The 57,671-nt window shown below is 47.8% G+C and carries 54 protein-coding genes; 19 read left to right on the top strand and 35 right to left on the bottom strand.

All coding sequences use genetic code 11. The features are described 5' to 3' along the window. Nucleotides 1–156: 156 nt before the first annotated feature. From P9687_RS07165 to P9687_RS07115, 11 genes are all read left to right on the top strand, one after another. Nucleotides 157–777, top strand: coding sequence for a LysE family transporter (locus P9687_RS07165; RefSeq protein ID WP_014096801.1), 621 nt, complete (start codon nucleotides 157–159; stop codon nucleotides 775–777). A 366-nt stretch (nucleotides 778–1,143) separates the two neighbouring features. Next, on the top strand, nucleotides 1,144–1,827 hold the full coding sequence (pgmB, locus tag P9687_RS07160) for a beta-phosphoglucomutase (RefSeq protein WP_014096800.1): 684 nt from the start codon (nucleotides 1,144–1,146) through the stop codon (nucleotides 1,825–1,827). A gap of 6 nt (nucleotides 1,828–1,833) precedes the next feature. Next, nucleotides 1,834–2,790: a LacI family DNA-binding transcriptional regulator gene (locus P9687_RS07155; protein ID WP_017551138.1), complete on the top strand. Its 957-nt coding sequence runs from the start codon at nucleotides 1,834–1,836 to the stop codon at nucleotides 2,788–2,790. Between the two features lie 160 nt (nucleotides 2,791–2,950). Continuing rightward, complete coding sequence (locus tag P9687_RS07150) at nucleotides 2,951–4,645, top strand: glycoside hydrolase family 13 protein (RefSeq protein WP_017551139.1); 1,695 nt, start codon at nucleotides 2,951–2,953, stop codon at nucleotides 4,643–4,645. 19 nt (nucleotides 4,646–4,664) lie between these two features. Beyond that, nucleotides 4,665–6,470, top strand: coding sequence for an alpha-glycosidase (locus tag P9687_RS07145; RefSeq protein ID WP_168985764.1), 1,806 nt, complete (start codon nucleotides 4,665–4,667; stop codon nucleotides 6,468–6,470). A gap of 194 nt (nucleotides 6,471–6,664) precedes the next feature. Further along, complete coding sequence (locus tag P9687_RS07140; RefSeq protein WP_035190481.1) at nucleotides 6,665–7,936, top strand: extracellular solute-binding protein; 1,272 nt, start codon at nucleotides 6,665–6,667, stop codon at nucleotides 7,934–7,936. Nucleotides 7,937–8,023: 87 nt separating this feature from the next. Beyond that, nucleotides 8,024–9,331, top strand: coding sequence for an ABC transporter permease subunit (locus tag P9687_RS07135; RefSeq protein WP_328228648.1), 1,308 nt, complete (start codon nucleotides 8,024–8,026; stop codon nucleotides 9,329–9,331). A 1-nt stretch (nucleotide 9,332) separates the two neighbouring features. Then, nucleotides 9,333–10,184: a sugar ABC transporter permease gene (locus P9687_RS07130; RefSeq protein ID WP_026684322.1), complete on the top strand. Its 852-nt coding sequence runs from the start codon at nucleotides 9,333–9,335 to the stop codon at nucleotides 10,182–10,184. A 96-nt stretch (nucleotides 10,185–10,280) separates the two neighbouring features. After that, entirely contained in the window at nucleotides 10,281–11,123 is an 843-nt protein-coding gene (locus P9687_RS07125) for a DUF1189 family protein (RefSeq protein WP_035190477.1), read from the top strand. Between the two features lie 29 nt (nucleotides 11,124–11,152). Next, nucleotides 11,153–13,435 (top strand): glycoside hydrolase family 65 protein, encoded by a 2,283-nt coding sequence (locus tag P9687_RS07120; RefSeq protein WP_168985765.1) that lies wholly within the window; start codon nucleotides 11,153–11,155, stop codon nucleotides 13,433–13,435. Further along, nucleotides 13,432–15,099 (top strand): glycoside hydrolase family 13 protein, encoded by a 1,668-nt coding sequence (locus tag P9687_RS07115; protein WP_168985766.1) that lies wholly within the window; start codon nucleotides 13,432–13,434, stop codon nucleotides 15,097–15,099. Before P9687_RS07120 ends, P9687_RS07115 begins: the two co-directional genes overlap by 4 nt. A gap of 908 nt (nucleotides 15,100–16,007) precedes the next feature. Here P9687_RS07115 and P9687_RS07110 read toward each other — a convergent pair. The 3 genes from P9687_RS07110 to P9687_RS07100 all read right to left on the bottom strand — a co-directional run bounded on the left by P9687_RS07110 (nucleotide 16,008) and on the right by P9687_RS07100 (nucleotide 19,771). After that, entirely contained in the window at nucleotides 16,008–17,384 is a 1,377-nt protein-coding gene (locus P9687_RS07110) for a UDP-N-acetylmuramoyl-tripeptide--D-alanyl-D-alanine ligase (RefSeq protein ID WP_061565054.1), read from the bottom strand. A 126-nt stretch (nucleotides 17,385–17,510) separates the two neighbouring features. Beyond that, nucleotides 17,511–18,578 carry a D-alanine--D-alanine ligase gene (locus P9687_RS07105; RefSeq protein WP_061565053.1) on the bottom strand — a complete coding sequence of 356 codons (1,068 nt, stop codon included), beginning with the start codon at nucleotides 18,576–18,578 and terminating at the stop codon, nucleotides 17,511–17,513. Between the two features lie 419 nt (nucleotides 18,579–18,997). After that, nucleotides 18,998–19,771: a hypothetical protein gene (locus P9687_RS07100; RefSeq protein WP_014096788.1), complete on the bottom strand. Its 774-nt coding sequence runs from the start codon at nucleotides 19,769–19,771 to the stop codon at nucleotides 18,998–19,000. A 433-nt stretch (nucleotides 19,772–20,204) separates the two neighbouring features. Here P9687_RS07100 and P9687_RS07095 point away from each other — a divergent pair, with 433 nt between their 5' ends. The 3 genes from P9687_RS07095 (at nucleotide 20,205) to P9687_RS07085 (ending at nucleotide 23,573) form a co-directional block, all read left to right on the top strand. Then, nucleotides 20,205–21,518, top strand: coding sequence for a hemolysin family protein (locus P9687_RS07095; RefSeq protein ID WP_014096787.1), 1,314 nt, complete (start codon nucleotides 20,205–20,207; stop codon nucleotides 21,516–21,518). A gap of 161 nt (nucleotides 21,519–21,679) precedes the next feature. Further along, the gene (locus P9687_RS07090) at nucleotides 21,680–22,108 is read left to right on the top strand and encodes a MerR family transcriptional regulator (protein ID WP_017551150.1); all 429 of its coding nucleotides are present in this window, start codon (nucleotides 21,680–21,682) and stop codon (nucleotides 22,106–22,108) included. An 82-nt stretch (nucleotides 22,109–22,190) separates the two neighbouring features. Next, the gene (locus tag P9687_RS07085) at nucleotides 22,191–23,573 is read left to right on the top strand and encodes a hemolysin family protein (RefSeq protein ID WP_061565052.1); all 1,383 of its coding nucleotides are present in this window, start codon (nucleotides 22,191–22,193) and stop codon (nucleotides 23,571–23,573) included. Between the two features lie 97 nt (nucleotides 23,574–23,670). Here the strand turns inward: P9687_RS07085 and P9687_RS07080 are convergent, their stop codons facing one another. After that, on the bottom strand, nucleotides 23,671–23,814 hold the full coding sequence (locus tag P9687_RS07080; RefSeq protein ID WP_013860706.1) for an Lmo0850 family protein: 144 nt from the start codon (nucleotides 23,812–23,814) through the stop codon (nucleotides 23,671–23,673). Between the two features lie 352 nt (nucleotides 23,815–24,166). Here P9687_RS07080 and P9687_RS07075 point away from each other — a divergent pair, with 352 nt between their 5' ends. The 3 genes from P9687_RS07075 (at nucleotide 24,167) to P9687_RS07065 (ending at nucleotide 29,072) form a co-directional block, all read left to right on the top strand. Then, nucleotides 24,167–25,765 (top strand): SWIM zinc finger family protein, encoded by a 1,599-nt coding sequence (locus P9687_RS07075; RefSeq protein ID WP_168985767.1) that lies wholly within the window; start codon nucleotides 24,167–24,169, stop codon nucleotides 25,763–25,765. Next, complete coding sequence (locus tag P9687_RS07070; RefSeq protein ID WP_017550307.1) at nucleotides 25,749–28,550, top strand: DEAD/DEAH box helicase; 2,802 nt, start codon at nucleotides 25,749–25,751, stop codon at nucleotides 28,548–28,550. The genes P9687_RS07075 and P9687_RS07070 overlap by 17 nt, the downstream gene beginning before the upstream one ends. Nucleotides 28,551–28,637: 87 nt before the next feature. Continuing rightward, complete coding sequence (locus tag P9687_RS07065; protein ID WP_014096781.1) at nucleotides 28,638–29,072, top strand: DUF4944 domain-containing protein; 435 nt, start codon at nucleotides 28,638–28,640, stop codon at nucleotides 29,070–29,072. Between the two features lie 31 nt (nucleotides 29,073–29,103). On the opposite strand, the gene P9687_RS07060 is transcribed toward P9687_RS07065, so the two are convergent. Next, on the bottom strand, nucleotides 29,104–29,526 hold the full coding sequence (locus tag P9687_RS07060) for a YwpF-like family protein (RefSeq protein WP_014096780.1): 423 nt from the start codon (nucleotides 29,524–29,526) through the stop codon (nucleotides 29,104–29,106). 306 nt (nucleotides 29,527–29,832) lie between these two features. Between P9687_RS07060 and P9687_RS07055 the strand changes: the two genes are divergently transcribed. Both P9687_RS07055 and P9687_RS07050 read left to right on the top strand, forming a co-directional pair. Continuing rightward, nucleotides 29,833–30,192 carry a single-stranded DNA-binding protein gene (locus P9687_RS07055; protein ID WP_014096779.1) on the top strand — a complete coding sequence of 120 codons (360 nt, stop codon included), beginning with the start codon at nucleotides 29,833–29,835 and terminating at the stop codon, nucleotides 30,190–30,192. Nucleotides 30,193–30,198: 6 nt separating this feature from the next. Next, complete coding sequence (locus P9687_RS07050; RefSeq protein ID WP_013860712.1) at nucleotides 30,199–30,363, top strand: hypothetical protein; 165 nt, start codon at nucleotides 30,199–30,201, stop codon at nucleotides 30,361–30,363. Between the two features lie 184 nt (nucleotides 30,364–30,547). Here P9687_RS07050 and fabZ read toward each other — a convergent pair whose 3' ends face one another. The 30 genes from fabZ to prfA form a co-directional block, all read right to left on the bottom strand. Further along, nucleotides 30,548–30,973, bottom strand: coding sequence for a 3-hydroxyacyl-ACP dehydratase FabZ (gene fabZ / locus P9687_RS07045; protein WP_014096778.1), 426 nt, complete (start codon nucleotides 30,971–30,973; stop codon nucleotides 30,548–30,550). Between the two features lie 127 nt (nucleotides 30,974–31,100). Beyond that, nucleotides 31,101–31,931: a flagellar hook-basal body protein gene (locus tag P9687_RS07040; protein ID WP_014096777.1), complete on the bottom strand. Its 831-nt coding sequence runs from the start codon at nucleotides 31,929–31,931 to the stop codon at nucleotides 31,101–31,103. 27 nt (nucleotides 31,932–31,958) lie between these two features. After that, on the bottom strand, nucleotides 31,959–32,747 hold the full coding sequence (locus P9687_RS07035) for a flagellar hook-basal body protein (protein ID WP_014096776.1): 789 nt from the start codon (nucleotides 32,745–32,747) through the stop codon (nucleotides 31,959–31,961). A 38-nt stretch (nucleotides 32,748–32,785) separates the two neighbouring features. Next, nucleotides 32,786–33,787: a rod shape-determining protein gene (locus P9687_RS07030; protein WP_014096775.1), complete on the bottom strand. Its 1,002-nt coding sequence runs from the start codon at nucleotides 33,785–33,787 to the stop codon at nucleotides 32,786–32,788. A gap of 388 nt (nucleotides 33,788–34,175) precedes the next feature. After that, nucleotides 34,176–34,442, bottom strand: coding sequence for a sporulation transcriptional regulator SpoIIID (spoIIID, locus tag P9687_RS07025; protein WP_014096774.1), 267 nt, complete (start codon nucleotides 34,440–34,442; stop codon nucleotides 34,176–34,178). Nucleotides 34,443–34,771: 329 nt separating this feature from the next. Beyond that, a complete protein-coding gene (locus P9687_RS07020) occupies nucleotides 34,772–35,542 on the bottom strand; it encodes a M23 family metallopeptidase (protein WP_017550310.1) in 771 nt (256 codons plus the stop codon). An 82-nt stretch (nucleotides 35,543–35,624) separates the two neighbouring features. Further along, on the bottom strand, nucleotides 35,625–36,635 hold the full coding sequence (gene spoIID / locus P9687_RS07015) for a stage II sporulation protein D (RefSeq protein ID WP_017550311.1): 1,011 nt from the start codon (nucleotides 36,633–36,635) through the stop codon (nucleotides 35,625–35,627). Nucleotides 36,636–37,030: 395 nt separating this feature from the next. Next, on the bottom strand, nucleotides 37,031–38,344 hold the full coding sequence (murA, locus tag P9687_RS07010; RefSeq protein ID WP_014096771.1) for a UDP-N-acetylglucosamine 1-carboxyvinyltransferase: 1,314 nt from the start codon (nucleotides 38,342–38,344) through the stop codon (nucleotides 37,031–37,033). Between the two features lie 32 nt (nucleotides 38,345–38,376). Further along, nucleotides 38,377–39,117 (bottom strand): YwmB family TATA-box binding protein, encoded by a 741-nt coding sequence (locus tag P9687_RS07005; RefSeq protein ID WP_061577332.1) that lies wholly within the window; start codon nucleotides 39,115–39,117, stop codon nucleotides 38,377–38,379. A gap of 232 nt (nucleotides 39,118–39,349) precedes the next feature. Continuing rightward, nucleotides 39,350–39,586 (bottom strand): DUF1146 family protein, encoded by a 237-nt coding sequence (locus tag P9687_RS07000; RefSeq protein WP_014096769.1) that lies wholly within the window; start codon nucleotides 39,584–39,586, stop codon nucleotides 39,350–39,352. Nucleotides 39,587–39,719: 133 nt separating this feature from the next. Then, nucleotides 39,720–40,130, bottom strand: a complete 411-nt coding sequence (locus P9687_RS06995; RefSeq protein ID WP_014096768.1) for a F0F1 ATP synthase subunit epsilon — start codon at nucleotides 40,128–40,130, stop codon at nucleotides 39,720–39,722. A gap of 22 nt (nucleotides 40,131–40,152) precedes the next feature. Then, nucleotides 40,153–41,574, bottom strand: coding sequence for a F0F1 ATP synthase subunit beta (atpD, locus tag P9687_RS06990; RefSeq protein ID WP_014096767.1), 1,422 nt, complete (start codon nucleotides 41,572–41,574; stop codon nucleotides 40,153–40,155). Between the two features lie 75 nt (nucleotides 41,575–41,649). After that, nucleotides 41,650–42,507, bottom strand: a complete 858-nt coding sequence (gene atpG / locus P9687_RS06985; RefSeq protein ID WP_014096766.1) for an ATP synthase F1 subunit gamma — start codon at nucleotides 42,505–42,507, stop codon at nucleotides 41,650–41,652. Nucleotides 42,508–42,653: 146 nt separating this feature from the next. Continuing rightward, on the bottom strand, nucleotides 42,654–44,168 hold the full coding sequence (gene atpA / locus P9687_RS06980) for a F0F1 ATP synthase subunit alpha (protein ID WP_014096765.1): 1,515 nt from the start codon (nucleotides 44,166–44,168) through the stop codon (nucleotides 42,654–42,656). Nucleotides 44,169–44,191: 23 nt separating this feature from the next. After that, entirely contained in the window at nucleotides 44,192–44,728 is a 537-nt protein-coding gene (locus P9687_RS06975; protein WP_014096764.1) for a F0F1 ATP synthase subunit delta, read from the bottom strand. Then, complete coding sequence (gene atpF / locus P9687_RS06970) at nucleotides 44,725–45,246, bottom strand: F0F1 ATP synthase subunit B (protein ID WP_014096763.1); 522 nt, start codon at nucleotides 45,244–45,246, stop codon at nucleotides 44,725–44,727. Before atpF ends, P9687_RS06975 begins: the two co-directional genes overlap by 4 nt. Before the next feature lie 183 nt (nucleotides 45,247–45,429). Beyond that, on the bottom strand, nucleotides 45,430–45,642 hold the full coding sequence (gene atpE / locus P9687_RS06965) for a F0F1 ATP synthase subunit C (protein WP_026104500.1): 213 nt from the start codon (nucleotides 45,640–45,642) through the stop codon (nucleotides 45,430–45,432). 65 nt (nucleotides 45,643–45,707) lie between these two features. After that, on the bottom strand, nucleotides 45,708–46,424 hold the full coding sequence (atpB, locus tag P9687_RS06960; protein WP_014096761.1) for a F0F1 ATP synthase subunit A: 717 nt from the start codon (nucleotides 46,422–46,424) through the stop codon (nucleotides 45,708–45,710). A gap of 16 nt (nucleotides 46,425–46,440) precedes the next feature. Then, the gene (locus tag P9687_RS06955) at nucleotides 46,441–46,815 is read right to left on the bottom strand and encodes an ATP synthase subunit I (RefSeq protein ID WP_014096760.1); all 375 of its coding nucleotides are present in this window, start codon (nucleotides 46,813–46,815) and stop codon (nucleotides 46,441–46,443) included. A gap of 491 nt (nucleotides 46,816–47,306) precedes the next feature. Continuing rightward, nucleotides 47,307–47,936 (bottom strand): uracil phosphoribosyltransferase, encoded by a 630-nt coding sequence (gene upp / locus P9687_RS06950; RefSeq protein WP_061577331.1) that lies wholly within the window; start codon nucleotides 47,934–47,936, stop codon nucleotides 47,307–47,309. A gap of 249 nt (nucleotides 47,937–48,185) precedes the next feature. Next, a complete protein-coding gene (glyA, locus tag P9687_RS06945) occupies nucleotides 48,186–49,430 on the bottom strand; it encodes a serine hydroxymethyltransferase (RefSeq protein WP_061577330.1) in 1,245 nt (414 codons plus the stop codon). Nucleotides 49,431–49,565: 135 nt separating this feature from the next. Further along, on the bottom strand, nucleotides 49,566–50,129 hold the full coding sequence (locus tag P9687_RS06940; protein ID WP_328228647.1) for a TIGR01440 family protein: 564 nt from the start codon (nucleotides 50,127–50,129) through the stop codon (nucleotides 49,566–49,568). Between the two features lie 14 nt (nucleotides 50,130–50,143). Beyond that, complete coding sequence (gene rpiB, locus P9687_RS06935; protein WP_014096755.1) at nucleotides 50,144–50,584, bottom strand: ribose 5-phosphate isomerase B; 441 nt, start codon at nucleotides 50,582–50,584, stop codon at nucleotides 50,144–50,146. Nucleotides 50,585–50,852: 268 nt separating this feature from the next. Further along, complete coding sequence (locus P9687_RS06930) at nucleotides 50,853–52,142, bottom strand: methyl-accepting chemotaxis protein (protein ID WP_061577327.1); 1,290 nt, start codon at nucleotides 52,140–52,142, stop codon at nucleotides 50,853–50,855. Nucleotides 52,143–52,145: 3 nt separating this feature from the next. Next, complete coding sequence (locus tag P9687_RS06925; RefSeq protein WP_081106229.1) at nucleotides 52,146–52,595, bottom strand: low molecular weight protein arginine phosphatase; 450 nt, start codon at nucleotides 52,593–52,595, stop codon at nucleotides 52,146–52,148. 117 nt (nucleotides 52,596–52,712) lie between these two features. Beyond that, nucleotides 52,713–53,264, bottom strand: a complete 552-nt coding sequence (locus P9687_RS06920; protein WP_061577326.1) for a manganese efflux pump MntP — start codon at nucleotides 53,262–53,264, stop codon at nucleotides 52,713–52,715. Nucleotides 53,265–53,408: 144 nt separating this feature from the next. Next, nucleotides 53,409–54,470, bottom strand: coding sequence for an L-threonylcarbamoyladenylate synthase (locus P9687_RS06915; RefSeq protein WP_014096751.1), 1,062 nt, complete (start codon nucleotides 54,468–54,470; stop codon nucleotides 53,409–53,411). 199 nt (nucleotides 54,471–54,669) lie between these two features. Further along, complete coding sequence (spoIIR, locus tag P9687_RS06910) at nucleotides 54,670–55,431, bottom strand: stage II sporulation protein R (protein WP_014096750.1); 762 nt, start codon at nucleotides 55,429–55,431, stop codon at nucleotides 54,670–54,672. Nucleotides 55,432–55,505: 74 nt separating this feature from the next. Next, nucleotides 55,506–56,357, bottom strand: coding sequence for a peptide chain release factor N(5)-glutamine methyltransferase (gene prmC, locus P9687_RS06905; protein ID WP_026104501.1), 852 nt, complete (start codon nucleotides 56,355–56,357; stop codon nucleotides 55,506–55,508). An 11-nt stretch (nucleotides 56,358–56,368) separates the two neighbouring features. Then, nucleotides 56,369–57,439, bottom strand: a complete 1,071-nt coding sequence (prfA, locus tag P9687_RS06900; RefSeq protein ID WP_014096748.1) for a peptide chain release factor 1 — start codon at nucleotides 57,437–57,439, stop codon at nucleotides 56,369–56,371. Nucleotides 57,440–57,671 lie beyond the last annotated feature (232 nt).

Raw genomic sequence — 57,671 nt, 5'->3', positions numbered from 1 at the left:
TGGCGCACTTTTAACCCATCGACTCTGTTTATGCACTTTCATCGTTTGGGTTCATTTTTTTCATTTATGGCATCCATTTTGCTTTTATTAGTTGTACAGGCTATGGTTTCTGAATACAAATATATCAATCGCATGATGGAAAGGCTGAGGAAAATGATGGAAAGCATGATTAGTTATATTTTTCTTGGGCTGTCGCTTGCTGCGCCGATCGGGCCGGTGAATGCCGCTCAAATTGACAAGGGGATTAAAAATGGCTTTCTCCACTCATGGCTGCTCGGAATCGGTGCCATGGCAGCGGACGGTTTGTATATGCTGCTCGTTTATCTCGGTGTCGTCCATTTGCTCAGCATCGGATTTGTAAAATCATTCCTTTGGTTTTTCGGATGCTTTGTCCTTACATACACCGGCATTGAAAGCATGATTGCAGCCAATCAGCCGATTTCCGGTTTGATGAGAAACAAAGAAAAATTGTCCAAATCATTCCTGACCGGTTTTCTGATGTCTCTGACCAATCCGCTCACCATTTTATTCTGGCTCGGCGTTTACGGTTCCGTGCTTGCAAAAACAGCTGAATCTGTAGGCCCGCAGCAGTTTCTCCTCTACAGCCTGGCCATCTTTATCGGAGTGGCGCTGTGGGATTTTTCGATGGCTGCCGTCTCAAGCAGCTTCGGAAAACTGCTAACCAACCGTTTGATTCTTTTCATTTCGAGGCTGTCCGGCCTGTCTCTTGTCGGTTTCGGCATTTATTTCGGCATTCAGGCGGTCAAGAGTCTGTAGCATAAGCAAACAAAAGTCCCGCCGAACTCTTGTACCTTTTCGCTGGTTTTCCGGAAAAAATCAGCACGTTCTTGCTTTCCGCCCGCTTTTTTACCGTCCGGCCCTTTTTGCCGATTCAGTCACCTTTTTTTCAAATAAAGGGATGATTTCTGAAGTGGGCATGGAATCCTTTCATTTATACCGCGTTTTTCGAAATGCGCCGGATTTTTCCGGCTTTTCGCCAGTTCTTTCGCTTTTTCTGAATCTTTTTCGCCTTTTCTGCTGGTTTCGACAAGCAACTTATATAGTTCCATAGTTTTCAAGAGAAATTTCCCGTATACTAATCATAACAGCAATCAAACTTTATAAGTTGGAGGAGAATTGTCAATGGCAGCTTCACATATTCAAGCCGTTCTCTTTGATTTAGACGGGGTCATCACAGATACTGCGGAATACCACTACTTAGCATGGAAAAAGCTGGCTGATGAGCTGCAGGTTCCTTTTGACCGCCATTTTAATGAAGCGCTTAAAGGGCTCAGCCGCATGGACTCTTTAAAGAAAATATTGGAGAACGCCCGGCCGGAGCCTTCCTTTTCTAAAGAAAAGCTGAGCGAGCTCGCGGACAGGAAAAATGAATATTACAAAGAACTGATCCGCCAAATTTCCCCTGCCGATTTGCTTCCGGGCATCCACAACCTGCTCGAAGATATAAAGGAAAGGGGAATCAAAACAGCGCTGGCTTCCGCGAGCAAAAACGCCATGTTTGTCATCGACAGACTGGGGGTGGCTTCCTTTTTTGATGAAATCGTGGACGCTGCCCGCATTCAGCACGGCAAGCCGGATCCGGAAATCTTTTTAACCGGCGCCCGCAAGCTGGACGCGGATCCGGCATTTTGCATCGGCATTGAAGACGCGGAAGCCGGCATCCAGGCCATTAAAGCGGCCGGCATGTTTGCAGTCGGGGTCGGCACGCCGGAAAACATGAAGCAGGCGGATTTCCTTGTTGAAGGGACGCAGGATCTTGACTTTGAAAAAATCGAAAGCGCATTTCTTCTGAAAAATAAAGGATGAGGCGTGATGGTTACCATTTCCGATGTCGCAAAACAGGCGAATGTTTCAAAGATGACGGTTTCACGGGTCCTTAACCACCCCGAACAGGTTAGAGATGATTTAAAAAAACTGGTATATGAGGCGATGGAGCAGTTGAACTATGTACCCAATTATGCGGCACGTGCCCTCGTCTCCAACCGTACCCAGGTCATCAAGTTCCTGATATTGGAAGAAATGGACACAACAGAGCCGTATTATATGAACTTGCTGGCCGGCATTGCCAGGGAGCTCGACCAAAACCACTACTCGCTTCAGCTGGTCACACGGAAATCGAAGGACATCGGCCAGTGCGACGGTGTGATTGCGACGGGTGTCCGCAGCCAGGATTACGATACCATTTTAAAAGAATTTTCCAAACCGGTGATTTTATTCGGGCAAAATGACAGAGGGTTTGATTTTATTGATGTGGACAATGAAAAAGGCGTACGGCTGTTAACAGAGCATGTCATTCGCCGCGGGTTTAAAAAAATTTATTTTTTCGGCATTGACCTGCAAGAGCCCTTTATGTTTGCGAGACAAAAAGGTTATCTGGATGCAACCGAAGCAAACGGGTTGCCGCCGTTTCTTTGCAGGGTCAAAAACAGTTCAAGCGCCGCCCAGCAAGAAGCGGAAAAAATTTTATCCAGCCGGAAGGAAAGATGCGCGTTTGTATGCGCAAGCGACCGGATTGCCCTCGGTGTGATCAGAGCCGCCCAATCGCTGCGGCTATCCATACCAAGTGAGGTTGCGGTCACCGGTTTTGACGGGGTGTTTCTTGACCGGATTTCCGCTCCCCATATTACAACCGTGCGCCAGCCCGTTGTAAAAATGGGAGAAGCATGTGCACGCATGCTGTTGAAAAAAATTCAGGAAAACGGGAAATCCCAAGGGCACCAGTTTTTTGAACCGGAAGTGGTCATCCGCCCCTCCACCGTCTGTGAATAAGCAGCCTTACACCGGTTGCTTATTTTTTTCAGGATGGGCTTGGGCCAATCAAACCCGTAAAAAGCATTTTGTTAACGGTAACATCGCTGAAAAATTTGTTCCGGATAAAGGGGTGATGATACGTTGAAAGGGTATAGAAGAAACGTGGAGGTGAACCGCTTTGCAAGATGCGTGGTGGAAAGAAGCTGTCATCTATCAGGTATATCCGCGCAGTTTCAAAGATGCAAACGGGGACGGCGTGGGCGATATCCCGGGCATCATTGAAAAGCTGGATTATATCCGTGATCTCGGGGCAACGGCCATCTGGCTCAATCCGATTTTCGCATCGCCGCATGTGGACAATGGCTATGATGTCAGCAACTACGAAAAAATCGACCCGGTTTTCGGCACGATGGAAGATGTGGAACACCTGATCAAGGAAGCGAAAAAACGCGGGCTTAAAATCATTCTGGACCTCGTGCTGAACCATACGTCAGACCGCCACCCGTGGTTCCAAGAAGCGCGGAAAAGCAAAGAAAATCCGTACAGGGATTACTACATTTGGCATGACCCTGTCAAAGGGCGTGAACCGACGAACTGGGCGAGCTTTTTCGGCGGCAGCACATGGACATTGGATCAACAAACCGGGCAATATTATTTTCATCTGTTCAGCGACAAAATGCCCGACCTGAACTGGGAGAACAAAAAAGTGCGCGAAGAAATGGCAAAAATCGCCCTATTCTGGCTGGATAAAGGTGTGGACGGATTCCGGCTGGATGCGGTCATTCACCTGGCAAAGGACACCCGTTTTCTTCCCGTTAAAACAAAATCGGAAGAAGCCTTTGTGCTTGCAGAACAGTATTATGCCAACCTGCCGCGTGTCCATGATTATATCCGTGAATTTAACCGTACGATTAAAGCGAAGCATCCGGAAGCTTTTTTAATCGGGGAAACAGCTTCCGCCGACACGAAGCTTGCCCGGCTTTATTCAAGGCCGGACCGCGAAGAATGCGACTGCATCATTACCTTTAACTACTTGGGGTTTGACACGGAAGCAAAAAAACCCGGCATTCCGCAAAACTGGCAACAGGGAAAATGGAATTTGCTTGCTTTTAAAAAAGCGATGTCCCGGTGGCAAAATGACCTGTACGGGGAAGGCTTCAATTCGCTCTACTGGAATAATCATGATATGCCGCGGGCGTTGTCGCGCTTCGGGGACGAAGGCAAATACCGGCAAAAAAGCGCAAAGATGCTTGCCACTTTGATGTATTTGCAGTGGGGGCTGCCGATTTTGCTGCAGGGCGAAGAAATCGGCATGGTGAACTTGAAGCTCCCGCGGCTCCAAGACTATGAGGACCCAAGTATCAAAGGGCTTGCCACAATTGCGAAAAAGAAAGGCTATGCGGAGGAAGAAATTTTAAAAATGGTGCAACAGCGCTCTAAAGATACGTCAAGAGGCGCCATGCAGTGGAACAATGATCGATACGGCGGCTTTTCTACATATGCTCCGTGGCTCGGCATCAATGAAGATACGCGGACCGTGAACGTAGCGGCGCAGGAAAAAGATCCCGGCTCCGTGCTGCATTATTACCGGAAGCTGATCGAACTGAAAAAATCAATGCCTGTCTTTACGGCCGGCAGCTGGGAAATGCTGGCTGATGAGGACCCGGACATCTACGCGTATATACGGAAGCATGAAGGCAGCTGTGCCATGATTGTCTGCAATACATCGAAAAAGCTGCAGACCTTTACCTGCCCGGAGCTTACCCGCCACAGATGGGCATGCCTGCTCAATAACAACGGCTATCATAGCAAAGCGGTGCCAAGCAAACTGGTGCTATCGCCTTTTGAATGCTTTGTTTTATTACAGGAGTAGCATAAGAGGAGGAGAAAAGATGGAACACGCAGGAATTTTTCATCAGCCGTTCAGCGCTGATGCATATGTATATGACAAAAAAACGATGCACCTGAAGCTGCGCACGAAAAAAGGGGATATTCAGAAAGCCGTCCTCATTTGGGGAGACCCGTATTTATTTAAAAAAAAGCAAGACGGGGAATATCACTGGGAATCTGAACGCCTCGAAATGGAAAAAAAGGCTGAAACAGAGGCGCACGATGTCTGGTTTGCCGAAGTCCGTCCGCCGCACCGCCGCCTGCAGTACGCCTTTATCCTTACCGGCACGGATGGCAGCAACATTTTTTATGGCGGGCGCGGCTTTTACCCAGTAAATGAAGATACACTGCGGGTGCCCGACTATTATTTTAAATTTCCGTTTATGCACGAAACCGATATGTTCAAGGCGCCTGACTGGGTGAAGTCCACCATCTGGTACCAGATTTTTCCTGAACGGTTTGCAAACGGAAATCCCGCCATTTCTCCGGAAAATGCCCTGCCGTGGGGAAGCAAAGACCCGGGCGTGGACGACTTTTTCGGCGGCGACCTCGAGGGGATCATCGGCCATCTCGATTATCTCGCCGATCTTGGCATTAACGGGATTTATTTGACGCCGATTTTCGAAGCCCCTTCCAATCATAAATATGATACATTCGACTATTTTACGATTGACCCACATTTCGGCGATAAAGAAACATTCCGCAAACTGGTGGAAGAAGCCCACAAACGCGGGATACGGATTATGCTCGATGCGGTGTTCAACCATATCGGGAAAAATTCAAAACAGTGGCAGGATGTGCTAGAAAACGGGGAGAAATCGCGCTACAAAGACTGGTTCCATATCCACTCTTTCCCGGTCCGCGAAGGCGAAAACGGGAACATTGACGGGCAGGATACGCTCTCATTTGATACGTTTGCTTTTACGACAAGCATGCCGAAGTTGAATACGGCCAATCCTGAAGTGCAACAGCATCTGCTCGATATTGCAACCTACTGGATCCGTGAATTTGACATTGACGGCTGGCGCCTTGATGTCGCCAACGAAGTCGACCATGCTTTTTGGAAAAAATTCCACCAGGCTGTTGTAAGCGAGAAACCGGATGTTTTTATTCTCGGCGAAATTTGGCATGATGCATGGCCTTGGCTTTTAGGCGATGAGTTTCATTCGGTCATGAATTATCCATTTACGCAGACGATAATTGAATACTTTGTGGATGAAAAAATTTCCGCCGAAAAACTGATGCACAGCCTCAACCAGCAGTTTATGCATTATACGCAGTCCAACAACGAGGTTTTGTTTAATATGCTTGACAGCCATGACACCCCGCGGATTTTGACAAAGGCAGGCGGCGACAAGCAAAAGGTGAAGCTTGCCCTTGCCTTTACGTTCGCGCATACCGGTTCGCCGTGCATTTATTACGGCACGGAGGTCGGAATAGACGGCGCAGGTGACCCGCTTTGCCGGAAATGCATGGTCTGGGATGAAGACAAGCAGGACCGCGACATGCTCGCATTTATGAAAAAGCTGATCCGCTTCCGGAAAGACCATCAACAAACCTTGACATACGGCGATCTCGTCTGGCTGAAAACCGATAACGAAAAACAAGTGGTCAGCTTCCTGCGCAAAGGGGAAAAATGCACCTTGCTGTTTGCCTTTAACCGGTCGGACCAAGAACAGGCCATCCCGTGGAGCGAGCTGGATGTAAAACCGGACACCGTAAAAGACGCGTGGGAAAACAAACCGGTTCCAAACAAAACCCTTGTCCTCCCGCCAATGGACTTTGCGATTCTGGAAATCACAAACTGACCTGGCCGGAGCGTTCGTGAAACCCATTCGTCGCTTCCCATTGCGTTTCTAAAAATCACAAACTAACCCTCCCCCTTGCCGGATACCTGGCAGGGGGCTTTTTATTCTGTTACCGTTAACAGAAAATTTTACATTGTAATCGTTTTCTACTCTCTTCTATAATAAGGTTGTACCAAAAAAGGGAGGTTCATAAAATGAAAGTATTCAAGAAGCTGTTCGTGCTTACGCTTGTCTTGGGCGTCATCATGGCGCTCGCCGCGTGCGGGGGATCGAAAAAAACAAACAGCGGATCTTCTCAAGACAGCGGTGACAAAAAGACGCTCACGGTTTCCGTGGAAGAATCTTATGCCGATTATGTCAACAGTATTAAGGGCGATTTTGAAAAGAAAAACAATTGTACTGTAAAAGTGGTCAAAAAGCCGATGTTTGACCAGCTGGAAGCACTGCCTTTGGACGGCCCGGCAGGAAAAGCCCCAGATGTGATGCTCGCTTCTTATGACCGGATCGGCGGACTCGGCCAGCAGGGGCATCTGCTTAAACTGTCCAAAAAAGATGTTAGCGCCTATGATGCAAAAGACCAGCGCCAAGTCATGATCGACAACAAAGTTTACGGCGTCCCGTTCGTCATTGAAACGCTCGTCCTTTATTACAACAAAGATTTGTTGAAAAGCCCGCCAAAAACATTTGCCGATCTTGAAAAATTGGCGAAAGACAGCAAATATAATTTTTCATCCGAATCCGGAAAGAATACAGGATTCCTTGTTAAATGGACGGACTTCTACTATTCTTACGGCTTGCTCGCGGGTTACGGTGGCTATGTGTTCGGCGATAACGGCACAAACACAAAAGATATCGGGTTGAACAATGCCGGTTCCGTAAAAGCCATTACGTACGCCACACACTGGTTTAAAGATATTTGGCCAAAAGGAATGAAAGATACAAAAAGCTCCGGCGACTTTGTAACAGAAGAATTCTCAAAAGGCAAAGCGGCTGCCGTCATTGACGGTCCTTGGTCGGCGGACACCTACGCGAAAGCAAAAGTAAATTACGGCGTAGCCCCGATCCCGACGCTTCCAAACGGCCACAAGTACGAAGCATTCGGCGGCGGAAAAGGATGGGTTGCTTCCAACTATACGAAAGAACCGAAACTTGCGGAAAAATGGATTCAATACGTCACCAACTCCGCAAACAGCTACAAATTCTATGAAAAATACAAAGAAATCCCTGCCAACCCGACTGCGCGCGAAAAAGCGGCTGCGACAAATGATGAACTGACAAAAGCGGTTGTTGAACAGTACAAATCCGACCAGCCGATGCCGAACGTTCCGGAAATGGCAGAAGTCTGGACCGGTATGGAATCGACGATGTTTGACGCAGCGAGCGGCAAGAAAACACCAAAGCAGGCAGCCGATGCAGCGGTGAAGACGATCAAAGACAATATTTCCCAAAAGTATTCCAATAAATAATCCGCTCTATCCATTTCCAGGTGGGGCACTCCCCCACCTGGTTTTCAAAATGGTTAGCAGACCAATAAAGAAATGAGGCAATAAAAAATGGAAACTGCACCGAATAAACTGAAAGACGTCCGCAAAGCAGGCTTTTATTCCCTGATCCCGGGCCTCGGCCAGTTTTATAACAAACAGCCTTTTAAAGGCGTCCTTTTTCTGGCCATTTTTATCCTTTTTGCCATCCAAATGATCGTAGCAGGCATCCCGGCAATAAACGATTTTATCACGCTGGGCTCTGTCCCGCGGGTTGACCATTCGCTGTTTCTGCTGATCAAGGGTTCCCTGCAAATCATTTTAATTGCAATTTTTCTTGCTTTTTATTTGCTGAATATTTATGATGCCCGGCGTGTTGCCGCCATCTGGAACTTAAAGGGGACAGCCAACACATCCACCAAGGCCATTTTAAAAAACGCATGGGATGCAGGCTTTCCTTATTTGCTGACGATTCCGGCCTATGTGGCCATGACATTCGTCATCATTTTTCCTGCGCTTGTGACGCTGTTCACTGCTTTTACAAACTATGATTTTTATCATATTCCGCCTTTCCGCTTGATTGACTGGGTCGGGATCAAAAATTTCTTAAATATTTTTTCGCTTAGCTCGTATCGGGCCACGTTTACAAGTGTGCTCAGCTGGACAATCATCTGGACATTATGCGCGACCACCGGCCAGATTGTGCTCGGCATTTTAACAGCCTGTGTGGTAAACCAGCCTTTTATCAAAGGGAAAAAGCTGTTTCGGATCATTTTTTTGCTGCCATGGGCGGTGCCGGCCTTTATTACCATTATGAGCTTTTCCAACATTTTCAATGACAGTATCGGTGCCATCAATGCCCAGGTCATTCCGCTGCTCAACCATCTTCTGTTTACCGACATTCCGGCCATCTCGTGGAAAACGGATCCGTTCTGGACAAAAGTGGCCTTGATCATGATCCAGACATGGCTCGGTTTCCCGTATATTTATGTGATGGTCACCGGCGTTCTGCAGTCGATCCCGGGCGATTTATACGAAGCCGCCATCATTGACGGCGCAAATTTCTGGCAAAAGTTCCGCAGGATTACCCTGCCGATGATTTTATTTGCCACCGCGCCTGTTCTGATCACCCAGTACACATTTAATTTTAATAACTTCTCAATTATTTATCTCTTTAATAACGGCGGGCCGGGCAGTGTCGGAGCGGGGGCCGGGTCGAGCGATATTTTAATTTCCTGGATTTATAAACTGACGACCGGGACATCGCCGCAGTACGCGATGGCCGCGGCGATTACCCTTATGATTTCATTTATTGTAATTGCCGTCTCGATGATCGCCTTTAAAAAGACAAACGCTTTCGGCAATGAGGAGATGATGTAGGATGAAGGCGTTAATGAAAAATCAAAAATTTACCCGTTTCTGGAACCGGTTTTTCACCTATGCATTTTTAATCCTATTAAGTGTGATCATTCTGTACCCATTGCTCATTACAGCGTCGTCTGCTTTCCGGGAGTCCAATATCGTTTCCTTCCAGCTGGATTTTCATTCCCACTGGACATTGGACAATTTCCGCCAGCTGTTTACCCAGACGCTGTATCCGGAATGGTATAAAAACACGCTTATCATCGCGGTAGCAACGATGGTTTTACAGGTCGTCATCGTGACGCTTGCCGGCTACACTTACAGCCGCTACCGTTTTAAAGGAAGAAAGTACAGCCTTGTCTTTTTCCTGATCATCCAAATGGTTCCGACAATGGCGGCCCTGACCGCATTTTATGTACTGGCGAATATCCTGGACGCGCTGGACACGTACTGGTTTTTAACCTTGCTTTATGTTGGCGGCGGCATTCCGATGAATACGTGGCTGATGAAAGGGTATTTCGATACGGTGCCGCGCGATTTGGACGAATCTGCAAGAATTGACGGGGCCGGCCATTTGCGCGTATTTTGGCAAATTGTGCTCCCGCTTGTTAAACCGATGCTTGCCGTCCAGGCACTCTGGGCATTTATGGGGCCGTTCGGGGATTATTTGCTGGCCAAATTTTTGCTCCGGACACCGGAACATTTAACCGTGGCAGTCGGCCTCCAGCAATTTATTTCCAACCCGACCCAGCAAAAGGTGACGCTCTTTGCTGCCGGCGCCATTTTAGCCGCGCTGCCAATCTGTATTTTGTTTTTCTTCCTGCAAAAAAACTTTGTATCCGGGCTGACGTCGGGCGGCACAAAAGGATAAAGGGCGTAACGGGATGGACAGCTTTAACAGCTGCCGGCCCGGGCGGAAAAAACTTGTAAAAAACATAGCATACTTTATTGAAATGTGGGATTGCTTATGGAACAGATTCAAAGATTCCCTGCTGGTTATTTTGCGATGATCGTTTCACCTGTAAAAATTTTCCGGTACCGGGGTGCGCTTAGCGTTTGGAAACTGATTCTCATTTTTCTCTTTTTAAACGCCTGCCTGATTGCCCCGCTTTCACTCTCTTTTGCGCGGGCAGGAAATATCAGCTTAGAGCAAGTGGCGCCGCATTTAAATGCAGCGATACAAACCGGGTATACCGGGCAGAACGCCGTCCTTTCCTTTCAAAACGGCGTGCTCCAATCCGGCAACGCGTGGACAAAGGAGCACGGAGATACGATTATCTCCTTTGATCCGCGCAAAACCACGGCCGTTTCGGAAAGCCGTTACCATACAAAAGTCGCGCATTACAAAAATGCGCTCCTTTTCCGGAAAGACCGGCTCATTCTGGCTGATGAAAACGGCTTTGGCTTTTCCGTCCGCTACCCGGCCGGAAACGAGAAGATCACGATCCAAAACGGCCGTGATCTTGCTTCTTTTGCCGGCGCTCTCTGGTTCCGGCAACATAAAGTCATCCTGATTCCGCTTGTTTCATGCCTGATCGGAATCCTGTTTCTTTTCAGCAATATACTTTTAATGGGGGCAGTGTCCCTGATACTTTGGCTGACACGTTTTTCAAGTTTTTCCGGCATCCGTTCATTGAAACAGGCTGCAACCATTACACTATCTGCAGCAGGAGTTCCGTCCATTATTGCCATGTTGGCAGGCTTTGCCGGCGCAGGTGCTGCAACAATGATGATGATCCAATCACTGGGCATGGTGCTTTTCATTGCGATGATTTTTTTAAAAACAAAATTTCTGACGGACGACATGTAAGTACAAGATGCTGACGAGGAGGATTTCTAATGTATTACAACCGGCTTTTCGATGTAGATGAATGGACTTTAAAAACAACGAAGCTCCACCGTGAACATATCCGGCTTCAGGAAAGCATCACTTCTTTAGGAAACGGCTATATGGGAATGCGCGGAAATTTCGAGGAGTCTTATTCCGGGGATCATCACCAGGGCACATATATTGCAGGGGTCTGGTACCCGGATAAAACAAGGGTGGGCTGGTGGAAAGTCGGCTATCCCGATTATTTCGGAAAAGTCATTAACGCGGTCAATCTTGCCGGGTTGCGCGTCTGGATTGATCAAGAGGAAATTGACCTGTTTCTGGACCCGCTCGAACAATTTCAGCTGGAACTTGATATGAAAAATGCCGTCTTGCGCCATTCCTATCTTGTCGAAAAGTCCGGCAAGAAAGTCAAAATTGAATTTGAACGCTTTTTCAGCATTGTCCATAAAGAAATTGTCGCGATCCGAATCCGTGCCACCAATCTTGGCAATCCGGCCGTACTCACATTAAAACCTTTCCTGGACGGCAATGTCAAAAACGAAGACGCCAATTATGATGAAATGTTCTGGACGGAAATCCGGTCTGAGGCAACGGAAGACAAGGCCGCGGTTGTCACGGAAACAATCGAAAACCCGTTTGGCGTTCCCCGTTTTACCGTAGCAGCCGCCATGGGCAATCTGACGGAGGCAACGCTTGCTTCCTGTGAGTCGGATACGCTTTATGCCGGCCATGTATATGAAAAAACGCTCGGCGAAAACGAGTCGCTCCTTCTGGATAAAATGGTTTCTGTCACGACAAGCCGGGACTATGAAAAGGATGCGCTCCTCCCCCGCGCCTACGAATTGCTTGAACAGGCTTTGGAAAACGGGTACGAAAAGCTGTATGAGGAGCACGCAGCAGCCTGGCATAAACGGTGGGAGAAAGCAGACGTCCGCATTTCCGGCGATCCGGAAGCCCAGCAAGGGATCCGCTTTAACCTATTTCAGCTTTTTTCGACCTATTACGGCGATGATCCGCGCTTAAACATCGGCCCGAAAGGTTTCACCGGCGAAAAATACGGCGGCGCGACGTACTGGGATACAGAAGCCTATGCCGTACCCATGTATCTGGCTGTTGCCACGCCGGAAGTCACAAGAAATTTACTGCTCTACCGCTACCATCAGCTCCCCGAGGCGTATGAAAATGCAAAAAAACTCGGGCTGAAAGGCGCTTTATACCCGATGGTCACTTTTACCGGAATCGAATGCCATAACGAATGGGAAATCACATTCGAAGAAATTCACCGGAACGGCGCCATTGCTTATGCCATTTACAATTATGTCAATTACACCGGCGATAAAGCCTACATCAGCCAGTACGGGATTGATGTCCTCGTGGGCATCAGCCGCTTTTTCGCCGACCGTGTCCATTTTTCCAAGCGGAAGCAAAAATACATGATCCATGGCGTGACCGGCCCGAACGAGTATGAAAACAATGTCAACAACAACTGGTACACAAACCGGATTGCCGTCTGGACGCTTAAATACACCCTTGCGTCCCTTGATTTTGCCGGTGCGGAAAAAGCAGCCGCGCTGAATGTTACGGATGAAGAACGCGCGCATTGGCAGGATATTATCGGCCGGATGTATTTCCCGTATGATGAAGAGCTGGGCATTTTTCTGCAGCAGGACGGATTCCTGGATAAACCGATCAAACCGGCCGCCTGCCTCCCGAAAGAAGACCTGCCGCTCAACCAGCACTGGTCATGGGACCGGATCCTCCGCTCCTGTTATATTAAGCAGGCAGACGTCCTGCAAGGGTTTTATTTCTTCAATGATGAGTTTACAATAGAGGAAAAGCGGCGCCATTTTGAATTTTACGAACCGCTCACCGTCCATGAATCGAGCCTCTCCCCTTGCGTCCATGCGATTCTGGCGGCTGAGCTCCGGAAAGAAGACAAAGCGGTCGAACTGTATAAACGCACGTCCCGGCTTGATCTTGACAACTATAACCATGATACGGAAGACGGGTTGCACATCACGTCCATGGCCGGAAGCTGGCTCTCCATTGTCCACGGGTTTGCCGGCATGCGCACCTTCCATGAAACCTTGTCGTTTGCGCCGTTTTTGCCGAAAGACTGGGATGAATACGCATTTAAAGTCAATTACCGGCACCGCCTCCTTGAAGTGAAAGTGAACAAAAGAGAAGTCGCCGTCTCCCTTCTGGAAGGCAAACCGCTTCAATTGAAGTTATATGGGGAATTCATCCATCTAACAAATACGTACACGAAGGAGTATGAGCTGTCATGACAGAATGGTGGAAAAAAGCCGTTGTTTACCAGATTTACCCGCGCAGTTTTTATGATACAAATGGTGACGGGATCGGCGATTTGCGGGGAATTATGGATAAGCTCGACTATTTGAAAACACTCGGGATCGACTGCATCTGGATCAGCCCGGTGTACGACTCGCCGCAGGATGACAATGGCTACGATATCCGTGACTACCGCAAGATCGACAAGATGTTCGGGACAAATGAAGATATGGACCGCCTGCTTGACGAAGCCCATGCACGCGGGATCAAAATCGTGATGGATCTTGTCGTGAACCATACCTCCGATGAACATGCCTGGTTTGTCGAAAGCCGGAAATCGAAGGATAATCCGTACCGCGACTTTTATTTTTGGAAAGACCCGAAACCGGACGGCACCCCTCCGAACAACTGGGGCTCGATGTTTTCCGGTTCCGCCTGGGAGTACGACGAAACAACCGGGCAATACTATTTGCACTATTTTTCAAAGAAACAGCCTGACTTAAACTGGGAAAACGAAAAAGTGCGGAAAGAGATTTACGATATGATGAAGTTCTGGATGGATAAAGGGGTGGACGGCTGGCGCATGGATGTGATCGGCTCGATTTCCAAGTTTCTTGATTTTCCTGATTATGAACTTCCGGAAGGGCAAAAATACGGCATTGGCAAGTATCATGCAAACGGGCCGCGCCTCCATGCGTTCATCCAGGAAATGAACCGCGAAGTGCTGTCAAAATACGACTGCATGACTGTCGGGGAAGCCATCGGATCCGATGTCGAAATCGCCAGGAAATATACAGGGCCGGACCACCATGAACTCAATATGATTTTTAATTTTGAACATATGGATGTCGATACGAAACCGGGCAGCCCTGCCGGCAAATGGGCTTTGAAGCCTTTTGACCTGGTCGAATTGAAACAAATCCTTTCCCGCTGGCAATATGAGCTCGCGGATACCGGCTGGAATGCGCTCTATTTTGAAAACCATGACCAGGCGAGGGTGGTATCGCGCTGGGGCAATGATACAACGTACCGGGCAGAATGTGCCAAAGCGTTTGCCACCATTTTGCACGGGCTGAAAGGGACCCCTTTTATTTATCAAGGGGAAGAAATCGGGATGGTGAACGCCGATCTCGAACTCGAAGAATATGATGACATTGAAATCCGGAATGCTTATCAAGAGCTTGTGATGGAAAACCAAATCATGTCGAAAGATGAATTTTTAACAGCTGTCCGAAAAAAAGGACGCGACAATGCACGGACGCCGATGCAGTGGGACGGCAGTTTGAATGCCGGCTTTACAACCGGAACACCGTGGCTTAAAGTCAATTCCCGCTATTCGGAGATCAACGTGGCAAAAGCGCTTCAAGAGCCTGATTCGATTTTTTATTACTATCAATCTTTGATTAAGCTGCGGCATTCATACGATGTGTTTACAGACGGCCGGTATGAGCTGCTGATGCCGGACCATCCGCATTTGTACGTGTACACGAGGGAAAATGAATCGGAAAAACTGCTCGTTGCCGCCAACTTAAGCGAAAACACGGTAAGCTTTGATCAACCGGATGGCAACTGGAAACTGCTGCTTGGAAACTATGAAGATACGCGCTCCAGCACGCTGTTCCGCCCGTATGAAGCAGGAATTTATTATCTGGAAAAATAGATTTTTGTGCTATGTTCACCCGATTGCCTTTGGATGCAAAGAGCGTGTTTGTACGGCGGTTGCTCCGCCATACGCCTCCGCTTTGCCCGGTTGCTTTTTTATGCAAAGAGCCCTCTATCCTGCGTATGAGGGGCTCTTTGCTGTTTCTTTGGTTTGGTAGATTTTTGGCTGAAAGTCTAGGCACGTTTCTTTCGCAGGAGATATGGCTGGAATTTGTCCCGCTTCTTATCGCAGACGCCTCCCTACGATCACTTTTGAACGAAATTCTGACCGCTTTCTTAACGTAGATGCGGCCTATGTGAAGAAAGGCCGGCTTTTTCCCCCGCTTGCTTCACTTAGAGGTGGTCTATGTGAAGGAAGAGATCCTTTTTGGCTCGGTTTCTTAATGTGGACGCGCTCTATGTTAAGAAACAAGCTCATTTTCCTCCGCTTCCTTAACGTAGACGCGCTCTATGTTAAGGAAGCACCTCATTTTCCCTCGCTTCCTTAACGTAGACACGCTCTATGTGAAGGAAGCACCTCATTTTCCCTCGCTTCCTTAACGTAGACGCGCTCTATGTTAAGAAACTATCTCATTTTCCTCCGCTTCCTTAACGTAGACGGGCTCTAAGTTAAGAAACAAGCCCATTTTCCTCCGCTTCCTTAACGTAGACGCGCTCTATATTAAGAAAGCACCTCATTTTCTATCGCTTCCTTAACGTAGACGCGCTCTATGTTAAGAAACTATCTCATTTCCCTCGCTTCCTTAACGTAGACGCGCTCTATAGCCAAGTTCCCGACCGCTTCCCTTACATTGAACCCGTCCAATCTCCATTCCACATGACAAAGCTTGCCGGAAAATATCCTTTGCCAAAAATGAAAGACAGCCGCCGGAAAAAACTGGCAGCTGTCTTTCACGTATCATCTATTTAGGAAACCGTAATGGCCTTGACCACTTCTTCCAGCTGCATGCCTCTTGAGGCTTTGACCAGAATCAAATCGCCGGCTCCGATTTTTCCTTTCAACATATCGATCAACCGCTCCTTGTCCTCAAACGCAAACACGCGGTTGCCCGGAAAATCGCAAGCTTCCGCGATCAAACGGCCCAACTTGCCATATGTAAAAACAAAATCAATTTTTTCAGGGTTCAAGCTGCGGCCGACCTCCCTGTGAAACGCCGCTTCCTTTTCACCTAGTTCAAGCATATCCCCGAGCACGAGGATTTTCCGGCCCGTTCCTTCAAACTGCTCCACAAGCCGGATGGCCGCACGCATCGACGTCGGGCTTGCATTATATGCATCGTTGATGATTTTTGAACCGTTGATGCCATCCGCCATTTCCATCCGCATTGCGCTCAGCCTCGTTTTCCCTAGGCCTGCGCGGATTTCCTCAAATGGCATGCCAAACTCGCGGCCGGCAAGAATGGCGGCAAGCGAATTGATAACATTGTATTCGCCAAGGACAGGCAGATGAAAACCGATATCCCCCGAAGCATTTGTCCGGAACGCGCTGCCGTTTGTCTCATGTCTCCATCCCACCGGATAAAGATCATTTCCGTGCCCTTTGCCGAACGTCTTTGTCCGGATGCCGGTAATGTTTGGCACCCGTTCCTGCAAAAGCGGTTCGTCCCCCATATAGATCAGCAGCCCGTTTTCCGGAAGGCCTTCTGTAATTTCGAGTTTTGCATCGGCAATCGCTTCACGGGAACCGAGATTTTGAATATGCGCCTCGCCAATATTTGTAATAATGGCCACATCCGGACGGGCAATCGATGTTAGAAAAGAAATTTCCCCTTTTGCACTCATGCCCATTTCCACCACGGCGATTTCCGTGTCTTCATCAAGGGACAAAAGCGTTAACGGAACGCCCTGGTGGTTGTTAAAATTGCCTTCCGTTTTTTGCACTTTAAATTTTTCGGAAAGGACGGAGGCGACCATATCTTTTGTTGTCGTTTTGCCGTTGCTGCCGGTAATGCCGACAACTTTTGCCCGCAAGGCGTTCCGGTAGCTTTTTGACAGTTCTTGCAAGCTCTTCTCTGTGTCTTCCACGATAAGAAGCGGCACGTTCGCCGGCGGGTTTGGCACATCTTTTTGCCAGAGGGATGCAGCTGCGCCTCTGCGGAACGCGTCTTCCACATATTGATGGCCGTCCGCATGTCTGCCAGTAAGCGGCACATACAGATTCCCTTTTTCGATTTTGCGCGAATCAATGCATACACCTTGTACAAGCGTTTCGTTGCGCTGCAGTTCTTCCCCGTTTTCCACATGGATCATTCCGGTCATTTCCCGGATCGTCCGTCTGATCATTTTCGCTCTTTTCCTCCTTGAAAACAGAACGGGAACCATTCAGAATGGTTCCAAACTAAGATTTGGAAAGTATCTCGTCCGCTTAAAATTCAGAACGGGAACCATTCAGAATGGTTCCAAACCCCGTTACAAAGTATATTTAATCCGCTGTTTTTCAGCATGCCGCTCCAGGGCAAGTTCAATCAGCCTTTCGATCAGCTGCGGGTAATCCAGCCCCGCCTCTTTCCACAGAAGCGGAAACATGCTGAATGGCGTAAATCCGGGCATCGTATTGATTTCATTGATGATCACCCGTTCGTCTTCTGTCACAAAAAAGTCAGCGCGCACCAGCCCCGAGCAGTCGAGTGCTTTAAATGCCGTAATCGCAGCTTCGGTTAGCTTTTTATATACCGTTTCGGAAATTTCGGCCGGAATGATTAACGCCGTTTCCCCGTCTTCGTATTTCGCTTTATAATCGTAAAAATCTTTTTTCGCGACAATTTCGCCGGCAACGGAACATTGCGGATCGTCATTCCCAATCACGCCAAGTTCAATTTCCCTGGCCGTGACGCCTTCTTCGACAATGATTTTCCGGTCGTACTGAAAGGCTTCCTTAAATGCTGCTTCCAACTCCGTGCGGTTTTTACACTTACTGATCCCGACGCTTGAACCGAGATTCGCCGGTTTGACGAAACAAGGGTAGCCGGTCTTTTCTTCCACTTGTTGAAAACAGGTTTCGGGCGCATTTTCCCATTCACTCCGGATAAAAGAAACATATTTCACTTGGTCGAGCCCGGCTTGTGCAAACAGGTTTTTCATAATTACTTTATCCATTCCGGCTGAAGAGGCAAGCACGCCGTTTCCGACATACGGCAGGTTTAACAGTTCAAGCATGCCCTGTACGGTGCCGTCTTCCCCGTTTGGCCCGTGCAGCAGCGGAAAAATGACGTCATAGCCGCCTTTTTCACCCGATACAGTGGTTGACAGCGCATTGGGGGCCATTTTCTTTCCGTCACGGAACTCAAGCTGTTTCACGGTTTCAACAGGTCCGGTTAAAAGCGGCCCTTTTATCCAGTCCCCTTCCGTTGTAATGAAGATGGGGTAAATATCGTATTTTTCGTGATCCAAGGCCTGTATTACAGCTTTGGCGGTTTGCAGGGATACTTCGTGTTCAGCGGATTTCCCGCCGTAAAGCAAACAGATTTTCTTTTTCATTGTCATCCTCCATCATACGAACAGGATATTCCTATTTTAACATTTTACACACCCGGTGTGCGCCAAATTTGCCATTTTGATTTGTTCAGTTTCTTCCCTATTGTATGGCAAAACGGGCATTTGTGTAACACGATTTGTTCAGGATTTTTTTAACAGGGGGCTGTTTCCCGTTGCGCTTTGCGACTTGAAAGATGGTGCCCGTTAAAAAACGCCGTCGTCTGCAGCCCTAAAGATGGTTTTACTAAAAAGGTTTTCCGCCGCTATCCATTTTAAAAATAAAACAGGACCCGATACCATTGAAATGCGGGGGATCGGCCCTGACGTTGAAGAGGATTTTGCATCATGAAAAGCGGGGTGGCTTCCTTCCCCGCTTTTCTATCGTAAAACGCGCCAGCTACTTTTCACTGCAGCATGGACGTCTAATGAATTAAAATTTTCCATTCCTGCATCCTGCGGTCATAGACCATTTTTCCATCGATTGGCGTGCCGGAGATGGCGGCATATTCTTCGTGCATTTCATCCATATCATGAAAATCGCCGATCGTCCAAAACGGGATTTCAATTTGCACCCGGGTCTGCACGGCATATTCCATCGAAATAACCATCCCTTCCTTCATCTTCTCCGAAAGCGGCAACAGCACCTCCACCGGGATAGCGGGCAATGCTTTCCGCTTTTTCCGCCCGAACAGAAACGGTTTCTCTCCTTTGATCCTGTTGATCCGCTCGGCAACCACATAGCCAAGCATCGCATAAAAATCACGGAAAGAACGGAAATAAATTTTGCTGTAGTAGCCGTCATCCTGCGATAAATAGACGAAATGGTTATTTAATTTCCGGTAAAAAGGCATCCGCAAATGATGTTTCATATGGCTCAGATACAGCAGTTCCGCAATTTCATACCCCTCCAGCAGATCGAGCCCTTCCTCATCCTCAAAATCCACCCAGCAAAAATCCCCGTAGCTGTAAATGTCTTCTTCTAGCAGGCGCCCGATCGTTTCCTCATCCGCATATTCAAACAGCGTATGTAAATTTACAGTGCCTGCCTCAAATTGATGACGGAGAAGAAGGAGATTCGTCAAATTGGGAAAAGCATGGTAAAATTCATAAAAACAGATGCCGTGCAATAAAACATAGTGATTCACTTCATTCGCGTGAACATATATGAGCTCCCTGTTGCCACCATGGTTTTTCAAACGATTACCCCCGATTGTGCAGAACATGTTATGGACTAAAACCTGCCAGTTCTCATAATTTTATTTTAACAAATTTGGCAAAAAAATTGGATTTTTATTTCATTCCTATCTGAAAATCGTGCATCCTTTATCCTCACTGATGATTATAATGTATTTCCACTAAATGCAAAACCATATACCCCCTAAACCAGTATGATCATTTTTACCGGGAGAAGATGCGCCTTGTGCTTGCAGTTCTGATTGAAATGATTCAAAATATGGATAGGAATATACAGAAAACGACGAATTACTTTCTTGTTCCCGGGCAAGCCCCGTTTTTTCTCCTGTTTTTCGGGAACAGTATACAGGAAGAGTCTCTTAAGGAGGTGCATGTCTTGCCGAATCAGGGGCCATGTAAAACGATTCGTTTTTGCATCTCTTGGCAGGACAAACCATGCTGACGATCAAATTGCTTATTATTGTCTTATTAATCGGGGCCAATGCGTTTTTTGTCGCCTCGGAATTTTCTCTCGTAAGGGTGCGAACATCGAGAATTGACCAGCTCATTGCGGAAGGCAACAAAAAAGCCGCTTCCGCCAAAAAAGTAATCTCCAGCCTGGACAGCTATCTGTCGACAACACAGCTGGGCATCACCGTGATTTCTCTTGTTCTTGGGTGGCTGGGCGAGCCGACATTAAGGGTGATTTTTAATCCGCTTTTAATCAAACTCCATGTTCCCGGTACACTCATCCACGTGGTGACCTTTATTCTTTCTTTTCTCATCATCACCTTTTTCAGCGTCGTGGTTGGGGAGCTTGCACCGAAAAATATTGCTATCCAGACAGCAGAAAATATTGTGCTGCTCGTCGCCAAACCGCTGATTTTCATCAACAAAATCATGTATCCCTTTACGTGGACGCTGAACAAGTCTTCGCGGCTTGTGACAAAAGCGCTCGGTTACGACATGCAATCGGACAATGAAATCACCCATTCGGAGGAAGAACTGCGGATTATCCTGTCGGAAAGCTTAAAAAGCGGTGAAATTAACCAGTCCGAATATAAATATGTCAACAATATATTTGAATTCGATAACCGGATCGCAAAAGAAATTATGGTTCCCCGCACAGAAGTAGTCACGGTCGACAAGAGTGACCGGATTGCCGATCTCATCCGGCTGGCACAATCTGAAAAATATACACGCTACCCGGTTACAGACGGGGACAAGGACAATGTCATCGGCGTGCTCAACATGAAAGAAGTGCTGACGGATTGTGTTTCAAACCCGGATCTCAGGGATGATGCGACGATTGAACCGTATATTAATCCGATTATCCATGTCATTGAAACGGTACCGATTCAGGGTGTTCTTGCTCGCATGCAAAAGGACAACACCCATATGGCCGTTTTACTGGATGAATATGGCGGGACTGCCGGCATTATTACAGTCGAGGACATTTTAGAGGAAATCGTTGGTGAAATCCGGGACGAGTTTGATACGGATGAAATCCCGCTTATCCAAAAGATCGGGGATGCGCATTATATTTTGGACGCCAAAGTGCTGATTGAAGATGTAAATGACCTCCTTGCGATCGAAATTCCCGATGATGATGTGGATACGATCGGCGGATGGCTGTTGACACAGAAATACGATTTAAAAAAGGGCGATTCCGTGCCGTTCCAATCGTATGACTTTAAAGTAAAAGATATGGAAGGTTCGCACGTCCTGTATGTGGAAGTATCAAAAAAACAGGAAGCAGCTTCCTCCTAACGGGGGCTGCGCAACCTGGTTTTTCCTGCTTTTGAATAAATTGAATTTTCCTAATTACATTTTATTTCTAACCGATACGTTTGACTGTATGGTATTTATGTTTTATAATAGTCGTAATATAAGTGTGCTTTTTCAGAGATTGGGGTGATTCCAATGGGGCTTTGTACCGCATCGGGGAATTAGCATCCATTGCCAATGTTTCAAAACGGACCATTGATTACTACACCCGGCTCGGGCTGTTAAAACCACAACGTACCGGTGCAAATTACCGGATTTATGACGAAAACGCCGTAAACGAACTGCAGTTTATAGAAGAATGCAAAAAAATGCATCTTCCGCTGAAGGCGATCCGGGCCAAACTGGAATGCAGAAGGAACGGCATATTGAATGCACATGCCTTAATCCAGCAATTGAACCTCTTCTCCGAACAGCTAAAACAGCTCAATACGGAACTGAAGGATATAACACCGAATCTGGAAAAACTGCCGGAAGCGCAAAAAGAAACATTGCGCAATCAATTATCGGGAGACAGCCTGGCACTCGTCCAGTCCCTTTCCTCCATTTTAAACAGGGAAGTGGTTTGGCACTAAAATCGGGAATAGAATCATTCAATTTTGTAAAAATACAGGAGGTGACTCCTGCCCCGTCTCTATTCGGAGCAGGGAAACTTATTTGGACATATTTAAATTGGTGCTGATTTTTATATTAATCGCACTTTCCGCTTTTTTTGTAGCTTCAGAGTTTGCAATCGTAAAGATTAGAAGTTCCCGGATTGACCAACTCATCGAAGAAGGAAACAAAAAAGCGATTTCGGTAAAAAACATCATCACAAATCTTGATGAGTATTTATCGACCTGCCAATTGGGCATCACCATCATTTCGCTTCTGATCGGATGGATCGGAGAAGAAACCGTATCGCATCTTCTCGCCCCCGTGTTCGGGCTGTTGCATCTTCCGGAGTCTTTTGGCGCCGTTTTCTCCGTCATCCTTGCCTTTGCTGTCATTACCTTTGTGCATGTTGTGGCAGGAGAACTTGCACCAAAAACAGTTGCGATTCAAAAAGCGGAAACCATTGTGTTTCTTGCAGCAAAGCCGTTAATTTTGTTCCACAGGCTGATGTACCCGTTTATTTGGCTATTGAACAGTTCTGCCGGCCTGATTACAAAAATGGTTGGGATGGAATCCGCATCCCGGCATGACGTCGCCCATACGGAAGAGGAATTGCGGTTTATCCTGTCTGAAAGCTATAAAAATGGTGAAATCAATCAATCAGAGTTTAAATATGTAAATAAAATTTTTGAGTTTGATAACCGGATTGCGAAAGAAATTATGGTGCCAAGAACCGAGATTGTCTCCCTTTCCAAAGGTGATTCCCTCCGGACGTTCATGGACCTCGTGCAGGAAGAACGGTTTACCCGCTACCCTGTCATTGACGGAGATAAGGACCATATTATCGGGATCATCAATTTAAAGGAAGTCTTAACCGATGTACTGAAAAAACAGGCTCCCCCTTCGTCACTGGAAGCGTATGTCCGGCCGATTATCCGCGTGATCGACACGATTCCGATTAATGAGCTGCTCGTCATGATGCAAAAAGAGCGCATTCACATGGCCGTCTTGCTTGATGAATACGGCGGCACGAGCGGCATTGTGACGGTCGAGGATATTTTGGAGGAAATCGTCGGTGAAATCCGTGACGAATTTGACATGGATGAGGTGCCGCTGATCCGGAAAGTCAAGGACGGTCACTTTATTATCGACTCGAAAGTACTGATCAGTGAAGTGAATGACCTGCTCGGCACACAAATTTCCGATGAAGACATTGATACCCTCGGCGGCTGGATTTTAACCAAAAAGATCGAGGCGAAGCAGGGCGACACGGTTGAATTCGGGGATTACACCTTTACGATCAGTGAAATGGAAGATATGCATATCCGCTATATCGAGGTGAAAAAGAAAGCGGCACGGCCGGCGGTTCAAACTGCAAAACAGGAACCCGTGTCCATGCTTCAAAATGAATCCGGACATCCTGAAATGTTAAAAGCTTTTGAGTAATGGAAGGCAGCAAAAACCTGCCTCGGTGCAAGCCAAAACCAAAAAAACGCGGACGATCGCTTGGTCGCCCGCGTTTTTCCGCTCCGCAAAACAGGAATTAATGTTTTTTGTAAACCGGTTGCAACTTTCTCCCTTCCAGCACTTCGAACAATTCCAGCCGGGATTTCGTAAAAGAGGTTTTAATTCCCATTTCCGAAAAAGCCGATATCATCTTTATTAAATGATCATGGTTTTTTTTCATACGACCACCTCATCTATCATGGATTTCCGTACTGTTTCCTTATCTGTATATGTATTCCCATCTATATAGGATTTTACACGGCATTTCTTAAAGTTTTATGAAAATTTTCTTGTCTTACTCTTAATATAGCAAAAAAATTAAAAAAATATAAGGGTTTTCATCAAAATTGTTTGATTTCCTTTCATAAGTCTGCGAGAAGAACAAATAGACCGGTTGCGGCTGCCCTCTTTTCCGCACTGGACATCAACAGAAATGTGTATTATGCTAAATAGTTGAATTATCACTTGCCACAAACCGAAGCAGCCTGTCTGCTTTTCGTTTTACATATTTTTCCAAGGAAGTGTGTCGCCCTATGGCCGCCTTACTGAACGATTATGCCACAAAACTTCAGAACCGGTTGCAGCCGGAGCGCGAATCCCACCAGAAACTGGTGCAAAAAGGGCTGCTGTTGTACCGCCAGCATCTCGTCCATGCCAAACGGGTTTCGGGGCGGTTTTTGCGCGGGAAAGTCCAGGATGTGACACCGGTGGATTGCGAGCTGGACCTGCTTGACCCGTTGAATTTTGACTGTGCCTGCCCCCATGACGGTTTTTGCCGCCACCTGATGGCTTTGTTTTTCTCTGCCTACAGTGAAGCAAACAGTGTATTCGACTGGGTCCGCGAGTGGAAGCGCCGCAGTACGGACGGGGACATCCTGCAATCCGTGAAGCGGGCAAGCGATTTGCTGGAGAAAAAAAAGCCGGAAACAACCGGGCAAACCATCAGCATGTGGCTGGATGATTTCCATACCGCGTTTGAAGAGATCAATGTGAAGGATGAATTTCTTCTCGATCTCTCGGCAAGGGAAGTTTACCGCCGGCTCACCCTTTTTTTGCCGGTCGAACGGGAATGGGAACCGCTTTACAGACTGGCCGCTGCCTATGAATTGTTTAAATACCTTCACACGGTTTGTTTGAAAAATGGCTTTTTTTCGTCCGCGGCTCTCATGCAGTTTTTGGCCGGCGAAGCGGAAGAGGCGGCAAACCGGCTGTCGTCCGCAGCGCTCCCGTTTGCTTTTGATCCGTTTATTGCTTATTTTCGCGAGAACACCCGCGAGCTGGCGGACAGTGCATCCATCTATGAACTGGAAACCGTTGATTTTTACCGGATGCTCTGGTCGCGCCTGCTCAAGAAAGAAAATTGGCGGAAAGAGGAAGAGGCGCGTTTAAGAAAGGAAATTTTAAACAGCATTGACGCCGGTGAAAACCTCTCCACTCTGAAGGTGCTCTGCTTTATACATCTCGCCTTTTTGCTCGGGAATGACGACACCGCGCTGTTTTTTCTCGGGCAGCTGGCTGCAAGCGGCGCCCATACAGCCGTATATATGCCGTACTGGTTTTTGGAACTGAAAGCAGATGAGAGGCTGTCCCGCTATATTTCCGCCGCCGTGCCGATGATCCCGCGCCTTTTGGAAACATGCGGGGATGACTATGACAAGGCTGCCTATATGCGAATGTTTTTCCGCTCCATCAATGAACAGGCGCTCTCCGCCCAGCAGCTGAAATTACTGGAAAAACTGTACCGCGCCTTTTTGCCTGTCAGCGCCCCGAAATACGGGGATATTTTATTTTTATCCGCAAGATACAGGGAGTGGGCGGAACTCCAGACACTGATCGGCAATACACCCGAGGATATGGCAAAAGAAAAACTCGAACGGGTTGCAAAGCAAGCACCTGAAGTCCTCCTCCCTCTTTACCACCGGGCGGTCGGCATCTGTATCGGGGAAAAAAACCGGAAGTCCTATCAAAAAGCCGTCCGCTATTTGAAAAAATTAAAAGCCATTTACCGGAAACGCCATGAAGAGGAAAGGTGGTACGCATTCTTTGACGAAATCAAGGAACGGACAAAACGGATGCGCGCTTTTCAGGAAGAATGCAGGAGGGGAAATTTGACCGATGCAGATGGAATATGATGTAAAAATCAATATACAACCGGATCCGGGCGGGCGTTATTTCTTATATGCCGAAGACCGGGCCGGAAACGAAGCCGATCCTTCCTACTGGGCGCCGTCTTTGTTGATGTGGCATGAAGAAAGTTTTTATGGCGCCTTCATACCGTACACGCGTTTCGGAAACCGCAGCGGGATTTTGGCCGACAGCTTTACGCTTTTGTCCCTGCTCGGAAAAGAAGGTTTCAGTTCGATGTTGCGATGGGATTGGGATGAACGCGGGCAAATTTATCTTGCTGTGGCTCCCGTGCTGCTTGATGCCGTTTTAAGCGGCGGCTGGCTTGCGACAGCGGCTGCACTTCCGGAAGAAGAAGCATGGGCGATAGAGCTGCCTGATACCGTCATCCACGAGTTCAACCCGTCATTTTGGGACCGGGAGCTGGATGAAAAACCTTTGTCGCGCGTGCTCTCCGAATGGTACGGAGAAGCGGCCCGTTCTTTTATCGCCAGCCGGCCGCAATTGAAGCGGCAATTCATGGAGCTGAAAAAATCAGGCTTTACAAACCAGGAACTCACCTCCTATTTTGACAAGCGACGCTTTCAACTATGGGCGGGCGAAGCGTCCCTCCCCTTTACAATTGGGATCCGCCTTTTTGAACCTGACACGGATGGGGGGTACTGGAAGCTTGAGACCGTGTTGCGCGACCGTGATAAACCGGAACGGCTGCTCGTCTACCCTCGGCAAAAGCTGTATAAAAAATGGCAGCCATTTGAAGAAGAGATCCGGCTCGAACAGGCAAGATGGGGAAAATTGTTCCCTTGGCTTCATGATGAAAACGGGCAGCTGCGCAATGAACTCGAAGAAAACCAAGCATGGGCATTCTTCGTTCACGCCAGCGAAAAGCTTCTCCCGCTCGGTGTCGAAATTATGCTGCCGTCCTGGTGGTCATCCGTTAAAAACGCCAATATGCGGCTGAAAGCTAAACTGAAAAAAAACACAAGCTACCGGTCTTTTTTTAATCTTAATACGGTGCTCGAATTTGACTGGCGGATTTCCTTAAATGGGGCAGAAATGAGCGAAGAAGCGTTCCAAAATCTGATCAACAAGGGGCGCCGCTTTGTGAAAGCGGGAGACGAGTGGATCACACTTGATCCGAAGATGATTCGATCGCTGCAGGCGCTTATGGAAAAAGCCAAAAAAGAGGGGCTCCATCTTCAGGATCTGCTCGCACAAACTTCCGAATCCGAAGAGGAAACGGATGAAGAAGAAACAGAGGATGTGCAGGCGCTCGCCCGGATTCAAATTGAACTGAACCAGTCATTAAAAAAGTTTATCCGAAAGCTTTCCAATCTGACCGAAATGCCATCCGTCCCGATCCCGCCCGGATTTCAGGGCGATTTGCGGCCGTACCAGCAGCTCGGCTTAAACTGGCTTGCCTTTTTGCGTGATTGCGGGTTTGGCGCCGTACTGGCAGACGATATGGGGCTTGGGAAAACCGTGCAGCTGATCGCTTACCTTCTCCATGTGAAATATACGAAACAGCCGGAAAAACCGGCGCTTATCATCTGTCCGACATCTGTCCTCGGCAACTGGCAGCGGGAAATCGAAAAATTTGGAAACAGCTTAAATGTCGCCCTCCATTACGGACCGAACCGGGAAAAAGAAAAACTGGGGGATTACTATCAACATGCCGATGTTGTACTGACGAGCTACGGGATTGCCAACCTTGATTTCGAGGCATTGTCAGCTGTGGAATGGAGCACGATCGCCCTTGATGAAGCGCAAAACATTAAAAATGCGGAGACGAAACAGTCGCGGGCGATCCGGAAACTAAAGGGCAGGCACTATATTGCTTTGACCGGCACCCCGATGGAAAACCGGCTCTCAGAACTGTGGGCGATCTTTGATTTTACCAATAAAGGCTATTTGGGCACGTTCAGGCAGTTCCAAAAACGGTTCATCGCCCCGATCGAAAAGGATGGATCGAAAGAAAAAATCCGCGAGCTTAAGCGCCTCATTCAGCCGTTTTTGCTACGCCGGACGAAAAAAGATCCGGATGTGGAACTGAATCTGCCCGAAAAGCTGGAGCAAAAAGAATATTGCCCGCTGACGGCGGAGCAGGCGGCTCTGTATGAAGAAACGGTGCAAAATGCTTTTAAGGGGATCGACCAGCTGAGCGGGCTTGGCAGAAGAGCGCTGATTTTGCAGATGCTGAACCGGCTGAAGCAGCTGTGCAACCATCCTGCCCTGTTTCTGAAAGAAGAAAAACCGGCGCACCTTTTGGAACGGTCATTTAAATTGGAAAAACTGGCCACGCTGACAGAAGCCATTTTGAATACGGGAGAATCATGCCTGATTTTCACCCAGTATATCGGGATGGGCCAGATGATTCGGCAAATGATGAAGGAGCTGTTCGGTCTTGACGTTCCGTTTTTAAACGGAAGCATGCCGAAAGCAAAACGCGACCAGTTGATCCGTGATTTTCAAAACAAGGCGTTCCCTGTTTTTCTCCTGAGCTTAAAAGCCGGGGGAACGGGCTTGAACTTAACAGCGGCCAATCATGTCATTCATTATGACCGCTGGTGGAACCCGGCTGTTGAAAACCAGGCAACAGACAGGGCGCATCGCATCGGACAGCAGCGGTTTGTCCATGTCCATAAATTGATTGCGACCGGCACACTTGAAGAAAAGATTGACGCCATGCTTGAAAAAAAACAGGCACTGAACGACGAAATTATCCAAAGTGACAACTGGGTAACTGAGCTGTCCGATGACGAATTGAAACATTTGGTTTTGCTGCAAAGTTAAAGGGAGAGGAGTACCACTTTATGCCTCCTCCCCTTCCGTTATTTTTTGAATATTTATTATTATCTATGAAAAGGAGGGGACGTAACCATGAAAAAGTCTTGGGCTATTATTGGTATCATTGCTGCCGTTGTTGTTATTGGAATCATAGTTGGTGTGGTTGTTTATGAAAAGGAAAAGCCCAGCTATCCAAAATGGGTGGGCCACAGTAAGAGCGGCAAATGGACTGCTGTATTATCGTATAACGGAGAGAAATATGAGGATGTTAACTATTCTGGAGATTTCATTTGGAATGGCTCCAAAAAAGAAAAAAAGAAAGTGTATGTCTTGAAATCGCAATATTGGATCGGTGGTAAAATGGAAGTTGGAGACAAAACGGAAGTGAAAGAAAGAGTGTCACCGGACACCGGATTTGTGGAGTATACAGATGCGCCGAAAAAAGGAGAACATCCAAAAGTCATTATCTATTGGGAAGAAAATAACAAAGTCCATAAGGAAGTCATTCCATTAAAAAAGAAAAAATAGTGCTGAAAAATACACGTAAAGCCGCTCTGTTTTATGACGCAGAGCGGCCTTTTCCGTTTAATCTTTCTTTAAATGCCTCAATTAATTGCTCGCCTTCATACCCTTCGCGGACCAGCTCCTCGAGCAGTTTTTCCGCATACGCGATCCGTCTCGAGCGCATTTTCCCTTCGAGCAGAACGCTGATCGTCCCGTCAAATTCTCTTATTCCCCTAACCCGGGTCGAAAGCGGTGCCGGATCATTGTTCTCGTAAGTGATCACGACTTCGGTATCAAGCTCCGTCTGCTGCTTTTCTCTTTCCGCAAAAAACGGCAAATACTTGCGCTCCGTGTACGCTTCAATCAGCCAGGTGCCCCTTCCGTCTTCCTTGTTCAGAATCAACCCGTCAATCAACGGAATCGACACCCGTTCGCCGTCATTCAAAATGGTAAGTGACAGGATCTTAAATGTTTTCATCCCTTTCCTCCCTATTCGTTTGTAAAAATTATAACATACATCCAACCTACGATCACCGATCACGCCAAGTTTCTCCCCTCGTCTCAAAAGACCGGTGACTGCCATGTTTTTGCCGGCCGACAATGCCCATCTCCATACGAAAAAAATTTTAAATTATACCATATCCCTTTTTTGTCGCCGAAATTTGTAAAAATCACGCGTGAAAAATTGATTTTTGCCCGAAAAAAGGGGGCGATTTTTGAAAAATGACGATTTTACACGAAAATGGAAAGCCGGTAAGATAAATGCAGGAAGGGGGTGGCACAGTTGATTAACCAGGTCACATTAGTTGGAAGGCTTACAAAAGATCCGGATCTTCACTACACGGCAGATGGAAAACCGGTGTTAAATGTTACGCTTGCCTTAAACCGCCATTACCGGAACCAATTTGGCGAAACGTTAACCGATTTTGTCCAATGTACCCTTTGGAATAAAATCGCAGAAAACACAAGCAAATATTGCGCAAAAGGTTCCATGCTCGGCATTACCGGTCGGATTCAGACCCGCCATTATGATAATAAAGAAGGAAAAAGGGTTTATGTCACCGAAGTCATTGCCGACACAGTCCAATTTTTAAGCAAACGGCCGGAAAACAAGCCGCTGCAAAAAACCGGTCAGGGAGGGTAGCATGCAATGGAAGATGCAGCAAAACGGTTGGATGCACTTGAGCGGGTCTTAGCGGATATGATCGTCAAGCAGGGCATGCTGAACCGGCAGCTTGCACTTTTGATGCAGGAAGTAAAACGGATAGAGGAAGAGAGCCGCAAAATGCCCGCACTCGTGCCACACCTGAAGTAACGTAAGAGTTTTCCTTTCCTAACTTTTTTCCATTTACCAGTTCCTAAATGTTTCTCCTATTTTGCCCCATCAGAGAGAATGTGTTTGTTATCAATACCGATCCTCTTCTTATCCCCTTTTCTTTTTTGTCAGCTGGACATCCGGCTGATTTTTTTTCGGGAAAAAGCGGCCTGGTGCCCCGTCTTTATTTTTCAAGCGCAAACATGATTTCCGCTTCACAGGCAAGCTCCCCGTCGACGGTGGCAACCGCTTTGCCTTTTCCGACCGGCCCTTTCAAGCGGATGATTTCCACTTCGAGATGAAGCTGGTCTCCCGGTTTCACCTGGCGTTTAAACCGGCATTTGTCAATCCCTGCAAAAAGCGCAAGTTTCCCGCGGTTTTCTTCCTTTTTTAACATGGCGACAGCGCCCACTTGTGCGAGCGCCTCCACAATCAATACACCCGGCATGACCGGATAGGACGGGAAGTGGCCGGCAAAAAAGGGTTCATTTCCAGATACATTTTTGATTCCAACCGCACGTTTTCCTTCTTCCACTTCAAGAATACGATCAATCAATAAAAAAGGATAACGATGCGGGAGAATGTCTTTAATTTGTTGCAAATCCAACATTGGCAAAAATCCTCCATTTTCAGTTTCAATCCGGGAGCGAACAAGGCGGGGGCAGGATCCAAACAGCTGCCTTCCCCGGGATCCGCCTTAAAGTGCAAGACAGCTGTTTTCCGTAAAAAACGAATCATCAGGAACGGATGTTATTTACAAGGCCCATCATCTGGTCGGACAATGTAATCGTCTTTGACTGGAACTGATACAACCGTTCTGTTTTCGTTAGCTCCGTTATTTCAGTGGAAAGGTCGACATTCGATTTTTCAAGCACGCCCTGCTGCATAGAAATCTGGCTGCGGGTTGCACCTGTCAAATCTGTGTACACATTTGCCGCATTAACGTTTTGCGGCAGTCTCAGCAAGTTGTTCCCGACCTGTTCCAGCACTTGCGGATTGCGCATTTGGACAACGCCGAGGTTAAAGCTTTCCCGCGTGCCATCACTGTATGCCACCTGCAAGGTCCCGTTTGGCCTGATCGCGTAATCTGCTACATTGCCCCGAAATGTAATCATCGCGTTATGCTCATCCAGGACAGGGTTCCCGTTCGCATCAGTGAGCACACTTCTATTGTTTCCGAGCGGGGACACTTCCAATGCGCCATTGCGCGTAAATGCCACTTCATCACTGCCATTTGCCCGGGCAAGCACTTTTAAATACTGGTTTTCTTTTGTAAAGGCCATATCAAGGGCGCGTCCGGTATGTTCAAGTGCCCCCTGCGATGGGGAAATGACCGCTTGTGCCAGTTTTGCCCCCGTGCCGGTCCGGATGCCGTACGGCGTTTTTCTGCCTGTTTCTTTGGATGTATCCGGCTGGTTGTTGATTTGCTGGACGAGCAGATCGGTAAAGCTCGCCTGTTTGCTTTTATAGCCGTTTGTATCCACATTGGCAACATTATGGCTGATGGTATCGATTTTGTCCTGCAACTGCCTGAGCGTGTTCGTTGCTGTCAGCATGGATTGATTCATGGCGCTATTTCACCCTACCATTCTCCGTTATACTTTTCCTACGTCGTTTACGGCTTTGCCGAGGCTTGCATCATAAGCCTGCAGTACTTTTTGATTGGCTTCAAAAGAGCGGTAAGCACTCATCATATCTGTCATTGTTTTTGTCTCATCGACATTGGAAGATTCCAGGAAGCCCTGCTTGATTTGAAAGCCATTTTGGCCTGCAGCCGGCAGCGCCCCGTTATTCGCGAGCGTATATAAACCGTCGCCTGTTTTCTCAAGCTGTGCCGGATTTTGGGCGTAAGCAAGGCCAATCGTACCTGCATAGCGCCCGTTCTCCGTTACCGCGCCAGCCGCATCGACGGAAAAATCGGTTCCCCCTGTCCGAATCCGTCCCCCGTTTTCATCCAGCACATAATGGCCGGAAGCGGTCGTTAAATAGCCTTCCGGGTTTACCGTGAAATTCCCGTTCCGCGTATAGACTTCATGGCCGTTGCCATCATCGATGCGGAAGAACAGGCTCCCCTCCGGTGAAGCTTGATCGAATATGGCCAAATCGGTCCGGTTGCCTGTTTCTTCAAGGTCGCCCTGTTTAAAAAGCGGCAGTGTTTCCTGCATGTAAACACCGGTCGCAAGTGACCCGACCGATTTCACCACTTCGCCTGTTGTCCCGTTTTTATCCATATAACTGAGCAGCATTTTCGGGAAAGAGCGGATCGATGACTGGTCCGTTTTATATCCCGGCGTATCTGCGTTGGATAAATTATTGGCGAGCAAATCCGTTTTCCGCTGCTGGGCGATCATCCCGGAAGCCGCTGTATACAAACCCCGTAACATTGCCATTCACCTCGCTGGAGCATTCATCAAACGTTTGATTAAACGAGTTTTCTTTTTGAAATTTTATCGATATTTTCAAGCATGACGCCTGTTCCGATCGCTACAGAACTCATCGGATTTTCGGCAACAAGGACCGGTACTTTAATTTCTTCGGCAAGCAATTGGTCAATACCGTGCAAAAGGGCCCCACCGCCTGTTAAAATGACACCACGATCAATGATGTCGGCTGACAGTTCAGGAGGCGTTTTCTCCAAAACGTTTTTCGTGGCGTGGACAATGATGGATACGGATTCACGCAGCGCTTTTTCAATTTCAGCAGATTTAATCGTAATCGTCCGCGGCAAGCCGGAAACCATATCCCTGCCCCGGATGTCCATTTCTTCATTGCGGGCGCCCGGAAATACCGTGCCGATATTCATCTTGATATTCTCCGCCGTCCGTTCGCCGATCAGCAGTTTGTACTCCCGTTTTATATACTGCAGAATTTCATTGTCAAATTTGTCACCGGCCATTTTGATGGACGAGCTTGTCACGATGTCCCCCATCGATAGTACCGCAATATCCGTCGTGCCGCCGCCGATATCAACCACCATGTTCCCGCTCGGCTGGAAAATGTCCATGCCTGCACCGATGGCCGCCACTTTCGGTTCTTCTTCCAAGTAAACATTTTTCCCGCCGCTTTTTTCTGCTGCCTCGCGGATCGCTTTCTGCTCCACGCTCGTAATATTCGTTGGGCAGCAAATCAAAATGCGCGGTTTCGATAAGAATCCCTTTACATTCAGCTTGTTAATAAAATACCGCAGCATTGTTTCTGTTACGTCAAAATCGGCAATGACACCGTCTTTCAACGGGCGGATGGCGACTATATTGCCTGGTGTCCTGCCAACCATGCGGCGCGCTTCCTCCCCGACCGCGAGCACTTTGTTGGCTGTTTTCTCAATCGCCACAACAGATGGCTCATTCAGCACAATTCCCTGGCCTTTTACGTGGATCAGTACATTCGCGGTACCCAAATCAATTCCGATATCCTTTGCAAACATGTATGTGCTCCTTCCTCGTTTTTCAAACTTTTCTAGGACGATTTATCTATTCGAAGTCTATCATTGTCTGTTATCCCTGATTATTTATTTTAGCATATTTTTGCCGGGTTTCGGGATCATTTGTCAAATTTTATTTTCGGGTATTTTTCAAGCGGGGCGAACGGAAGGGATTTTACAGGGGCCGGTCTTTCAAAAAAGCGGCTTCTGCATGGGTGTCCTTTTTAATTTGCGACAGTTGTTTACCGGATGGAAGCAGCTGCGCACTGTCGCCGGAGTCGTTCCCCAAACGGATCCGGTCCGTAAAAAGAAGCAACCGCGCAATTCGATTGCTTCTTTCAGGGATCATGGAGCCCTCATGAGCCGGAAAGCGCTGCTAACGGTTTTGCTGTTATTCTGTGACTGGATACTCTTCTTTTTTATATTTTTGCTTCGTTGCTTCCCCTCCGCGCAAATGGCGGACAGATTTATGGTAATCGAGGATATCCTTTACCTCATTTGCCAGTTCCGGATTGATTTCCGGCAGCCTTTCCGTCAAATCTTTATGGACAGTACTTTTGGATACGCCAAACTCTTTCGCAATTACGCGAACTGTTTTCCTCGTCTCCACGATATACTTCCCAATCTTGATAGTCCTCTCTTTGATGTAATCGTGCACACTACTCGCCCTCCCCAAAAATTGGATGTGAGGCGTGTGAAATGAGACTCGCTGGATTCAATTTTGTACTGGGTCCCGCAGGCTGTTCATGCTTGCGGCAGAAAGTGAAGCCTTTCTGATGGTGCAGAATATAATCAAGTCTGTAGCGAAGATGTTCCCGTCATTAACGATTCCTCACCTCAAACACTCTCGCTTTTTTGTCAAGTTTGTAACAGTTTATTAGCTTGTGTACCATTTTATGCAAGAAACTGCTTTTTTTACGGGAAGCAGGCGGAAAACATAAAAAAAGGACAGAGGTTTTCTGTCCTGTTTACAGCGCGGGCTGTGTTTTAATGACTTTTCTGGCTGGTTGATGTTTTTTCAGAAGACTGGCTTTGCTTAGACTGGCTGCTATCAGATGAAACTTCCGGCGTTTTGACGTCGCTGACCGTTTTATTGAAGTAGCCTTCCGGATTGACCGCTACATCATCTTTGCGGATTTCAAAATGAAGATGCGTCCCGGCTGCTTTGTTCAGCTCGCTCCGGCCGGCTTTTGCGATCGTTTGTCCTTGCTTAACCGTATCGCCTTCTTTCACCGCAATGTCTTTTACCGATTGGTATTCGGTCGTCACACCTTTGTCATGTTCGACTTCAATGACATTGCCCAAAACAGCGTCTTCCTGCACTTTTGTAACAGTGCCGCCCATTGCAGCGACAACGTCAAATGTTTTGCCATTTTTCATCGTAATGTCGACTCCCTGGTTCGGCTGGTACGTGTTGCCGTATACAACAAGTGCGGCTTCCTGGTCCTTGACGGAAGCATTCGCGTCGTAAAACTTCTTCTCAATCGTGGCCAGTTCAGGTTTTTGTACCGGCATTCTGAAGTTTTCTACCGCTTTGTTTACTTCGATTGCTTCATTGCCGGATCCTTTCTGGCTGATGGATGCATCGTTTTTAAATTTTTCTTTTGCCGAATGGGTTCCAAGCGACTGATACCAAATAATCCCTGTAATCAACAGCACCGCGCTTACTAAATAGATTGCCGGATAGACCCAGCGTTTTTTGAAGAAATTTTTTATGTTCTTTGGTTGAGAAGGCCGTTTCTTTTCTTCCTCTCTCATTTATCATCACCTCAGCAACCATTCTGAACATTTCTTCATTTGTTTATACATCAAGTTTAAAAAATTTTTGTCTCGAAAGGGGTTATTTTTTTGCTAGGGCGCCGGCTCCGGCAATTTGGCTGAATGGCTGAACCGTGACGCCTTGATAATAATACGCCACAATCGCTTTATAATCTTTCCCTTCCTGTGCCATGCCGTTTGCCCCGTACTGGCTCATGCCAACGCCGTGCCCGTATCCTTTCGTTGTAATTTCAATTTCATTTCCTTTTCTTTCCCATGTAAAATCTGAAGAAGGCAGCCCCAGCTTCTCCCTCACCTGCCTGCCGGTGAAAACTTTGCCGGCAATTTTGATTTTCGCCACTCTTTTTCCTTCTGTCCTGGATAAGACGGTTCCCGTATCATTCGCTTGCATCCGGACCCCGAGTTTTTGTTCAAACGCCGTGACAGGGATGGATGTGACTTTCTTGAATTTTGGCGAGGTTTGATCCCACGGGCTTTTCACGCTTTTTAAATATGGAACGGCATTGGACCAGTAATCGCCGGCATTTTCTGTGTAGCCGTTGCTGGTTGAGAAAAACGCTGCATCGATCGGCTTGTTATGGTAAGTGATAATTTCGCCTTCTGTTGCAGCGACCGCTTTGTTGATTTTCTCCATTTTTTCCTGATACGCTTTCCCCCAAACGTTTTTCAGTTCATCCCGGCTCAAATATACCTGGTCGTTGACCGTATCTGTCACATTGGCATTATCCGGCAAATCCCTGTTTCCGCCGTTTAACATCCGGTTGACGATGAAAGTGCGGGCAGTCAGTGCCTGGGCTTTTAATGCCTCAAGTTTAAACGTTGCAGGCATTTCAGCTGCGACCACGCCTGCAACATAGTCTTCCATTGGCACGCGGTCAACCTTTTTCTCCATGCTTCTGTATACGGATACCTGGACGGATGCCGCTTTTTTCTCCTCCTTTGCCGGTTTTTTTTCATGCAATTTTCCGCTCACCTTGTCGTTGTGGAACGGAAGGACGACGAGGGCCGGAATAAGGAAGGAAAAGGCGAGTACGAGGATCGCTGCGACTACAACGGGTTTGATTGGTTTCATGCTGACGCCTCCATATGGTCGAAGTGGTGGAAAGCCTATACTCCAATTTATGGGACGGGACAAGCATTTATGATTAAAAATGCATGCTAGAACATTGTGGGGGACAAGCACGGGGCAAGCCTTTGCCGGCACTGAAAAAAAGCCACCGAACCGTCCGGCGCGCTTATGGGCGAAGGAGGAGAGATGCACACCGGAAAAGTTGCGGGGCGCACGCTTGGGGCAGGAGAGAACGCACTGGCCGGCGTTTCAGCATAAACTGTTCAACAACTATATGAAAAATCAGGACCTATACGTTTGAAACCGGCCCGTTTTGTCCATAATGGGAACAGCGGCAGAAAAATGGCGAAAAAAAAAACCCTGCACATGGGGAATATGTACAGAGGTTTTTATACAAACTAGAGATTGGCGTCAGCAAGCAACTGATCTTGTTTTGCCGGCGCAACTTCCGCTTCATCGTCGACCCTTTCAATGTTGGCCCCAAGTGCAGCCAGTTTTAAATGAAAGTTCAAATAGCCGCGATCCAGATGTTTTAATTCGGTCACCCGGGTGATGCCTTTTGCCGCCAGCCCGGCAATAATTAAAGCGGCGGCTGCCCGCAGGTCTGTTGCGGCAACTTCAGCCCCCTGCAAATTGCACGGCCCGTTCACAATAACCGAACGCCCTTCTATTTTTAAATCCGCATTCATGCGCCGGAATTCTTCCACATGCATGAATCGGTTTTCAAATACCGTTTCCGTAATCACGCTCGTGCCTTCAGCACACAAAAGGAGCGCCATCATTTGCGACTGCATATCGGTCGGAAATCCCGGATAAGGCATTGTCTTGATGTCTACTGCCTTTAATGTTTCCGGGCCGATAACCCGGACGCCGTTCTCTTCTTCAATGATGGTTACACCCATTTCCTCCAGTTTTGCAATTAAGGAAGAAATATGCTCAGGTACCGCACCTTTTACCAACACATTTCCCTTTGTAATCGCAGCAGCAACCATAAATGTCCCTGCTTCAATTCTGTCCGGTATGATGGTATGATCAGCAGCATGCAGCTTCTCCACACCTTCGATCTTGATGGTTCCCGTGCCGGCACCTTTTACATTCGCGCCCATTTCATTCAGGAAATTGGCAAGATCCACAATTTCAGGTTCTTTTGCACAGTTTTCAATGACCGTTTGTCCGTCAGCCAGCGATGCGGCCATCATAATATTCTGGGTTGCGCCGACGCTTGGAAAATCCATATATATTTTCGCGCCATGCAAGCGGCCGGATACCGACGCTTCAATAAAGCCGTTTCCCACATCTACTTTGGCGCCCATTGCTTCAAATCCTTTTAAGTGCAAGTCAATAGGGCGGGATCCGATGGCGCAGCCTCCCGGTAATGCGACCCTTGCTTTCCCGGTTCTTGCCAGTAACGGCCCCAGCACTAAAAAAGATGCCCTCATTTTGCGTACATATTCAAAAGGCGTTTCAATTGATAACTCCCTTGATGCATCTACAGTGATTTCATTCTCCAGAAACGTAACTTCAGCATTCAGGTGGCGCAGCACTTCACTGATTGTAAATACATCGGAGAGTTGTGGTACATCACGTATGATGCTTTTTCCTTCACTTGCCAATAACGATGCAGCGATCACAGGCAATACGGCATTCTTTGCGCCTTCCACTTGAACGGCGCCCTGAAGCCTGTTTCCGCCGCGGACGATGATCTTTTCCAAGAGTATTCCCCTCCGCGTCCATATTCTCTATATTAATATTCAATCGTAATGATGGGTGTGCCAATTACGACCGTTGTCTTACCGCTCAAACCGCTGTTTCGCAAACCGATTTGCACATTCATTTTCCGGTTTTTGGCATGGATATTTTCAGAAAACTTAGGCGAGTATCCGGAAACTGCATAAAAGTTCTTTTCTTCCATTGTTTCAGTTTCTTTCGCATCAAGACGTTTCAGCAGTTGTTCTTTTTTTTCATGTAACAAAACACGATCCATTTTATCACTGAATTCGCCTTTGATACAAGAGAAAACCATGGGCTTTTTCGTAAAAAGCGCTCGAGTGCGGGCAGATACCAGTTGATTGACTTTACGCATTTGCGCGCGGTCCCATCCTTTGCCATTCACTTCATAAATGATATACGAACCGTTTTCAGCATTTGATAGGGTCGACATCAATTTTACGGTTTCGACATAATGGCTTTTTTCCAGCTTGCCCGTGAGCACCTTCACATGCCTGTCCGTTTTTACCGACCAGTGCATTTCAGGGAATGTATCCTGCAATGTCTGCACTTTTTCGGCCCATTCCGGTTCGGACGGCGCCCTCAGGGGTTCTCTTGTATATAAAGACCATTCAGTGACTTTGCCGTTTAATTTTGCAATGGACGCCTGAAATAACTGCAATTGATCCGTAAAATTGGCCGCATCTGTCTTATTCCCCATGAAAATAAGTGTCAAACCTACAATTGCCAAAACCGGATATACAAATCGGAATTTCATCTTTGCGCTCCCCTCTCTCTTATTAAAAGTGTTAACAAGAGAGACGGCAGAAATACCAGGTAAAAGTCGTCAAGTTTTGACACCCTATACACTAGTATAATGAATTTTGTCAAAAAAGCATACCTAAATTGTATGCAACAGATGATTTTTTGGAAACAGGAAAAATGAACCATTTTCCAGCCTCAAAAGAACCAATCAATTGGAATTTTGAAACAATGCTTGACGACACCCGTCATTGGAACAGGAAATGCAGGCGCTGCGCCCACAGCAAATAATCAAGGAAAAAATTGCTGACGCTGTATCCGATTGCGACAGAAAGGAAAATATACAAGAGCCTTGCCTGGACAATGTGGTTTTTCTTTATGATCTTTTCAATGTGGACGGCTTGGAGGATCCAAAACGTCATGCCAATAAAAAATAAATTCACAAGGATGCTGAGCACTGCCTGCGTTCCGAATTCGGCTGTCATCTGTCCTCATTCCCTTCCTGTTTTAGTCCGTTCAGGCGCCTGCCCGGTAAATCAGCCGCTTAAAGAAAAACACCTTCCGAAAAAGCAGAAGGTGCCGTTATTTTGATCATAAAATGACAATATGGAAAAGCGGTTATCTGGAAAAGTGGCGGTAGACATCAATCCGGTTCATCGCGCGTTTTAACGCAAGCTCTGCCCGTTTAAAATCAACATCATCCTGATGGGACTGATGCAATCTTTTTTCTGCGCGCTGCTTTGCTTCTTCCGCCCGCCGGATGTCTATCTGTTCGGGGGTTTCGGCAGCCTGCGCCAGAATGGTCACTTGATTGGACCGTGTTTCCAAAATGCCGCCGCTCACTGCAACCACTTTTTCCTGGTCGCCGTTTTTAAACCGGACAACGCCGATATCAAGCGGCGCAACAAGCGGAACATGCCCGTACAGGATGCCGATCTCGCCGCTTTTGGCCTTTGCAATAACCATTTCTACTTCCGCATTGTATACCGGGCCGTCCGGAGTGACAACACTGGCTTCAAATGTCCTCATTTTGCTTCCTCCCGGTCCCGTATTATACTTTTACACCCATGGCTTCCGCTTTTTTCACAGCATCCTCGATCGTGCCTACGAGGCGGAAAGCATCTTCAGGAAGATGGTCGTATTTCCCTTCAAGAATTTCTTTAAAGCCGCGGACGGTTTCCTTAACCGGCACATAAGATCCAGGCTGGCCTGTGAATTGTTCCGCAACGTGGAAGTTTTGCGACAGGAAGAACTGGATGCGCCGAGCCCGCGCAACAATCATTTTGTCATCTTCGCTCAGTTCGTCCATCCCGAGGATCGCGATAATGTCCTGAAGCTCGCGGTAACGTTGCAATGTTTGCTGTACCTGGCGGGCAACATTGTAATGCTCTTCCCCGACAATTTCAGGGGACAATGCCCTTGATGTCGAAGCGAGCGGATCCACAGCAGGATAAATCCCCATTTCCGACAAACGCCGTTCAAGGTTTGTCGTCGCATCGAGGTGGGCAAATGTTGTGGCCGGAGCCGGGTCAGTATAGTCGTCAGCAGGTACGTAAATCGCCTGAATGGAAGTAATGGAACCTTTATTGGTCGACGTAATCCGTTCCTGCAGCTGACCCATTTCGGTTGCAAGGGTCGGCTGGTAACCTACGGCTGACGGCATACGGCCGAGCAGCGCAGAAACTTCAGAACCTGCCTGTGTGAAACGGAAAATATTATCGATAAAGAGCAATACGTCCTGCCCTTGCTCATCACGGAAATATTCAGCCATCGTCAGCCCTGTTAAAGCGACACGCATCCGTGCGCCAGGCGGTTCGTTCATTTGTCCGAACACCATCGCTGTTTTGGCAATAACGCCGGAATCTTTCATTTCGTAGTAGAGGTCGTTCCCTTCACGTGTCCGTTCTCCTACGCCGGCGAATACGGAAATACCGCCGTGTTCCTGTGCAACGTTGTTAATCAGTTCCTGGATTAACACGGTTTTGCCAACGCCGGCACCGCCGAACAAGCCAATCTTCCCACCTTTGATGTAAGGCGCCAAAAGGTCAACGACTTTAATGCCGGTTTCAAGAATTTCAACCTGCGTGGATAATTGCTCGAAAGAAGGCGCCGGTTTTTGGATCGGGTCGCGTCGCACATTGCCTTTCAGTTCGCCGTCAAGGTCAATGACTTCCCCGAGGACATTAAATACACGGCCAAGGGTTGCTTCCCCTACCGGTACAGAGATCGGCGCACCTGTGTCCACCACTTCCATGCCGCGGCGGATGCCGTCTGTGGAAGCCATCGCAATCGTGCGGACGGCATCATCGCCCAGGTGTAATGCAACTTCCAGTGTGACATTGATATCCACTTCATTGGCATTTTTTGCTTTATAATTGATTTTTAATGCGTTATAAATATCAGGGAGCTGACCATTTTCAAACTTTACGTCAACTACCGGACCCATTACTTGCAGAACGTGTCCAATGCTCATACTGTTCCCTCCTAACTTGCTTGATGGCACATGCCCGTTCCGTTTCGACAAAAGAGCGGTTTGCCAAAACGGAAATTATTCCAGTGCAGCTGCTCCACCGACAATTTCCGTAATTTCCTGTGTGATGGATGCCTGGCGGGCACGGTTATATGTCAATGTCAACGAGTCGATTAATTCAGTTGCATTGTCCGTCGCATTTCTCATTGCAGTCATGCGTGCCGCGTGTTCACTTGCTTTGCTGTCCAGCAGTGCGCCGTAAATGAGGCTTTCTGCGTATTGCGGCAGCAAAACACTCAGGATTTCTTCTGCAGACGGTTCAAATTCATAGGAAATGAGCCGGTTTGTCGTCGTTACATCCGTAAGCGGCAGCAGCCTTTTTTCCGTCACATCCTGGCTAATGGCGCTGACAAAATGGTTGTAATACAAATACAACTCATCAAATGTCCCGTCTTCATACATCGCGACCGTTTTCTTTGTAATATTTTCGATATCCTGGAATGTCGGATGGTCAGACAGGCCGACAATCTGCAGCACAACATTCATCTTTAGACGCCTGAAAAATTCGTATCCTGTACGGCCGATAACAATAATCGCATATTCATCATCAGATTGATGGCGTTCCCGAATGGTCTGGGTTACAAGCCTTAAAACGTTGCTGTTAAAAGCGCCGGCCAGTCCGCGGTCAGATGTGATCACGAAATAACCGGTCCTTTTAACCGGGCGGGAAACAAGCATCGGATGCCGGACGCCGCCTGTCCCCTGGGAAATGCTGACCACTACATCCTGCATTTTCTCCATATAAGGGACAAATGATTTGGCGGACAATTCCGCACGGTTCAGTTTTGCAGCCGACACCATCTGCATGGCCTTCGTAATCTGGCTTGTTTTCTGCGTAGAGTTGATCCGGTTTTTTATATCGCGTAAGGATGCCACTTCACTTCACCACCCTTGTGAGTTAATCAGGATTCCAATCCCGGATTGAAATCCTTTGTCTTATCCGGCCCGTTTGCCCCGGGATGATGCTACAGTGAAAAAAGAACGCATGCTGCATAAGGGTAACGGGGTTCTCTGTCCAATTATTATTGCTGTTCAGATGCTACGAAGGTCTTTTTAAAGGCTTGAATAGCTTCTTTCATTTTTTCATCGTCAGGAAGATTTCCGGTTGTACGGATTTCTTCGAGCAGGGATGCCCGGTTCTGGTCCAGCCAGTCATAAAGTTCCGATTCAAAACGGAGAATGTCTTCCACTGGAATATCGTCCAGCAACCCTTTTGTTAATGCATACAGGATGCATACTTGTTTTTCCACTTTGATTGGCTTGTTCAGATCCTGCTTCAATACTTCAACCGTACGCTGCCCGCGTGCCAGTTTTGCCTGGGTGGCTTTATCCAGATCCGACCCGAATTGGGCAAATGACTCAAGTTCACGGTAAGATGCCAGGTCAAGACGCAGTGTACCGGAAACTTTTTTCATTGCCTTGATTTGTGCGGCACCGCCGACGCGGGATACGGATAACCCTGCATTGATCGCCGGACGGACACCTGAGAAGAACAAGTCGGACTGCAGGAAGATCTGCCCGTCTGTAATCGAAATCACGTTTGTCGGGATGTAAGCCGAAATATCGCCGGCCTGTGTTTCAACGAACGGCAATGCAGTCAATGAACCTCCGCCTTTTGCATCGCTTAATTTGGCAGCACGTTCAAGCAGGCGGGAGTGCAAGTAGAATACATCGCCAGGATAGGCTTCACGGCCCGGCGGACGGCGCAAGAGCAAGGAAAGTTCACGGTAAGCAACAGCCTGTTTGGATAAGTCATCATATACAACAAGCACGTGTTTTCCGTTGTGCATGAATTCTTCACCCATCGCAACACCGGCATACGGAGCCAGGTATTGAAGAGGCGCCGGTTGTGAAGCGGAAGCCGTTACCACAATCGTATAATCCAAAGCTCCGAATTTGCGGAGCGTTTCAACTGTACCGCGGACGGTCGATTCTTTCTGGCCGATCGCAACATAAATACAAATCATGTCCTGGTCTTTTTGGTTTATAATCGTATCAATCGCAATGGTTGTTTTACCGGTTTGGCGGTCGCCGATAATCAATTCCCGCTGTCCGCGGCCGATCGGCACAAGTGCATCGATCGCCTTAATCCCCGTTTGCAGCGGTTCGCTTACCGATTTCCGGTCCATTACGCCAGGCGCTCTTGATTCAATCGGGCGGGTTTTCGTTGTGTTGATGGGTCCGAGCCCGTCAACCGGCTGGCCGAGCGGGTTGACGACACGACCGATCAGTTCCTCCCCGACCGGCACCTGCATGATCCGGCCTGTACGCCTTACTTCATCGCCTTCATGGATTTCGCGGTAAGGACCGAGAATAATGATCCCGACATTACTTTCCTCAAGGTTCTGCGCAAGCCCCATGACGCCGTTGGAAAATTCCAGCAGTTCCCCGGCCATCGCCTGGTCAAGACCGTGTGCACGTGCAATCCCGTCACCGACTTCGATAACGGTACCGACATCGCTCACTTCAATTTCAGACTGGTAATTTTCAATCTGTTTTTTTATCAGCAAGCTGATTTCTTCAGCCTTAATGCTCATAAATCCAGCACCTCATTTCTCACTTAACTGATTAATGTTTTTTCAAGCCGTTCCAATTTTCCGCGCAAACTGCTGTCAAAAATAGAGTTTCCAATTCTGATTTTTAATCCGGCTAGCAGACCGTCATCCACGATATTCTCAATGTTTAAAGACAGCTTTCCGACTTTTTTGGCAAATACTTCGGATATCGCTTTGCTCTCGTCTGCAGAAAGCGGGCGGGCAGAGTAGACAAGTGCATCTGCAATGCCGCGTTCATCATTCACCCGTTCAATAAAAGCACGGCACACCCTAGGAATGAGCTCGTCCCTGTGCCGCTCAGTCAAGAGCAACAACAAATTCAAAGTGAAAGTGGATAATCCGGAAAAAATGTTTTTAAGGATTTCTTGTTTCTTTTCTATCGTCAATTTCGGAGATTTAAGGAGCTTTCGGAACGGTTCGTTTTCCTCAAAAACCTCTTTTACCGCCCGGACTTCTTTTTCGATCTCTTGAAGCTGCCCGTGCTCTTTTGCAAGCTCGAAAAGTGCCGAAGCGTACCGTTTTTCTACCGCCTCATTACTCATTTCATTTCTCCTGCCTCTTTAATAGAATCGAGTATGAATTTCTCGTGGTCTTTCTCGGAAATTTCTTTTTCAATCACTTTAGAGGCAATCATCACGGACAAGGATGCTACCTGTTCACGCAAAGCAGCAACAGCTTTTGCTTTTTCCTGTTCGATTTCAACTTTGGCTGCATCTTTCATGCGTTCTGCTTCCTGACGCGCTGTTGCAACGATATCATCATGCTGCACTTCTGCTTGTTTCCTTGCGTTTTCAATTAAATTCTGACCTTCAACGCGTGCTTCTTTCAGCAACTTGCGCTGTTCTTCCAAAAGCTTGGCTGCTTCTTCGCGGTTTTTTTCCGCCGTTTCAATTTCTTTTGCAATATGTTCCTCACGTTTCCTCATCATTTCGACAAGAGGACCGTAAGCAAATTTTTTCAATAGCAGAAGCAACACAACAAAGATGATGGCCTGGAATAAAATATCGCCTGTGTTGAGCTTCCCTAGCACAAATCCGAGTACTAAATCAGTCTGGGACACCCGGGTTCACTCCCTTCCACACGTTCTTAAAACATTCTTTCGCACCCTTTACCAAAAAAGAAGCAAAATGGTTCAAAGAAGATGGCCTTGAACCGCTCAAAACAAAAGCCACAACGATTCTTGGCTAAATCATAAAGGAAAGGCGAAGGTTTCTTAGAATCCGCTTCGCCGTCAACATTTTCCTTATCTTCCCAGTGCAATAAATGCGATAACAACCGCAATGATAGGAAGAGCTTCAACTAAGCCGATGCCGATAAACATTGTTGTCTGCAAAAGGCCGCGTGCTTCTGGCTGCCTTGCAATCCCTTCAACTGTACGACCGACAATAAGGCCGTTACCAATACCGGCGCCCAATGCTGCCAAACCAACTGCGATTGCTGCTGCAAGAATACCCAAACTCATGATAAGATTTCCTCCTTTGGAATATATAAATAGGTGATTTTTCAAAAATATAGAAATGGTTATTCCTCATGGGCAATCCTATGAGAAATATAAACCATTGTTAACATGGTAAAGATATATGCCTGGATCGTGCCGACAAAAATAGAAAATCCTTGCCATACAAGGGTCGGAATAATTGCTCCGATTGTCCCCCAAATGTTTGTATGCATCGCCAAAGTGCCCGCAAGCAGCGACAGCAACACTTCGCCGGCATAAATATTCCCATAAAGCCGGAGCCCTAATGTTAATGTGTTGGCAAACTGTTCGATCAGGTTAATCGGGACCAGAAACCATAACGGTTCAGCATAGCTTTTCAGATATCCGCCAAACCCCCTCTTTTTGACACCGTAAAAGTGGGACAGGCCCATGACCAGAACAGCCAGCGTAAGGGTAACAACCGGGTCGGAAGTAGGTGACTTCCACCAGGAATAATGGTCATAAACAACCATAAACGGCAATCCAAGCATATTGGAAACAAAGATATACATGATCAGTGTTAGACCCAGAATGTGAAAGACGCCGCCGGTTTTCCAGTCCATATTGCTTTTAATGATCCCTCTTACAAAATCCATGACCCATTCCATAAAATTCTGCATGCCTGTAGGTTTCAACGCCAACTTTCTTGTTGAGATGACCGCAATGATGAACACGATCAATGATGAGACAGTAATCATCATGACGTTGGACAGGTTAAAATACAACCCCATGAATTCAACTATCGGTTGCTTATGTTCCACCGAAACTCACCTCACTTTACTTTTTTCTTTGTTGAAGCAAACCTACAAAAAAATCTATCATAATGACCAGATAAGATGTCATTACGCCAATCACTACAGCTAAAAGATGAAACAAATCCGGAAAACGGAGCGCCACCGCCACCGCGAGGACAGCAGTCGCCATTCTCATCCCGGTACCGAGCGAGACCCTTTTTTTGCCTGAGGAAACATCGGTAACCGCCAATGTTTTCTTCACCATAAGCCATAAGTTAAAGAGGCTAACAGCTGTGCCAAGCAAAAGCCCGAGGAAAACAGAGCGGCAACCGGGAAACATCGCCCCCGTCAAATAAAGGCACAAAAGAATCACCAAATACTTGCGCAGCCTTTTGTAGATACGTAGAAGTTCCGGCATGCCTTAAACACTCCTGACAAGGGACGCCGATCAATTGCAGCACAGCAGGAAAGCGGTATGTCACTTCACCTGGCAAATCGCAACATTCTTAACCAAAACTCACAATTTGTTAAGGTTACGAGTAGCCTGCAGCTCCGGCTTTACTGGTTTTTCAGATTTCCGGCATATAAATAGTAGAATCCCAACCATATGAAAACCTTCTCATTATGTACACTTTTTTAGCATACAATAGCGCTTATCCAATGTCAATAGGAGTTTCCTTGATATAGTCATTAGAACTTGTTTTTTCGAGAAAAGGTCATCCCGCCTCCCGAAATAGGAAGGAAACGCCTGCACTGGCGTAAGCTTGCGCCCTTTTTCCAATCGTTTACATACCTGGCATTCATCTATATACCGAAAACATACCGTTATTATAGACCCTTTTTATTTTTTTACCAGCCTGTTTCTGCAGGGTTAACAAAATTGTAAAACACGAAGCGCATCCATACATTTTATTTTGTTCCAAACAGGCGGTCCCCCGCATCTCCGAGGCCCGGCACAATATACCCTTGCTCATTCAGCTTCTCATCAAGGGCTGCTGTATAAATATCAACGTCCGGATGGGCTTTCTGTACGGCTTTCACACCCTCAGGGGATGCAATCAGGCACATGAATTTAATGTTTTTTGCGCCTCGCTGTTTTAAAGACTGGATCGCATCCACGGCAGAACCGCCTGTAGCCAGCATCGGATCCACAATGATAAAATCACGTTCCTCTACATCGCTTGGAAGTTTTATGTAATATTCAACCGGCGTCAGTGTCTTCGGATCGCGGTACAGGCCGACATGTCCGACTTTCGCGGCCGGGATCAGTTTCCGCACGCCGTCGACCATGCCCAGGCCCGCACGCAGGATCGGGACAATGCCAATTTTTTTGCCGGTTAAAATTTTTGATTTTGCCTTGCAGACCGGCGTTTCAATTTCAATTTCTTCAAGCGGCATATCGCGGGTAATTTCAAATGCCATCAAAGTCGATACTTCGTCGACAAGTTCGCGGAATTCTTTTGTCCCCGTATGTTTATCGCGGATATACGTCAACTTGTGCTGGATCAGCGGGTGGTCAATGACATGAAGTGTGCTCAAATGAATTCTCTCCTTTAAAGGTTGGTATCAGGTTCGGCAAATGCTTACCCCAACCATTTTACACGAAAAAAGCGCCCAATCTCAAGGAAAGCCAAAAGAAAATCCTGAGGCCGGGCGAAAGGATCCAGCCCCGCGTTTTACGGGGCCATCCTGCTCAATTTTTTTGCCGGTTCTGACTCGAATTTGTTTTTATGCCACATTGGAAGCGGACCAGCCATCCGTCCGGAAAAAGCGGGATAAAACCCCTGCTTAGTTTTGGCCGGCGTACAGCGGAAAGCGTTCCGTAAGATGCTTGACGCGTCCTGCCGCTTCTTTTAAGACTGCTTCGTTATCCGGATTTTTCAATGCCGATCCGATAATGGATGCCACCTCATCCATTTCTTCCAGGCCGAATCCTCTTGTTGTGACTGCGGGCGTACCGATTCTGAGGCCGCTTGTCACAAACGGGCTTTCCGGATCATACGGAATCGTATTTTTATTGGCCGTAATGCCGATATCATCGAGCACTTTCTCCGCATCCTTCCCGGTAATGCCGAAAGAACGCAAATCAATGAGAATCAGATGATTATCTGTTCCACCGGATACAAGGTCAAATCCCTCTTTTTGGAGCCCTTCCGCCAGCCGTTTTGCGTTATCCACCACTTTTTGCGAATAGATTTTGAACCCGTCTGTAAGCGCCTCTCCAAAAGCGACGGCTTTAGCCGCAATCACATGCATAAGCGGGCCGCCCTGGATCCCCGGGAAAATCGATTTGTCCACTTTCTTTGCAAATTCCGCTTTGCATAAAATCATGCCGCCGCGCGGTCCCCGCAATGTTTTATGCGTTGTGGTCGTCACAAAATCCGCATACGGCACCGGGTTCGGATGTAACCCGCAAGCCACAAGCCCTGCAATATGCGCCATATCCACCATTAAATAGGCGCCGACTTCATCCGCAATTTCCCTGAACTTTTTAAAATCAATCGTGCGGGGGTATGCACTTGCACCGGCAACAATCAGTTTCGGCTTATGTACGCGCGCTTTTTCCAATACATCTTCATAATCAATATGCTGCGTTTCCTTATCCACACCGTATTCCACAAAATGGTACTGCATGCCGCTGAAATTGACCGGGCTGCCATGTGTCAAATGCCCGCCGTGGGACAAATTCATGCCAAGCACCGTATCGCCGTGCTCCAGAATGGTGAAATAAACCGCCATATTGGCCTGTGCGCCAGAATGCGGCTGGACATTGACATGTTCGGCACCAAAAAGCTGTTTTGCCCGCTCCCGCGCAAGGTCTTCCACAATATCCACATATTCGCATCCGCCGTAATAACGGTGCCCCGGATAGCCTTCCGCGTATTTATTGGTCAGAACGGAGCCTTGTGCTTCCATCACCGCTTCGCTGACAAAATTTTCGCTGGCAATGAGTTCAATCTTGTTTCTTTGCCGGTTCAATTCCTGCCGGATCGCCTCGTAAACTTCCTTGTCTTGATTTGCAATATGGCTCAATTCGGTACCCCCTCAAGATTGTTTTCATATTCTTTTTTATTTTACCATAATGCTTTGCAAAATTTGTCCATTTTTTTGACAGGAAGAAAAAAAACATGCCCCGCATACAACATGCAGGGCAGTATGGGTGGTCCCTTATTCCGGCTGTTCTTTTTCGTAAACCGCCCGCACGCCGCCGATCAGTTTCGGCCGCGTTTTGGCAAATGTAACATGGGCTTTTCCCAGCTCTTTTTCGGAAACCCTTACAGGTACGGCAACATGCTTTAAGTGCATGCCGATCAATGTATCCCCGATGTCGATGCCCGCGTCAGCCCGGATATATTCGACGACAACGGGATCTTCCATGTGAGCGTATGCATACGCAGCCATCGCGCCGCCCGCCTTCCGAACAGGCACGACCGTCACTTCTTCCCACCCCTTTTCATCGGCGAGCGAACGGTCAACCACAAGCGCCCGGTTCAGGTGTTCGCAGCATTGAAATGCCGGTTGGAATCTGAACTGGCGTGCAAACTTCTGTACACTGTCATAAATAATGGCGGCGACATCCATTGCCCCTGCTGTCCCGATTTTTTTCCCGGTTACTTCGGATGTCGAGCAGCCAACAACAAAAACCTGTCCTTTTTTCATTGGCACCTGCCGGAAAAATTCATCCAGCATGCGGTCCAACTGTTCTTCCAAACGTGCCGAATCTGATTGCAACAAAAACACCTCTGTTATTTTTGTTCATACTGCGCGATTTTCTCAATCCTGCGTGCATGACGGCCGCCTTCAAACGGCGTTCCGAGCCATTCTTTCACAATTTCACAGGCCAGCCCCGGCCCGATGACCCGCTCTCCCATGGCGAGGACATTGCTGTCATTATGGGCCCTTGTAGCCTTCGCGCTGAAGACATCATGTACAAGCGCGCAACGGATACCCTTTACTTTATTGGCGGAAATACACATCCCGATTCCGGTGCCACAAATGAGGATCGCACGGTCAAATTCCCCTTTTGCCACCTTTTCCGCAACCGGAAGCGCGTAATCCGGATAATCAACCGACCCTTCACAATCGCATCCGAAATCTTCGTAGGCAACACCCAGATCCTGAAGCAAACCGGCAATTTCCTGTTTAAGATGCTTACCGCCGTGGTCTGAAGCCAATGCCACTTTCATGTTCTTCCCCCTCCTTCATGCTTCTGATTCTATTGTGGCACAGAACGTCGAAAAAGAAAATAAAGCGTCTTAGAGGCCAGGTTCCATGGCTGTTAAAATTTCCGGCCCGTTTAAAACGTCCATCGTCCCCGGAAAAATGCCAGGCATACGGCCGCATGTTCCCGCATCTCCTCTTGTCTTGCGGGATTTCCCGGCACAAAACCTGAATTGCCGCGCTTCTTCCAGCCAAAACCGGTGCTCCCCGTCCAAAACCAGGCGGGCGAAAAACTCACCGGATATGAAAGCGGCGGGTGCTCCCTTTTAATTTCTCCGCATCCTGCTCGAGCTGCGCGATAAGCCTTTCAATCAATTCCATGTTCTGCGCCTGCTCATTTGTAATCGCCGTGACTTCTTTTGCCCCGGCAGAAGTCTGTTCGGTAATGGCCGCCACTTCCTGCGACTGGCTCGAAGCTTCGTGAATCGCATCCATTTGGTTCTTGGCCATACCGGCAATTTGATCAACTGCCCCCGCAACCAAATGGATTGATTCCGTCATTCTGTCCATCGCTTCATTGGCCTTTTGTCCTCTGTGCACTTCTTCATTGGCTTTTTGAACTTGTACAGCCATTTGTTCGACAACCCGTGTACCTTCCTGCTCAATGTGCTGGATCATCCCGGTAATGCCCTGAACGGCCTGGGCACTTTCATCCGCAAGCTTCCGGACCTCATTTGCGACCACCGCAAACCCGCGCCCGTATTCCCCGGCGCGTGCCGCTTCAATAGAAGCATTCAACGCCAGCAAATTGGTTTGTGCCGCGACTTCACCGACAAAAGAAATGATCCCCTCCACTTTCTTCGTTTCTTCCGCAAGATCCCGAACGGCTTCCAGCGAGATGGTATTTTCTTTTGCCAGATTTTCAACACCTGATATAAGTGAGTCCATTGTCTCTTTGCTCGTCTTTAATTCGCTCAGCATGTGATCAGAAGATTTTTTGCAAGTATCCGCTTTCCCGCGGACTTCGGATGCAAGCTGATAGGTTTTTTCAACGAGGTCAGCCGTAGATTGGGTGGCAGCCGCGGATTGCTCGGCGCCAAGTGAAATCTCTTCCACCGTCTTGTTTACATGTTCCGCCTGGCCCGCAGCCAGTGCCGTTTTCTCCGATATTTCCGACACACTTTCTTTGGTGCGTTCCACATTTTCATCAATTTGTTCAACCGTCTCCCGCAAATTGGAAAGCAAGGAATTGAAAGCCGCTGCGAGCGACTCAATTTCATCGCCCGATTTTGGCACGGGGACTTCATCTCTTAAATCCCCGCGGCTCGCTTTAAGGGCTGCATCTTCTAACTTGCGCATCGGGCCTGCAATCAGGAATGAACCGAAAAAGCTTAAAATCCCGGACCAGATAATCCCTAATGCAAGTGTAATGACAATAAACCACGGCAGCTTTATCCAGTCGGAAAAAAACGGATAAATAAGATAAATGAAAAGACCGCTTGCCGAATATGTAATAAAAGACAGCCCGGTTACGAACAATACAATTTTCTTCGTTAAACTGAATCTGTAGCTTCGCTTTTCCATCCGTCACACCCGCCCCTGGTTTCCCGTTTTCCTGTTTTTAATCAAACGATTGATCAATGCATGCAATTGTTGATAAGTTTCTCTGTAAGCATCCAGGCTGCCGCCGTACGGGTCCGGTACATCCCCGCTGCTTCCGGCATACTCCGCGATGGTAAACGTTTTATTGCGGGCATGCGGATACCGTGCTGCCACTGCCTGTTTGTGCCCGGACGTCATCGTAAGAATCACGTCAGCCCAACCCGCCAAATTCTCCGAAAGGTTCCGGGCGTGGTGGCGGAAATCGATTCCATTTTCTTTCAGCACCTCGTAGGTATGGACAGAAGCGTCTTCACCCTCGGGCGCAAAAAGGCCGGCTGATTCCACTTCAATGCCCGGCAGCTGTTTCGCTTTTAAAATGGCCTCCGCCATCGGGCTCCTGCATGTATTCCCGGTGCAAACAAAAAGGATATTCAAAGGCTGTCCCCCTATCCTGAACGATTTAAATCTACTATTATTATAGTAAAAAAGACCTTAATTACAAGGTTAATCTGTAGATAGATAAAAAAAGCCGGAAAATTGAAACCGGCTTTACTAAATAGAAAACAACAATTTGAGCCCAAAAACAACGAGGATCGTTCCCCCAAGCACTTCGCCGTACATCCCGATCCAGCCCTGGAATTTCCTGCCGATCAAAAGGCCGAGCCAGGTTAAAAATGTAGCAGCAACGCCGAAGCAAATCATAACAGCAACAGTCCGCACGCCGAAAATGCCAAGTGATAGCCCGGCAGAAAAACTGTCCAGGCTTACACTCAACGCAAACAGCATCGTTCCCCATCCGGACGGGCTGACAGCTTGCGCCCCCTCCTTTTTGAAGACCCATACAATCATCTGTATCCCCATAATCACGAGCAATATGCCACCAATATACTGGGCAAATAGGCCAAAAGTACGGGAGAGAAGATGGCCCGCAAAAATGCCGAGAACCGGCATCAACACATGAAAAATGCCGACCGTTAAACCTATGTAAAAGATTTGCCTCAGTCTGGGCTGCATCATGCCCACGCCGAGGCTTACCGAAAAAGCATCCATACCGAGCGCCAAAGCCATGATCGCCAAAGTTACCATTTCTGCGATGACTGCCATCTCTTTTTCCCCCTTTGGACGTGCCTACTCCAGCTTATGCACGTCCGGGGCGTTTTAGAAGCCGCAGATCATCCGAAACCGCCCGCGCACCCGATCCGCAATAAAACAGCACCAAGCGATAAGGGCAGTTTAAAAGCGTCCGGGTTACTGAACATCCTCTTCTTTTACATAACGATGCCCCGCTGCTTTCTCAAGCCGATTCATAATCGCCCGGCCGATGCCTTCACGCGGAAAAATTTCAGAAAATATCACATCCACTTTTTGCGCATTAAACGACCGAAGTGTATCATACAAGTGCTGGGCAACGGTCTCAAGGGATGCCCGCCTGCCACAAACTGCCACCACATCAGCACGGACGATACCGGACGTTTCTTCCGTCACAATCGCTCCTGTTACTTCCCCTTTTTTCCGGTGCGCATCGATCATTTGCTGCATAAAAGCTATGCTGCCATCCACAAGATAAACCGGCGCATCTGGCGCATAATGCGTATATTTCATGCCGGGTGCTTTCGGCCGGGCGCCAGCACCAGTTCCCTTAAGTCCCGGATCAAGCCTCACTTTTCCAATCCGTTCTTCGAGCTGTTCTTTCGTAACACCGCCCGGGCGCAAAATCACAGGCACTTCCGCTGTCACATCGAGCACGGTCGATTCCACTCCGACACCCGTTTCTCCGCCGTCCACAATGCCGGCAATTTTACCGGCAAGGTCTTCCCGGACATGGCGAGCTAATGTCGGGCTCGGCTTGCCGGACCGGTTGGCGCTCGGGGCGGCAATCGGCAGCCCGCTCATGCGAATAAGCGCCAGTGCAACCGGATGCCGGGGCATGCGGATCCCGACCGTGTCCAGCCCGGCCGTCACCTTTTCGGACAATGCCCCTTTCTTTACTTTTACAACGAGCGTAAGCGGGCCCGGCCAAAAAGCTTTCATCAGCACTTTCGCCGTTTCCGGTATTTCTTCCGCCAATTCTTCCAGCTGCTTTTCCTCCGCAATGTGGACAATCAGCGGATTATCGGATGGCCTTCCTTTTGCCTTGAAAATCTTATCCACCGCTTCATCGCTTGTTGCATCGGCTCCTAAACCGTATACCGTTTCAGTCGGAAAAGCGACTGTCTGCTTCTCTTTCAGTAACTGCGCTGCTTCTGCAAGTTGTGGATAAGCACCGGGATTCTCCACAGTTTTATCCACAACCCAGTATTTTGTTTCCATTCTTTTTCACCTTTCTCCATCCAATCATCGGTCCTGCCAGGATATTTATTTATCAAGTTTTCTCCCGGCAAGTATACAAAAGTTCGAAAAATGAAACAAGTATTATCCACAACTTGTGGATAATACTTCGCATTTTGTTGATAACCCGTCTTTGTTCCAGCCCGTTTGTCCGAGCTTTCCACAATCCGGGTGGAAAATGTTAAAACAGTTCTTTGATCACTTTCACAATCAGCAGCTTTTTCTCCACCTCGCCATCCTCTCCGGCGTAAACAGCGCTAGTGTGGTTTGCTGTTTCACCGACTGGCTGTTTCGTTTTGCGGTCTTGTGCCGCTGGTTGATTTTCATGCGGTTTCCGGTTCACTTTTTCAGCTGTCGCCGCTTCGGCAGGTTTTGTGCGGGCATTGGAAGTCGCAACCTTCTTTGTTTCCGATTTCTTTTCTTCACCCCTGCTGCTTGTTGCAACGCCGTTGGAAAAATCGAGAAAACAGAGGGGCGGATACAGGACGCACCACCAATTGGCGCCCTTGCCTTCCCCAAGCGTAATCAAAACCGCTTCATACTTCCCGGCCGGATATAAGTACTGGCCGTATAATTTTGTCGGAAAGGCGACCTTACCAAGTTCGGCTTTTACCGGTTCGTCCAGCTGTTCTTCCGCCATCACCCTTCTTGCAATGCTTTCAATTTCCGGCAAGTGGGAGCGGATGACTTTTTCCGCTTCTTTTTTGGAATTTAAGTGGCCTACCCATTTGGCGATGTTCGTATTTACTTCATCGCGGATTTTCCGTTTTACTGCCTGGTCTTCCGGCTTGTCACTGTTTGCCAGAATGCGCAGCCGGATCGCATCTTTCGGAATAACGATGGTTTCAGCCTCCACCGCTTTTTGTTTCGGTGCATATAAACTGATGATCGTTGCGATCGATAACATGAAAATATACAATGAAACCACTGTTTTTCTTTTCATTTTCTTCCCCCGTCCCTTCATATTCCCATTGTGGGCAGGAACAGGGGATTTTAAACTATGAATCTGAAAAAAAGCTAATTTTTTTCGCAAAACACCATCCGCTCATGGCCGTTGATATCGCGGACCACTTCCACAACGCTTTCCGGAAATGTATCCCGCAACAAGCAGGAAACGCGCTCCCCCTGGCCTGACCCGATTTCAAAACCGACGAGCGCCCGCTTGCTTAAAACAGACGGCAATGTTTCCATAAAGCGCCGGTAAAACGCAAGGCCGTCTTCTCCGCCAAACAGGGCCGTTTCAGGGTCATGGTCGCGCACCACAACGGATAACGAGCTCCGGTCCGTTTCCGGGATATACGGCGGATTGGATAAAACAATGTCCAATTTCTCGCCGTGTATAAACGGTTGGAGCAGATCTCCGTGCACAAACCGGATATCCGCATGCAGGGCTTCAGCGTTTTTTTCAGCTACGGCAAGCGCTTTTTCCGAAATATCGGAGGCGTACACCAAAAGCTCCGGCAACTCCAATTTAATTGTGGTCGCGATAATGCCGCTCCCTGTCCCGATATCTGCCAATTTAAGCCCTTTTGTTTCCCCGAAATGACGGCGGATCCGTCCGATTGCACCCTGCACCAATTCTTCCGTTTCCGGGCGCGGAATGAGCACATCCCCGTTGACAAAAAATTTTCGTCCGTAAAAGGTTTCATAGCCCGTAATATGCTGGACCGGAACCCCTTTTGCATGGGCTTCTGCCGCTTGCCGGAACTTCGCCTCCACATCCGGAGGCAAAACCATCCGCAAGTTGGAAAGCAGGCGGGTGCGATCCATATCCAGAAAATGTCCGAGCAAGATCTCCCCGGCTTGCGCGTCGCGGCCGTTTTCCGTTAAAAAAGAAGAAGCCCACTGCAAGGCTTCATACACTTTTATGTTCCTATCCATCAGCCATTCACACTCTCCAGTTTTTTTGACTGGTCTTCAAGAATGAGGGCATCAATGATTTCATCGAGTTTGCCATCAAGCACCTGGTCAAGCTTTTGGATCGTTAACCCGATCCTATGGTCCGTCACACGGTTTTGCGGAAAATTGTACGTACGAATCCGCTCGGAACGATCCCCCGTTCCAACGGCAGATTTCCGGTTGGCGTCATATTCCGCCTGCGCTTCCTGCTGAAATTTATCATAAATGCGGGCACGAAGCACTTTCATCGCTTTTTCTTTATTTTTGATCTGCGATTTTTCATCCTGGCAGGACACGACAATCCCGGTCGGAATATGGGTCAGGCGCACAGCCGACATTGTCGTGTTGACGCTTTGCCCGCCCGGCCCGCTTGATGCAAATGTATCGACCCGGATATCTTTCTCATTGATATCCACTTCGACTTCCTCCGCTTCCGGCAAAACCGCAACCGTTGCCGTAGACGTATGGATACGCCCGCCCGATTCCGTTTCCGGCACACGCTGCACCCGGTGAGCCCCGTTTTCAAACTTCAATTTCGAATACGCACCCTTGCCGTTCACCATAAACACAATTTCTTTGTACCCGCCGATCCCCGTGACATTGGCTTCAATCACATCGATTTTCCAGCCTTGCGATTCGGCATAACGCATGTACATGCGGTACAGATCGCCTGCAAACAACGCGGCTTCATCCCCGCCGGCTGCCCCACGGATTTCCACGATAACATTTTTTTCATCATTCGGGTCTTTCGGCAGGAGCAAAATTTTCAGGCGCTCTTCATATTCCGGGATTTTTGACTCGAGCTCATGGATCTCTTCTTTCACCATGTCCTTCATTTCAGGATCGAGTTTTTCCGAAAGAAGCGACTTTGCATCCTGGAGCTGTTTCTGCACTTCTTTATATTCACGGTACACCTGTACGGTTTCCTGTAAATCCGACTGCTCCTTCGAATACTCCCGCAGTTTTTTCGGATCATTGACGATCTCAGGATCACTTAACAACTCGTTCAGCTTTTCGTACCGATCTTCCACGGCCTGCAACCGATCGAACATCGAACCCCACCTCATTTCACAACGTATTCCCGTTCCGATAACAGCAAAATCCGCCCTAAGACATAACAAGTTTATTATAGTATACGCACGGGGAAACTTAAAGCGGAACATGAAAACAGTATGTGTCAAGTTTTTCTCGACAAGGTTTAAATATCGGGTATTCCAAGACACTCTTTTTGTACACTTTCGGCTACCGTGCTTTACTTGCTCGGTGTAATTTTCGGAAAAGATT

Origin of the sequence: Weizmannia sp. CD-2023 (genome assembly GCF_036225245.1) — a bacterium.
Lineage (GTDB): Bacteria > Bacillota > Bacilli > Bacillales > Bacillaceae_C > Weizmannia > Weizmannia faecalis.
This window is presented reverse-complemented; position numbering and strand designations above follow the sequence as displayed.

Coding starts and splice junctions, on each gene's coding strand:
- P9687_RS06920 (WP_061577326.1), bottom strand. CDS start 53,264: ATGGCAGTCATCGCAGAAATGGTAACTTTGGCGATCATGGCTTTGGCG.
- P9687_RS07130 (WP_026684322.1), top strand. CDS start 9,333: ATGAAGGCGTTAATGAAAAATCAAAAATTTACCCGTTTCTGGAACCGG.
- prfA (WP_014096748.1), bottom strand. CDS start 57,439: ATGTTCGATCGGTTGCAGGCCGTGGAAGATCGGTACGAAAAGCTGAAC.
- spoIID (WP_017550311.1), bottom strand. CDS start 36,635: ATGAAACCAATCAAACCCGTTGTAGTCGCAGCGATCCTCGTACTCGCC.
- fabZ (WP_014096778.1), bottom strand. CDS start 30,973: ATGTTGGATTTGCAACAAATTAAAGACATTCTCCCGCATCGTTATCCT.
- P9687_RS07105 (WP_061565053.1), bottom strand. CDS start 18,578: ATGAAAAAGAAAATCTGTTTGCTTTACGGCGGGAAATCCGCTGAACAC.
- P9687_RS07115 (WP_168985766.1), top strand. CDS start 13,432: ATGACAGAATGGTGGAAAAAAGCCGTTGTTTACCAGATTTACCCGCGC.
- P9687_RS07000 (WP_014096769.1), bottom strand. CDS start 39,586: ATGACAGCCGAATTCGGAACGCAGGCAGTGCTCAGCATCCTTGTGAAT.
- P9687_RS07060 (WP_014096780.1), bottom strand. CDS start 29,526: ATGAAAACATTTAAGATCCTGTCACTTACCATTTTGAATGACGGCGAA.
- atpA (WP_014096765.1), bottom strand. CDS start 44,168: ATGAGCATTAAGGCTGAAGAAATCAGCTTGCTGATAAAAAAACAGATT.
- P9687_RS07110 (WP_061565054.1), bottom strand. CDS start 17,384: ATGATCAGACGGACGATCCGGGAAATGACCGGAATGATCCATGTGGAA.
- P9687_RS07140 (WP_035190481.1), top strand. CDS start 6,665: ATGAAAGTATTCAAGAAGCTGTTCGTGCTTACGCTTGTCTTGGGCGTC.
- P9687_RS06975 (WP_014096764.1), bottom strand. CDS start 44,728: ATGAGTAATGAGGCGGTAGAAAAACGGTACGCTTCGGCACTTTTCGAG.
- P9687_RS06930 (WP_061577327.1), bottom strand. CDS start 52,142: ATGGAAAAGCGAAGCTACAGATTCAGTTTAACGAAGAAAATTGTATTG.
- atpD (WP_014096767.1), bottom strand. CDS start 41,574: ATGAGCATTGGACACGTTCTGCAAGTAATGGGTCCGGTAGTTGACGTA.
- spoIIR (WP_014096750.1), bottom strand. CDS start 55,431: ATGAAAAGAAAAACAGTGGTTTCATTGTATATTTTCATGTTATCGATC.
- P9687_RS07005 (WP_061577332.1), bottom strand. CDS start 39,117: ATGAAATTCCGATTTGTATATCCGGTTTTGGCAATTGTAGGTTTGACA.
- P9687_RS06955 (WP_014096760.1), bottom strand. CDS start 46,815: ATGCCGGAACTTCTACGTATCTACAAAAGGCTGCGCAAGTATTTGGTG.
- P9687_RS07070 (WP_017550307.1), top strand. CDS start 25,749: ATGCAGATGGAATATGATGTAAAAATCAATATACAACCGGATCCGGGC.
- rpiB (WP_014096755.1), bottom strand. CDS start 50,584: ATGAAAGTGGCATTGGCTTCAGACCACGGCGGTAAGCATCTTAAACAG.
- P9687_RS06915 (WP_014096751.1), bottom strand. CDS start 54,470: ATGGAAACAAAATACTGGGTTGTGGATAAAACTGTGGAGAATCCCGGT.
- P9687_RS07035 (WP_014096776.1), bottom strand. CDS start 32,747: ATGTTACGGGGTTTGTATACAGCGGCTTCCGGGATGATCGCCCAGCAG.
- P9687_RS07165 (WP_014096801.1), top strand. CDS start 157: ATGGAAAGCATGATTAGTTATATTTTTCTTGGGCTGTCGCTTGCTGCG.
- pgmB (WP_014096800.1), top strand. CDS start 1,144: ATGGCAGCTTCACATATTCAAGCCGTTCTCTTTGATTTAGACGGGGTC.
- P9687_RS07155 (WP_017551138.1), top strand. CDS start 1,834: ATGGTTACCATTTCCGATGTCGCAAAACAGGCGAATGTTTCAAAGATG.
- P9687_RS07120 (WP_168985765.1), top strand. CDS start 11,153: ATGTATTACAACCGGCTTTTCGATGTAGATGAATGGACTTTAAAAACA.
- P9687_RS06995 (WP_014096768.1), bottom strand. CDS start 40,130: ATGAGGACATTTGAAGCCAGTGTTGTCACTCCGGACGGCCCGGTATAC.
- P9687_RS07030 (WP_014096775.1), bottom strand. CDS start 33,787: ATGTTTGCAAAGGATATCGGAATTGATTTGGGTACCGCGAATGTACTG.
- P9687_RS07145 (WP_168985764.1), top strand. CDS start 4,665: ATGGAACACGCAGGAATTTTTCATCAGCCGTTCAGCGCTGATGCATAT.
- P9687_RS07065 (WP_014096781.1), top strand. CDS start 28,638: ATGAAAAAGTCTTGGGCTATTATTGGTATCATTGCTGCCGTTGTTGTT.
- P9687_RS07095 (WP_014096787.1), top strand. CDS start 20,205: ATGCTGACGATCAAATTGCTTATTATTGTCTTATTAATCGGGGCCAAT.
- P9687_RS07080 (WP_013860706.1), bottom strand. CDS start 23,814: ATGAAAAAAAACCATGATCATTTAATAAAGATGATATCGGCTTTTTCG.
- P9687_RS07125 (WP_035190477.1), top strand. CDS start 10,281: ATGGAACAGATTCAAAGATTCCCTGCTGGTTATTTTGCGATGATCGTT.
- P9687_RS07135 (WP_328228648.1), top strand. CDS start 8,024: ATGGAAACTGCACCGAATAAACTGAAAGACGTCCGCAAAGCAGGCTTT.
- P9687_RS07075 (WP_168985767.1), top strand. CDS start 24,167: ATGGCCGCCTTACTGAACGATTATGCCACAAAACTTCAGAACCGGTTG.
- P9687_RS07040 (WP_014096777.1), bottom strand. CDS start 31,931: ATGAATCAATCCATGCTGACAGCAACGAACACGCTCAGGCAGTTGCAG.
- P9687_RS07050 (WP_013860712.1), top strand. CDS start 30,199: ATGGAAGATGCAGCAAAACGGTTGGATGCACTTGAGCGGGTCTTAGCG.
- P9687_RS07020 (WP_017550310.1), bottom strand. CDS start 35,542: ATGAGAGAGGAAGAAAAGAAACGGCCTTCTCAACCAAAGAACATAAAA.